56 protein-coding genes, 1 rRNA gene and 2 riboswitches (1 of these 59 running past the window's edge) are annotated in these 57671 nt (G+C 46.1%); all 57 genes read right to left on the reverse strand.

Features of this window, described 5'->3' with window-relative positions; all coding sequences use genetic code 11:
- Positions 1-78, reverse strand: a 16S ribosomal RNA gene (locus AC0YN6_RS26420); the annotation flags it as partial.
- A 321-nt stretch (positions 79-399) separates the two neighbouring features.
- The gene (locus AC0YN6_RS26425) at positions 400-1209 is read right to left on the reverse strand and encodes a transglutaminase-like domain-containing protein (protein ID WP_475750722.1); all 810 of its coding nucleotides are present in this window, start codon (positions 1207-1209) and stop codon (positions 400-402) included.
- Between the two features lie 12 nt (positions 1210-1221).
- Positions 1222-1300: riboswitch (cyclic di-GMP riboswitch) on the reverse strand.
- Between the two features lie 52 nt (positions 1301-1352).
- Positions 1353-1431, reverse strand: a riboswitch (cyclic di-GMP riboswitch).
- A gap of 167 nt (positions 1432-1598) precedes the next feature.
- Complete coding sequence (lysS, locus tag AC0YN6_RS26430) at positions 1599-3119, reverse strand: lysine--tRNA ligase (protein WP_475750830.1); 1521 nt, start codon at positions 3117-3119, stop codon at positions 1599-1601.
- A gap of 167 nt (positions 3120-3286) precedes the next feature.
- Positions 3287-3763 carry a transcription elongation factor GreA gene (greA, locus tag AC0YN6_RS26435; RefSeq protein ID WP_475750724.1) on the reverse strand — a complete coding sequence of 159 codons (477 nt, stop codon included), beginning with the start codon at positions 3761-3763 and terminating at the stop codon, positions 3287-3289.
- A 302-nt stretch (positions 3764-4065) separates the two neighbouring features.
- Positions 4066-5109, reverse strand: coding sequence for a tRNA dihydrouridine synthase DusB (dusB, locus tag AC0YN6_RS26440; RefSeq protein WP_475750726.1), 1044 nt, complete (start codon positions 5107-5109; stop codon positions 4066-4068).
- Between the two features lie 58 nt (positions 5110-5167).
- The gene (locus tag AC0YN6_RS26445) at positions 5168-5380 is read right to left on the reverse strand and encodes a helix-turn-helix domain-containing protein (protein WP_475750728.1); all 213 of its coding nucleotides are present in this window, start codon (positions 5378-5380) and stop codon (positions 5168-5170) included.
- The gene (gene folK, locus AC0YN6_RS26450; RefSeq protein ID WP_475750730.1) at positions 5332-5892 is read right to left on the reverse strand and encodes a 2-amino-4-hydroxy-6-hydroxymethyldihydropteridine diphosphokinase; all 561 of its coding nucleotides are present in this window, start codon (positions 5890-5892) and stop codon (positions 5332-5334) included. Before folK ends, AC0YN6_RS26445 begins: the two co-directional genes overlap by 49 nt.
- Complete coding sequence (folB, locus tag AC0YN6_RS26455) at positions 5870-6256, reverse strand: dihydroneopterin aldolase (RefSeq protein ID WP_475750732.1); 387 nt, start codon at positions 6254-6256, stop codon at positions 5870-5872. The genes folK and folB overlap by 23 nt, the downstream gene beginning before the upstream one ends.
- A gap of 62 nt (positions 6257-6318) precedes the next feature.
- Entirely contained in the window at positions 6319-7167 is an 849-nt protein-coding gene (gene folP / locus AC0YN6_RS26460; protein ID WP_475750734.1) for a dihydropteroate synthase, read from the reverse strand.
- A 45-nt stretch (positions 7168-7212) separates the two neighbouring features.
- Positions 7213-8106 (reverse strand): aminodeoxychorismate lyase, encoded by an 894-nt coding sequence (gene pabC / locus AC0YN6_RS26465; protein ID WP_475750736.1) that lies wholly within the window; start codon positions 8104-8106, stop codon positions 7213-7215.
- Positions 8103-8684 (reverse strand): aminodeoxychorismate/anthranilate synthase component II, encoded by a 582-nt coding sequence (gene pabA / locus AC0YN6_RS26470; RefSeq protein WP_475750738.1) that lies wholly within the window; start codon positions 8682-8684, stop codon positions 8103-8105. The genes pabC and pabA overlap by 4 nt, the downstream gene beginning before the upstream one ends.
- On the reverse strand, positions 8681-10285 hold the full coding sequence (locus AC0YN6_RS26475; RefSeq protein WP_475750832.1) for an anthranilate synthase component I family protein: 1605 nt from the start codon (positions 10283-10285) through the stop codon (positions 8681-8683). Before AC0YN6_RS26475 ends, pabA begins: the two co-directional genes overlap by 4 nt.
- Before the next feature lie 112 nt (positions 10286-10397).
- Positions 10398-11336 (reverse strand): cysteine synthase A, encoded by a 939-nt coding sequence (gene cysK / locus AC0YN6_RS26480; RefSeq protein WP_475750740.1) that lies wholly within the window; start codon positions 11334-11336, stop codon positions 10398-10400.
- A 127-nt stretch (positions 11337-11463) separates the two neighbouring features.
- The gene (locus AC0YN6_RS26485; protein ID WP_475750742.1) at positions 11464-12459 is read right to left on the reverse strand and encodes a peptidylprolyl isomerase; all 996 of its coding nucleotides are present in this window, start codon (positions 12457-12459) and stop codon (positions 11464-11466) included.
- 18 nt (positions 12460-12477) lie between these two features.
- Positions 12478-13386, reverse strand: coding sequence for an Hsp33 family molecular chaperone HslO (gene hslO / locus AC0YN6_RS26490; protein ID WP_475750743.1), 909 nt, complete (start codon positions 13384-13386; stop codon positions 12478-12480).
- Positions 13383-14156: a type III pantothenate kinase gene (locus tag AC0YN6_RS26495; protein ID WP_475750744.1), complete on the reverse strand. Its 774-nt coding sequence runs from the start codon at positions 14154-14156 to the stop codon at positions 13383-13385. Before AC0YN6_RS26495 ends, hslO begins: the two co-directional genes overlap by 4 nt.
- Complete coding sequence (gene nadC / locus AC0YN6_RS26500) at positions 14153-15037, reverse strand: carboxylating nicotinate-nucleotide diphosphorylase (protein ID WP_475750746.1); 885 nt, start codon at positions 15035-15037, stop codon at positions 14153-14155. Before nadC ends, AC0YN6_RS26495 begins: the two co-directional genes overlap by 4 nt.
- Entirely contained in the window at positions 15030-16643 is a 1614-nt protein-coding gene (gene nadB / locus AC0YN6_RS26505; RefSeq protein ID WP_475750834.1) for an L-aspartate oxidase, read from the reverse strand. Before nadB ends, nadC begins: the two co-directional genes overlap by 8 nt.
- A gap of 32 nt (positions 16644-16675) precedes the next feature.
- The gene (gene nadA / locus AC0YN6_RS26510) at positions 16676-17614 is read right to left on the reverse strand and encodes a quinolinate synthase NadA (protein WP_475750748.1); all 939 of its coding nucleotides are present in this window, start codon (positions 17612-17614) and stop codon (positions 16676-16678) included.
- 316 nt (positions 17615-17930) lie between these two features.
- The gene (locus tag AC0YN6_RS26515) at positions 17931-18893 is read right to left on the reverse strand and encodes an ABC transporter permease (protein ID WP_475750750.1); all 963 of its coding nucleotides are present in this window, start codon (positions 18891-18893) and stop codon (positions 17931-17933) included.
- Between the two features lies 1 nt (position 18894).
- On the reverse strand, positions 18895-19977 hold the full coding sequence (locus AC0YN6_RS26520; RefSeq protein ID WP_475750752.1) for an ABC transporter permease: 1083 nt from the start codon (positions 19975-19977) through the stop codon (positions 18895-18897).
- Positions 19978-19982: 5 nt separating this feature from the next.
- Positions 19983-21524, reverse strand: coding sequence for an ABC transporter ATP-binding protein (locus tag AC0YN6_RS26525; RefSeq protein ID WP_475750754.1), 1542 nt, complete (start codon positions 21522-21524; stop codon positions 19983-19985).
- 163 nt (positions 21525-21687) lie between these two features.
- Complete coding sequence (locus AC0YN6_RS26530) at positions 21688-22743, reverse strand: BMP family lipoprotein (protein ID WP_475750756.1); 1056 nt, start codon at positions 22741-22743, stop codon at positions 21688-21690.
- A 307-nt stretch (positions 22744-23050) separates the two neighbouring features.
- On the reverse strand, positions 23051-25039 hold the full coding sequence (gene ftsH / locus AC0YN6_RS26535) for an ATP-dependent zinc metalloprotease FtsH (RefSeq protein WP_475750758.1): 1989 nt from the start codon (positions 25037-25039) through the stop codon (positions 23051-23053).
- A gap of 98 nt (positions 25040-25137) precedes the next feature.
- A complete protein-coding gene (gene hpt, locus AC0YN6_RS26540) occupies positions 25138-25677 on the reverse strand; it encodes a hypoxanthine phosphoribosyltransferase (protein ID WP_475750759.1) in 540 nt (179 codons plus the stop codon).
- Positions 25678-25728: 51 nt separating this feature from the next.
- Positions 25729-27141, reverse strand: a complete 1413-nt coding sequence (tilS, locus tag AC0YN6_RS26545; protein WP_475750761.1) for a tRNA lysidine(34) synthetase TilS — start codon at positions 27139-27141, stop codon at positions 25729-25731.
- A 39-nt stretch (positions 27142-27180) separates the two neighbouring features.
- Complete coding sequence (locus tag AC0YN6_RS26550) at positions 27181-28104, reverse strand: protein kinase domain-containing protein (RefSeq protein ID WP_475750763.1); 924 nt, start codon at positions 28102-28104, stop codon at positions 27181-27183.
- Positions 28088-28813, reverse strand: coding sequence for a vWA domain-containing protein (locus tag AC0YN6_RS26555; RefSeq protein ID WP_475750764.1), 726 nt, complete (start codon positions 28811-28813; stop codon positions 28088-28090). Before AC0YN6_RS26555 ends, AC0YN6_RS26550 begins: the two co-directional genes overlap by 17 nt.
- A gap of 492 nt (positions 28814-29305) precedes the next feature.
- Positions 29306-31798: a stage II sporulation protein E gene (gene spoIIE / locus AC0YN6_RS26560; RefSeq protein ID WP_475750766.1), complete on the reverse strand. Its 2493-nt coding sequence runs from the start codon at positions 31796-31798 to the stop codon at positions 29306-29308.
- 504 nt (positions 31799-32302) lie between these two features.
- Positions 32303-32821, reverse strand: coding sequence for a S1 domain-containing RNA-binding protein (locus AC0YN6_RS26565; protein ID WP_076271298.1), 519 nt, complete (start codon positions 32819-32821; stop codon positions 32303-32305).
- 148 nt (positions 32822-32969) lie between these two features.
- A complete protein-coding gene (locus AC0YN6_RS26570; RefSeq protein WP_475750767.1) occupies positions 32970-33278 on the reverse strand; it encodes an FtsB family cell division protein in 309 nt (102 codons plus the stop codon).
- A gap of 8 nt (positions 33279-33286) precedes the next feature.
- Positions 33287-33895 (reverse strand): spore cortex biosynthesis protein YabQ, encoded by a 609-nt coding sequence (gene yabQ, locus AC0YN6_RS26575; protein ID WP_475750769.1) that lies wholly within the window; start codon positions 33893-33895, stop codon positions 33287-33289.
- Complete coding sequence (yabP, locus tag AC0YN6_RS26580; protein WP_475750771.1) at positions 33892-34179, reverse strand: sporulation protein YabP; 288 nt, start codon at positions 34177-34179, stop codon at positions 33892-33894. The genes yabQ and yabP overlap by 4 nt, the downstream gene beginning before the upstream one ends.
- A gap of 166 nt (positions 34180-34345) precedes the next feature.
- The gene (locus AC0YN6_RS26585) at positions 34346-35089 is read right to left on the reverse strand and encodes a YciC family protein (protein WP_475750773.1); all 744 of its coding nucleotides are present in this window, start codon (positions 35087-35089) and stop codon (positions 34346-34348) included.
- A 132-nt stretch (positions 35090-35221) separates the two neighbouring features.
- A complete protein-coding gene (locus AC0YN6_RS26590; RefSeq protein ID WP_475750774.1) occupies positions 35222-35512 on the reverse strand; it encodes an RNA-binding S4 domain-containing protein in 291 nt (96 codons plus the stop codon).
- A 3-nt stretch (positions 35513-35515) separates the two neighbouring features.
- On the reverse strand, positions 35516-35788 hold the full coding sequence (locus tag AC0YN6_RS26595) for an HU family DNA-binding protein (protein WP_053373361.1): 273 nt from the start codon (positions 35786-35788) through the stop codon (positions 35516-35518).
- Positions 35789-35968: 180 nt separating this feature from the next.
- The gene (yabN, locus tag AC0YN6_RS26600) at positions 35969-37465 is read right to left on the reverse strand and encodes a bifunctional methyltransferase/pyrophosphohydrolase YabN (RefSeq protein ID WP_475750776.1); all 1497 of its coding nucleotides are present in this window, start codon (positions 37463-37465) and stop codon (positions 35969-35971) included.
- 491 nt (positions 37466-37956) lie between these two features.
- Positions 37957-39993, reverse strand: coding sequence for a putative polysaccharide biosynthesis protein (locus tag AC0YN6_RS26605; protein ID WP_475750778.1), 2037 nt, complete (start codon positions 39991-39993; stop codon positions 37957-37959).
- Positions 39994-40120: 127 nt separating this feature from the next.
- The gene (spoVT, locus tag AC0YN6_RS26610; RefSeq protein WP_475750779.1) at positions 40121-40663 is read right to left on the reverse strand and encodes a stage V sporulation protein T; all 543 of its coding nucleotides are present in this window, start codon (positions 40661-40663) and stop codon (positions 40121-40123) included.
- A gap of 354 nt (positions 40664-41017) precedes the next feature.
- A complete protein-coding gene (locus AC0YN6_RS26615; protein ID WP_475750781.1) occupies positions 41018-41194 on the reverse strand; it encodes a type II toxin-antitoxin system antitoxin in 177 nt (58 codons plus the stop codon).
- Positions 41195-41205: 11 nt separating this feature from the next.
- Entirely contained in the window at positions 41206-42078 is an 873-nt protein-coding gene (locus AC0YN6_RS26620; RefSeq protein WP_475750782.1) for an SPFH domain-containing protein, read from the reverse strand.
- 171 nt (positions 42079-42249) lie between these two features.
- Complete coding sequence (locus tag AC0YN6_RS26625) at positions 42250-43323, reverse strand: peptidylprolyl isomerase (RefSeq protein ID WP_475750784.1); 1074 nt, start codon at positions 43321-43323, stop codon at positions 42250-42252.
- 71 nt (positions 43324-43394) lie between these two features.
- A complete protein-coding gene (gene mfd / locus AC0YN6_RS26630) occupies positions 43395-46922 on the reverse strand; it encodes a transcription-repair coupling factor (protein WP_475750786.1) in 3528 nt (1175 codons plus the stop codon).
- 111 nt (positions 46923-47033) lie between these two features.
- Complete coding sequence (locus AC0YN6_RS26635; protein ID WP_475750788.1) at positions 47034-47264, reverse strand: anti-sigma-F factor Fin; 231 nt, start codon at positions 47262-47264, stop codon at positions 47034-47036.
- Between the two features lie 63 nt (positions 47265-47327).
- A complete protein-coding gene (gene pth / locus AC0YN6_RS26640; RefSeq protein WP_475750790.1) occupies positions 47328-47888 on the reverse strand; it encodes an aminoacyl-tRNA hydrolase in 561 nt (186 codons plus the stop codon).
- 185 nt (positions 47889-48073) lie between these two features.
- Positions 48074-48724 carry a 50S ribosomal protein L25 gene (locus AC0YN6_RS26645; RefSeq protein ID WP_475750791.1) on the reverse strand — a complete coding sequence of 217 codons (651 nt, stop codon included), beginning with the start codon at positions 48722-48724 and terminating at the stop codon, positions 48074-48076.
- A gap of 509 nt (positions 48725-49233) precedes the next feature.
- Positions 49234-50631, reverse strand: a complete 1398-nt coding sequence (glmU, locus tag AC0YN6_RS26650; RefSeq protein ID WP_475750793.1) for a bifunctional UDP-N-acetylglucosamine diphosphorylase/glucosamine-1-phosphate N-acetyltransferase GlmU — start codon at positions 50629-50631, stop codon at positions 49234-49236.
- A gap of 265 nt (positions 50632-50896) precedes the next feature.
- On the reverse strand, positions 50897-51178 hold the full coding sequence (gene spoVG, locus AC0YN6_RS26655; protein ID WP_028609566.1) for a septation regulator SpoVG: 282 nt from the start codon (positions 51176-51178) through the stop codon (positions 50897-50899).
- Between the two features lie 130 nt (positions 51179-51308).
- A complete protein-coding gene (locus tag AC0YN6_RS26660) occupies positions 51309-51707 on the reverse strand; it encodes a RidA family protein (RefSeq protein WP_475750796.1) in 399 nt (132 codons plus the stop codon).
- A gap of 49 nt (positions 51708-51756) precedes the next feature.
- Positions 51757-52584: a pur operon repressor gene (gene purR / locus AC0YN6_RS26665; protein WP_475750798.1), complete on the reverse strand. Its 828-nt coding sequence runs from the start codon at positions 52582-52584 to the stop codon at positions 51757-51759.
- Positions 52585-52666: 82 nt separating this feature from the next.
- A complete protein-coding gene (gene ispE / locus AC0YN6_RS26670; protein ID WP_475750800.1) occupies positions 52667-53521 on the reverse strand; it encodes a 4-(cytidine 5'-diphospho)-2-C-methyl-D-erythritol kinase in 855 nt (284 codons plus the stop codon).
- 137 nt (positions 53522-53658) lie between these two features.
- On the reverse strand, positions 53659-53844 hold the full coding sequence (locus AC0YN6_RS26675) for a small, acid-soluble spore protein, alpha/beta type (RefSeq protein WP_475750802.1): 186 nt from the start codon (positions 53842-53844) through the stop codon (positions 53659-53661).
- 189 nt (positions 53845-54033) lie between these two features.
- Positions 54034-54309 (reverse strand): biofilm formation stimulator Veg, encoded by a 276-nt coding sequence (gene veg / locus AC0YN6_RS26680; RefSeq protein ID WP_053373389.1) that lies wholly within the window; start codon positions 54307-54309, stop codon positions 54034-54036.
- A 275-nt stretch (positions 54310-54584) separates the two neighbouring features.
- Positions 54585-55469 carry a sporulation peptidase YabG gene (gene yabG, locus AC0YN6_RS26685; protein WP_475750804.1) on the reverse strand — a complete coding sequence of 295 codons (885 nt, stop codon included), beginning with the start codon at positions 55467-55469 and terminating at the stop codon, positions 54585-54587.
- 70 nt (positions 55470-55539) lie between these two features.
- Positions 55540-56466 (reverse strand): 16S rRNA (adenine(1518)-N(6)/adenine(1519)-N(6))-dimethyltransferase RsmA, encoded by a 927-nt coding sequence (gene rsmA / locus AC0YN6_RS26690; protein WP_475750806.1) that lies wholly within the window; start codon positions 56464-56466, stop codon positions 55540-55542.
- 7 nt (positions 56467-56473) lie between these two features.
- Complete coding sequence (gene rnmV / locus AC0YN6_RS26695; RefSeq protein WP_475750836.1) at positions 56474-57019, reverse strand: ribonuclease M5; 546 nt, start codon at positions 57017-57019, stop codon at positions 56474-56476.
- Positions 57020-57143: 124 nt separating this feature from the next.
- Positions 57144-57671, reverse strand: the end of a protein-coding gene (locus tag AC0YN6_RS26700) for a ubiquitin-like domain-containing protein (RefSeq protein WP_475750808.1). It continues 621 nt past the right edge of the window; the window shows 528 of its 1149 coding nt (coding positions 622-1149); its start codon lies beyond the right edge, outside the window — the gene reads right to left on this strand; its stop codon occupies positions 57144-57146.

Raw genomic sequence — 57671 nt, forward strand, 5'->3', positions numbered from 1 at the left:
TCATCAACTCCGCTCGACTTGCATGTATTAGGCACGCCGCCAGCGTTCGTCCTGAGCCAGGATCAAACTCTCCAAATTGGTGTTTGACTTGCTCATTACTTTTTTATCGCTATTTCTCACGATTCGTTTGAATCGTAAGGGCAGTTATTACTCGTTGTTCAGTTTTCAAAGAACAATTCATTCTTTCGTGTCATCCGCGTTTGTCTCAGCGGCGACAAGAAATAATATATCATAGGCAGCAATAGTAGCGCAAGTGTTTTTTTCAAAAAAACGCTAAAAACTTTTTAAGTGACGGTTATCCCTTGTTTTGATGGTATAGAAGCTATATTCGAATTCTATCTATATTGAAGCAAGACATAAAAAAACGAGCTATACGATTTAACGCAAGCTCGTTGTTCCTTAGTAATACTTTGTTGCTTTATAGTTTGCTGCATCCTTGATAAGCTCATACTTTTTGTTACCCTTCTTGAAGCCCGCATCGACCGTTGGATCAATCGTAACCCATTTGTCATCCAAGTAAACTTCATTCCATGCATGATAAACATCGACGTAAGACGACTGCCCCATCACTAGCTTAGTGGGAATATCAACGCTGCGGAGCATTGCTGCAAACAATGAAGCGTATCCGTAGCAAATATCTTTTTTGGTTTTAAATGTACGATCGATATTCGGGAGGTAATCTACGGGCAGATTAGCAGCCAATTGGTTATCATAATCAACATTTGTAATGATGTAGTTATAGATTGCTTTTACTTTCTCGCTATCGGTCTTTTTATTTTTTGTTAATTCCTTTGCTTTGACGATTGCACTGCTTGTAGTCGACCATTCAATGTTTTGAATTGAATTTAAATATAGAACTTTATTATCCTTCAACTTGAGTGTAACGAGTTGTTTCTTCACCAGCTTGTATTTGTTGCCCGATGTATTCTCTAACAATGAAATCGTATATTGACCATTACCAAGTTGTAACGGGAACTGCTCCCTAGCTTTCCCGGCAGTTAAGTTGTAGGTGTATTTGGATGAGCCTTTAACAATCATAAGCTTTGTTTTCACTTTAGCCTTCACTGCGTATTGTACGGAGACAACACCGTTATCCAGATTATCTGTATTCAGCCATTCAGAAGCTTTCTCATTACTCGCTTGAACGACAGTTACATTAATGGATGCGAAAAGAACAAAAGCTGTGATTAGTAATATAAACTTGCGCATAAACAAACTCCCTTCGGTAGCTGGCTGCCATCTTACGGAAGGCCCTATAGCTTTGCGTCCCTACCTTTCGATAGGTTTGCCGTTATCGTGTGAAGCGCTACAAGATGTTATCTCCTCTATAAAACAAAAAAAAAGCCTGTCCATTCGGTAGCTGGCTGCCATCTTACGGAAGGCCCTTTAGCTTTGCGTCCCTACCTTTCGATAGGTTTGCCGTTGTCGTGCTTAGCTTTATTAGTTCTATTTTATCATATGAATCTATCGAATCAATAGAAAAGCTGTGAGTAAAAATCGTATTTTGGCAGTTTTTGAAGATTGCTGCTGCAAAGGCTCATCGCAAAAAAAAAAGAACCGCTAGCGGCTACATGCCGTGCGGTTCTTTAGATTTACTCTTATTCAGCTGAACGTTGGTCTCTCATATGAGGGAACAACAGCACATCACGGATAGAAGGAGCATCAGTTAGCAGCATGATCAAACGGTCAATGCCGATTCCTAGTCCGCCAGTCGGCGGCATGCCGTATTCAAGAGCACGAATAAAGTCCTCATCCATACCATGCGCTTCATCGTTGCCCTGCTCTCGCTCAAGAAGCTGTGACTCGAATCGTTCACGCTGATCAATCGGGTCGTTAAGCTCCGTAAATGCATTTGCATGCTCACGAGCTACGATAAATAGCTCAAAACGATCTGTGAAGCGCGGATCTGCATCGCTTTTCTTAGCAAGCGGCGAGATCGCAACAGGATGGCCGGTAACGAAAGTCGGTTGAATAAGCGTATGCTCTCCGAACTGTTCAAAGAATGCGTTAAGAATATGACCAAACGTCATATGAGGATCAACAGCAACTTTATGCTCTTTCGCCAAACGATGAGCTTCTTCGTCACTCATCTCCACACCGAAATCAACACCTGTCGTTTCTTTAACAAGATCGACCATAGAAACCCGACGCCACTGCGGAGTCAAATCAATTTCTTGACCTTGATAAGTAATCTTCGTTGTGCCGAGAACCTCTTGCGCGATATGCGCAATAACATTTTCAGTCAATTCCATAATATCCTTGTAGTCAGCATATGCCTCATACAGTTCAATCATCGTAAATTCCGGATTGTGACGAGTAGAAATACCCTCATTCCGGTATACGCGGCCAATCTCATATACTTTCTCTAGTCCGCCTACAATTAATCGCTTCAAATGAAGCTCGATTGCGATACGCATATAGAGCTGCATGTCGAGAGCATTATGATGCGTCTCGAACGGACGAGCTGCCGCACCGCCTGCAATCGAATGTAAGGTCGGCGTTTCTACTTCTAGATACCCGCGGGAATCCAGATAGCGACGCATGGATTGAATGATTTTTGAACGAGTGATAAAGGTTTGTTGTACATCAGGATTTACGATAAGGTCAACATAACGCTGACGATAACGAAGCTCTACGTCCTTCAAACCATGATATTTATCAGGCAATGGAAGAAGCGACTTCGTCAAAACTTCGATATCCTTTGCTTTGACTGATACTTCGCCTGTATTTGTTTTGAATACAACACCCTGTACGCCAATAATATCACCAATATCAAGCATGTCGAAAGCAGCGAATTTATGCTCTTCAACGGTATCTTTACGAACATAGATTTGAACCTTGCCGCTCAAATCCTGAATTGTAGCAAAGCCCGCTTTACCCATACCGCGCTTCTGCATAATCCGGCCTGCAATACTCACTTCTACCGCTTGACCTTCTATTTCCTCTTTGCTAAGCCCTTCATAGGCTTGTACGATATCTTTGGCGTTAGTACTGCGTTCGAACCTACGGCCGAAAGGATCCACCCCTAGCCCTCGAAGCTCATCCAATTTGTTTCTGCGAATTTGCAAGAGCTCACTTAACTCCTGCTGCTCATTGTTTTCTTGTTCCACTTCTTTCATCTCCTTGATCGTTCGGCGAACATAAGCGGATGTCACCGGATTCTTGCAGCAAATCTCGTTTCACGAAAAAATATAAGCCCTGTATCGACGTTTAATATACGTTCTTATATATTAAACGTTCAAAAAGCTTCCCACAAGGAAGCTTTTTGAACCGCATATAGCAAACCTTATTTTTTGATATCGAGAATTTTGTATTGAATAATGCCGACCGGTACACTTACTTCGACAACTGTACCTTTTTTCTTGCCTAGAATCGCTTTGCCAACCGGGCTTTCATTTGAAATCTTGTTTTGCAAAGGATCGGCTTCCGCTGTACCTACAATGGAATAATCCACAGTGTCGCCATACTCCATATCTTCAACCGTTACGATCGAACCGATGCTCACGGTATCAATATCAATATCATCGTTATTTATAATACGCGCATTTCGCAACATCTTTTCAAGGGTAAGAACACGGCCTTCGATAAAGGCTTGCTCATTCTTTGCATCTTCATACTCCGAGTTTTCACTTATATCGCCATAGCCAATTGCTATTTTAATACGTTCAGCAACCTCACGACGTTTGACCGACTTTAGGTTCTCTAATTCATCTTCGAGCTTGCGAAGCCCTTCTTGAGTCAGAATGATTTGCTTATCGTTCATCTTTCCGATTCTCCTGTCATGTGACTAATTTTTCATACCTTGTATGAATTCACTGATACCTAATATATTACGCTTCTTATTACTCATACCAACTGTTGTTGAAGCGCTCTTGATGTGCTTGTTAGATTATATTGCACGATTATATTGCAAAGTTACCCTTAATGTCAATCGCAGCCAGCCGACCCATTGAAACCGTTTCATTTCCGAAAAGTAGCGCAGAAGCCGCATGATAGCGGCTTTTGTCGAAAGTTGTCGATTGACTTGATATATGGTGTAACTCACATAACCGATCGATTTGAATATTAGTATGCGACCTCTTGTGTTGAATCGGTTGCTCCACTTGCTGTTCCGTGAATGGACTGGAAATCTACATCCTCTTCAAGTGCACGCACGTAGTTTTCCAAAATTGCTACCATTGGATCACGACCGGTCTCTTCCATAATAACGTCCTTCACACGAGCACCGCCCGGAAGCCCCTTCAAGTACCAAGCCAAGTGCTTACGCATCTCGCGAACTGCAACTGCCTCGTTCTTCAGCGCCACTAACCGATCCAAGTGCAAAATAGCTACATCGATTTTCTCGCGTGGTGTGGGATCATTGAGCAGCTCACCGTTCGTCAAATATTGAATCGTCCGGTAAAGCATCCATGGGTTGCCCAGCGCTCCGCGTCCGATCATAACACCGTCGCAGCCCGTATGATCGAGCAAACGTTTTGCATCCTCTGGTGAGAAAACGTCACCATTGCCAATTACGGGAATAGATACCGCTTCTTTAACTTCCTTTATAATGTCCCAATTGGCCTTGCCTGTATACAATTGCTCACGTGTACGTCCATGCACACTAACGGCTTTGCCGCCTGCGCGTTCGACAGCACGTGCATTCTCAACTGCATAAATATGCTGATCATCCCAACCTATACGCATTTTTACCGTTACAGGCTTCTGAACTGCATCAACAACCGCTGACACCATTTCATAAATCTTGTTCGGATCGAGCAGCCAACGCGCACCTGCATCACACTTTGTTACCTTCGGAACAGGACAGCCCATGTTGATGTCGATAATATCCGCATTGGTCTGCTTATCAACGACCTTCGCCGCCTCGACCAGCGACTCACGGTCACCGCCGAATATTTGAAGGCTAAGCGGCTTCTCGCGCTCATCTACGAAAAGCATTTCAAGCGTTCTTTTGTTCCCATGCAAGATCGCCTTGTCACTTACCATCTCTGCACATACAAGGCCTGTTCCAAACTCTTTGGCAATTAATCGAAAAGCCGGGTTGCACACGCCTGCCATCGGCGCTAGCACCACTTTGTTCTTCATCTCGATGTCTCCGATTTTCAGCATGTCGCCCCTTGCTCCTCTCTTCATTGTTTATTGTTCATGTATTGTATCGTAAACATCACTATTCACGATTATCAGACATTAATTCTTCATAGCTGATTCCTAATGTATTAGCGATATGGTTTAAAAGTTTCGTATCTGTCTTTCTCGTTCCTCGCTCTAATGAACCAAGAACAGCTACCGATACACCAAGCTCCTTGGCCAGCTCCTGCTGAGTATAGCCCTTCAGCTTTCGAAAAGCTCTGACGCGCTGCGCCAATTGATTGTTTTCCATAATGTAATGCCTTCCTTTCCATCCAGAAGCGCTGCTTCAGATACTGCTCTTATCTCGGCCTGCAGCCGATGCGATTGATTAATAACATCGTGCAGCGGCACAAGCACGAACGACCGCTCCATCATACGCGGATGCGGCAAAGTCAGTTCCTCTTGATCCATTCTGACATTATCATATAGGAGCAAATCGAGGTCAATGGTTCTCGGTCCCCAACGTATTTGTCGAACTCTCCCTAGCTGCTGCTCGAAATCGAGAAGCTGACGCAGGAGCATTAGCGGGGATAGCGTTGTTTGTACTGCCAATGCCATATTGATAAAAGGTGGCTGATCCGTATAGCCTACCGGATCGGTCTCATACATGCCGGATATTTTGTTTACTACGATGTCCGGATGTGCATCTATGAGGTTAATCGCCGCCAGCAGTATCTGCTCACGGTTTCCCATGTTTGAACCTAATGCTATATATGCCTCTGCCTGTGTCTGTGCACCCTCATGCGGGAATTGTTCGTCCATCAGTGTCCCGCTTTCTACGCATTTCTACCGTTACTCCGTCAAAATGGATATCGAACGGAGGGTTCGGCTTCGTTACTCGAACCGTTACTTCATGTACCATAGTATAAACTTCCAAAACTTGCGATGCAATGTGACCCGTTAAAGCCTCGATCAGCTTAAAAGGCGGGCCTTCGACAATCGTTTTGGTGAGAGCGTGAATTTCTGCATAATTAACAGTAGCATTCAAATCATCCGTTAACGCAGCCCGCTCCAAATCCATGCTCAATTCAACATCTACGTAATATTTCTGACCTAGCTTATTCTCTTCGGGAAATACGCCGTGATAACCGTAAAACCGCATTCCTTTAATCATCATCTTATCCATTATAGTCACTCTCCTAACGATGCAGCATATCTAAAAATAGAGAATTCTATTTAGGTGCTGAATTAATTACGATATAGTATGGCGTCCGTCATAAGCGCAGTTCGTTTGATCGCACGCACATCGTGCACACGCACAACTTGACAGCCATGCGCAATACCGAGTGTAACGGTCGCTGCCGTTCCCTCAACTAGCTCTTCAACAGGCAAATTGAGCGTCTGCTTAATAAATCGTTTGCGCGAGGTGCCAAGCAGCACGGGATAACCGAGCGCATGCAGCTCGGATAGACGGCCAAGCAACTCCAAGTTGTCTTCGTAGGTTTTGGCAAAGCCAATACCAGGGTCAAGCCAAATCCGATCATCTGCGATGCCTGCTGTACGTGCGATGCTGACACTTCCTTGCAAATCAGCAAGCACATCTGGGACAAAATCATTGTAGTCTCTAGCATGGCGATTGTGATTGATAATGACAGGGCAGTCATACTCAGCCACAACCGCGGCCATGTTCGGGTCACCTTTTAGACCCCATATATCATTGATGATATGTGCACCAGCCTCTAGCGCTTGGCGTGCGGTCTCCGCTTTATACGTATCAATAGATAAAGGAATATTCGGCAGCGCTTTGCTAACTGCCTGAATAACAGGAATGATACGCTGCAGTTCTTCCTCCACTCCCACCGGTTCAAAGCCGGGACGTGTAGATTCCCCGCCAATATCAATGATGTCAGCACCTTCCTCTACCATTGCAATCGCACGAGCAAGAGCTGTATCCACATTTGTGTAGCGTCCGCCGTCAGAGAAAGAATCAGGAGTCGCATTCAAGATGCCCATAATTAAAGTGCGATGACCTAACTCAAGCTTGGCCCCACTGCTAAACTCATATTTTCTCTTATAGAAATTTGGTTGTTGATCCACTGTAAGACCACCATCCTTCTTCATAATGTTTCTTGATCACATAGCCTATTTCATCTGTACATCACTGTCAGCTAACGTAGTTTGCCGGTATAGCGAGAGTAATTGCTTCGTAACAATTCCGGCTTGACCATCACTGATCACAGTACTTTCCCCGTTAATATCCGTTAATGTGGTGACAGGCACAAGCTCCTGAATCGAATTAGTCAACCAAATCTCATCTGCAGCTTGAAACCTTTCAAAGCTGTAAAGTCCCTCTTCCGTCCGATAGCCCGCACTTTCTGCAAGCTCAAGAACCCGCTCTCGTGTAATGCCTGGCAGTATACCTGTTGCCAGATTAGGTGTATATATAACGTCATCCCTAACAAAAAACACATTGCTAACGATGCCCTCTGCCAACCAGCCCTCCTGGCTAAGCATAAGACCCTCGGCACCGGGAGATGCACTGCTGGCCAGCAGCTCCCGCTTGGCAATAATATTGTTCATATAATGGAGAGACTTAAAGCGAACATCGCCTTCAGGCGTATTTCGCCTAGTCTGCAATAGCCGCAGCTCCCGTCCGCGCATATGAACCGCATCATTAGCCGGCGGCAAAGCCTTTACAAGCATTAACACATTAGGCTGCTCATAATCGCCCGTCGGCAATCCTAGCTCTGCTTCCCCAGCCGTGACGGTCATTCGTACATAACCATCCTTAAGACCGTTTACCTCCAACAGCTCATTTACCAAGGCACATTCTTGCTCCAAATTAACTTGAAACCGAATGCCAAGCTGATCACAGCCTGTGCAAAGTCGATTCATATGTCGCTCCAATAAATAAGGTTTCCTATCGTAGGTACGGAAAGTTTCGAATAAACCCATACCGTACAAAAAACCGTGATCATAAACTGAGATCACGGCTTCACTCGCATCCATTACGGAGCCGTTTAGTCCGACTTTCATCGCACTGCGCCTGTCCGATTTTGCAAGAAATTACGAAGCATCGTCAAACCATGCTCCGTTATAATGGACTCAGGGTGAAATTGCACCCCTTCAATCGCGTATTCCTTATGACGCAGACCCATAATTTCGCCTTCGTCCGTCTCCGCAGTAATTTCCAAGCAATCCGGCAGCGTTTCACGGCGCACAATGAGAGAATGGTAACGTGTAGCCGTAAATGGAGACGGCATGCCTTCGAAAACTGATTTTCCTTGATGGTGAATTGCAGACGTTTTGCCATGCATCAACTTCTCCGCACGCACTACTTCGCCCCCAAAAGCTTGTCCAATGGATTGATGTCCTAAACAAACACCAAAAATCGGAATTGCACCTTTAAAACGCTCAATAAGCGCTAGACTAATACCCGCTTCATTAGGTGAACACGGGCCTGGTGAAATTAATATATGATCAGGCGCTAATGCTTCAATTCCCGCCAAATCAATTTCGTCATTGCGTTTTACGATAATATCTTCCCCAAGCTCACCCAAATACTGCACTAGATTGTACGTAAAAGAATCATAATTATCGATTACCAGTATCATGTTATGGCTCCCCCTTTATCCGTTTCGGCTGCCAAATCGACCGCGGCAAACCGTTCGCTGTATTGAATGGCTTTCCATAGCGCCTTCGCCTTGTTTAGTGATTCCTTGTATTCTCGCTCTGGTTCAGAATCGATAACGATACCCGCTCCCGCTTGAATATGAACCAAACCGTCCTGCAGCACCATTGTTCTAATAATAATATTAAATTCCATATCACCGTTGTAGTCAATCCAACCAAGCGATCCTGTATAAGGTCCTCGGCGTATCGGTTCAAGCTCCTCAATAATTTCCATGGTGCGAATTTTTGGAGCGCCAGTAATCGTCCCGCCCGGGAACTTAGCTGAAATGACATCATAAGCATCCTTGCCGCTTGCTAGTTGACCCTCCACCTGCGATACGAGGTGCATCACATGCGAGTACTGTTCAATCACCATGAGCTCTTCAACTTTAACCGTACCATAAGCGGAAATACGACCGAGATCGTTCCGCTCCAAATCAACGAGCATAATATGCTCCGCCCGTTCCTTCTCATTCGAGAGAAGCTCATCTGCGAACCGTTGATCCTCTTCCTCTGTTCGGCCACGTCTTCGTGTACCTGCAATTGGCCTTGCTGTGAGCTTGTTATCGTGAAGTTCAACCAAAAGCTCTGGCGATGCAGATACAAGCTGAAAGTCAGGACACTTTAGAAAACCCATATACGGAGAAGGATTTACGAGTCTAATCCATTCATAGAGTTCTTCCGGTGCGGCTGTGATCGTCTTACTCTGACGTACAGACAAATTCACTTGAAATACGTCACCCTGCTCAATATATCTTTGAATGCTGCGGACGGCTTCCATATAGGCCTGCTTCGAGAAAGGCGTTGTAATGCCAGGAATCGATTCAACATCTATATGCAGCAAATCATCTTCCAATAAACGCTGTCTTTTTACTTGAAGCGTCACTGCCTTCGCTTTGACACGCTCTTCATCAAACCAGGTTAACCAATAATCGGTCATCCCTTCCGCTCTAGAACATGCACGCTCGTAAGCAAATCGCAGCGCTTGTTCATCCGCATCTTGATCTACTCTCGTATGTACCGCACAGTAAACCTTCGATTGTACGTGATCGATAATCCAAATCTCATTCATTTGCATAAATAAGTAGTCTGGAATACTCCGATTATCCTCGGCTATAACTGGTAATCGTTCAATAGACCGTATAACATCATAGCCCCAGAAGCCCACACATCCGCCTATCCATTTCGGACTATCTTCAAGCCTAGGCCCGCGCTGCCCGCTCATCCACTCCCTCACAACCTCAAGGGGCTTCCCTTCCCAGCTGCGTTTGCTTTGCTCCTCCAGCGAATGAAACTCTATTGACTCTGCATGCAGCCCTTTTCCGCGTATGATACCATCAGGATGTAATCCTAAATAGGTATAACGTCCATCCTTACCGCTCTCTAGAACAAACGCATGCGGCGAAGCATCCTGCCATACTTCTTCCCAAGATGTAATGCTTGCCCGATTTCCGAACTCAAAGGGCAATTCTTTAACTAGTGGCAGCGTCGTATATTTTCGTTCGGCGTGCCACCGAGTCCACAGCTCTATTGCGGTGACCATCACCTTCAACCCCCGATTACTTAACTTATTTTGCTCAGTATACAGAATAGATTAGTAAAAAGAAAGCCTTCCATTCCGGGGAATGAAAGGCGTTCAATATAGACAGTAAAAATTAGTTTTCGAAGTTGAATAGCGGTGTGGAAAGGTAGCGTTCGCCGTTACTTGGAACAATCGCAACAACACGCTTGCCTGCGCCAAGCTCTTTCGCAACTTGTAGTGCTGCATAAATCGCTGCACCCGAAGAAATACCACAAAGAATACCTTCTTCTTTCGCTGCGCGTCGAGCGTATTCAAACGCATCTTCGTTTTCAATTGTAATTACAGCATCATAGATGTCACGGTTCAAAATATCAGGAACGAAGTTAGCGCCGATACCTTGAATTTTGTGTGCGCCTGGTTTACCGCCAGAGAGGATCGGTGAAGCAGCAGGCTCAACCGCGTAAATTTTGATGCCATCGAAGTTTTGCTTAAGTACTTCACCTGTACCGGAAATCGTACCGCCTGTACCGATACCAGCAACGAATGCATCCAATTTACCGTCAAGCGAATTGATCGCTTCAACAATTTCAGGACCTGTCGTTTCACGGTGAACCTTTACGTTAGCTTGGTTTTTGAATTGTTGCGGCAAGAAGTAGTTAGAGTTCTCAGCTGCAAGCTCTTCTGCTTTGCGAACTGCGCCGTTCATACCCTCGGAACCCGGAGTAAGTACAAGCTCTGCACCATAAGCGCGAAGCAAGTTGCGACGCTCGACACTCATCGTTTCAGGCATTACAAGAATAGCCTTGTAGCCTTTCGCTGCTGCTACGAGTGCTAGTCCAATTCCTGTATTTCCGCTAGTAGGCTCAATAATAGTATCGCCTGGTTTTATAATGCCCTCTTGCTCAGCTACCTCAACCATACTAATTGCAATACGGTCTTTTACACTTGCACCTGGATTTTGGTACTCAAGTTTCACATAAACTTCTGCGCTGCCTTCCGGCACGAGACGGTTTAAACGAACAAGCGGAGTGTCACCGATAAGATCTAGAACGCTTTGCACAATTTTGGCCATGGAAATAACTGCCTCCTTATTCCGACTAATTCAGTTGGTATTTTCACTAATTACATCTTAACAATCTCTTGCATCCGTTGTCAATAGTGACTTTCTCACTCCACTGAAAACGCAATACGAAGCGAAGCTATTCTGTTTTCACAGCATCATATTTATTCAGCAGCTCATCCTCAACTTTTGTCAATGAGTCAGCGCGCTCTAGTGCCAGCTGCTTGCGCACCGTATCATACAGTCTAGTTTCAGTTGTGTTCGATGTCATTTGGCGTTCAATGAGACGAATAACCGCATAACCTCCATCGACCTTAATCGGACCTGCAATTTCAGCTATCTGCAAGCCGATAGCTGTATCCATCATTTCACGATTATAAAAAGGATCATCCGCATCAAGTAAACCAAGGTCGCCGCCTATATCCGCCGTGAAGGAATCAACAGAATATTCGCGAGCCATCGCAGCGAAATCCTCACCGTCCGCTAATAGTCCCATTACCGATTCGGCTTCCTTTTTCGTTTCCGTCATGATCCATTGCAGATGCAGCTGTACTTTCGCATCAAACTCCTCGGGGTGATCAGCGATGTAGCGATCAACCTCTTCATCTGAGACAGGAATGCTGCGAATAATAATTTTCTCAAGCAGCAGGCGGTAATGCAGCTCTTCAAGCACCTGCTCTTTGCTCATGCCTAGCTGCTCCTGCATGACCTCATAAAACCGTTCTTCGCTATCGTAGCCTTCCACCATTTTATCAAGTTCACGGCTTTGCTCCTCAGGCAGTACGCTAAGCTCGGAAGCTGCTGCTTCTAAATCAATCGCTTTGTGAACCATTAATGCTCTTAGAACGGCTTCTCCGTACTGTGAATGGAGCTCCGCTTGTAAATCAGCTAACGTAATGGTTTCCGTGCCTACCTTAGCGATAACGCGCTGCCCATCTTTTGCATTCGAGGAATCAACGGTTGGCGTTTGGCCTGGCTTGCTCGTTTCAGCCGTCTCTTCCTCACTGCCAACACTCGTTTGCGGCCGAGGCTGCTCGTGTCCTGGCCACACCTTTATGACTACGACCACCGATAATACCACCATACATACGGCTTGAAGGATGACCACTGCCTTCAGCACCTCGTATTTCCTCATTGCCCTAATGCCTCCAATTTATTGGATCGGCTTTGGTTTCGCTTGATCAAGCAGCAGCTTTAGCTGCGCCCGCTCAAATGTATACGCTTCGTTGCAAAATTGGCAGACGACTTCCGCTTTTCCATCTTCATCAATAATTTGTTGCAGCTCGTGCTCACCTAAGCTTAAAAGTGTTTGTTCTACGCGTTCCGAGGAACAGAAGCATTGGAACTTTAATTCCATTGTATCGTGAATCTGAAGCTCATTGTCACCAACAATTCTACGCAATAGCCCTTCAGGGGACTCTCCCTGATCAAGCAAGGTCGTCACTGGCGGCATCAATGCCAGCGCTTGCTCCAGCCTTGTAATTTCATCATCTGTTAATCCAGGCATTAACTGAACAATAAACCCGCCAGCATGCAGCACCGAGTTATCCGTATCAACTAATACACCAAGACCTACCGCTGAAGGTGTCTGCTCCGACACAGCGAAGTAGTATGTGAAATCCTCACCCAGCTCACCCGATACAATCGGAACACTTCCGCGGTAAGGCTCCTTCATCCCTAAATCCTTTGTAATATGAAGATAGCCGCTGCGTCCAACGCCACCGGCTACATCCAACTTGCCATGTTCGTTGCTTGGTAAGTGGACCTCAGGATGATCAACGTATCCGCGTAATTCTCCATCCGCATTAGCATCAACGACGATCTGACCGATAGGCCCGTCACCTTTAACCTGAATCGTCAGCTTCTCTTGCCCTTTCAGCATGGCCCCCATAATAGCGCCAGCTGTTAATGTACGTCCTAGAGCTGCTGTAGCTGTTGGATATGTACCATGTCTTTGACGAAGTTCTTCTACAAGCTGAGTCGTGCGAGCTGCGAACACTCGTATTTTGCCGTTCCATGCCGTCCCTCGCACCAGCACGTCCTTCAGCTGATTATTCATCATAATCCCTCCTGATTTCTTTCATATATAATTCTTAAACCTTCAAGTGTCAGCAGCGGATCAACCTCTTCTATCGTTTCCGATTCTGCAGCGATTAACTCAGCCAAGCCGCCGGTCGCAATAACACGAGGATTGACGCCGAACTCTGCGCGAATACGTTTAACAATACCGTCTACCTGTCCCGCATATCCAAAAATAATGCCTGCCTGCATCGACGTCACAGGATTGCGGCCAATGACGCTCTTCGGCTTCACAAGCTCTATACGCGGCAGCTTAGCGGCGCGCTGATAAAGCGCCTCGGTCGAAATACCGATTCCCGGCACAATAGCTCCGCCCAAGTAGTTGCCGCCTTCATCGATATAATCGAAAGTCGTCGCCGTTCCAAAATCAACAACAATAAGCGGTGAACCGTATTTTACGATACCCGCTACCGAATTGACGATCCGATCAGCTCCGACCTCGCGCGGATTTTCATAACGAATGTTTAAGCCGGTTTTGACACCCGGCCCTACGACTAGAGGAACTTTGCGCAAATATTTTAGACACAGCTGCTCTAACGTCCTCATCAAAGGAGGCACAACCGATGAAATAATGACGCCTTCCATCTGATCGAGCTTCACACCTGCATAATGAAATAGATTGTGAATGTTAATGCCGTATTCATCTACTGTCGCTGAACGATTCGTACTCAGGCGCCAATGATGCAGCAACTCTTTCCCCTTGTATATGCCAAGCACAATATTCGTATTCCCAACATCAATGACGAGGATCATAGCGATTCCCCACCCTTCTTCTCATTCAAATCCAAGCTAATATCGAGCGCATGGAATGAATAGGTCAATCCACCTACAGAGATGACATCAACGCCGCATGCCGCAATGCCATTGACCGTTTCTAATGATACGCCGCCGGATGCTTCTACGATGACATGAGGAGAAGTTCCTTTAATTCGAGCGACGCACTCCTTCATCATGTCTGCGGACATATTGTCCAGCATAATAATATCTGCTCCGCAAGCCAGTGCCTCGTCCACTTGCTCTAAAGATTCTGTCTCCACTTCAATTTTCATTGTGTGTGGAATTTTACGACGCGCAGCTTCAACCGCCGCACGAATACCGCCGGAACCTTTGATATGGTTGTCCTTAATCATGACTGCATCGTACAAACCAAAACGATGATTAGCCCCGCCGCCTACCCGTACTGCATATTTCTCCAGCATACGGTGTCCTGGAGTCGTTTTGCGAGTATCTACAAGTCGAACCGGCAGCCCCTCGAGCGCATCAATGAAAGAACGCGTCTTGGTCGCAATGCCAGACAACCTTTGCATTAAGTTAAGCGCTAGTCGCTCACCAATAAGCAGGCTGTGCGTACTGCCCTCTACCGTTGCAATTATAGTGCCCTTATTTACATGTTCTCCGTCCTGTACCTTGGAATCGAATACAAGCGATGAATCTACAACCTCAAATACAAGCCTCGCAATCGGAAGCCCTGCAATAATTCCGCTCTCTTTGACGTGAATAACAGCCTTTGAACGTGAATCCCTAGGAATCGTCGTCTCCGTCGTTATATCGCCGCTGCCTATATCCTCCGCAAGCCAGCCGCGAATTTGCTCACGTACTGCTACATCATACCCGCCTGCCGTCCATTCAAACATTTTCTATTCGCTCCTCCGTCAATCCATATAGACGGTGTATCACCGTATGCTTTTTCCACATTACATCATCGCGTACCGGGAAATCCTCTCGGAAATGCGCACCACGGCTTTCCTCTCGCGAGAGTGCTGCTTCCGTGGTCAACAGCGCGCAGGTGAGCAGATTAGCAAATTCATATTCCTCGCGCTCAGTCAGAACGGATTGATAGATCGGCAGCTGCCGCTTCAATTCCTCAAGACCCTTCGAAAGGCCATTCGCATCGCGGCGCAAGCCTGCATAACGCACCATAATTTTTTGCAGCTTAAGACGTCTTTCCACGACAGCCTGAATGGCAGTACTGCTTCGTTCTACTTCATTATTAATAACAGGCTCAATTGAAATATCTGGAAGTTCATCGATTCGCTTTACAATTCTTCTGCCAAATACAATCGCCTCAGAGAGTGAATTGCTTGCCAATCGGTTTGCGCCGTGCACTCCTGTTGAGGATACTTCACCGCAAGCGAATAAACGCTTTATATTCGTTTCCCCATTTAGGTCGGTTTTCACTCCGCCCATCATATAATGCATGGCCGGCGCTACCGGAATCCAGTCCGAGGTTAAGTCGAGACCGTATTTCAAACAGTATTCATATATAGTAGGAAAACGATGCTTAACCATTTCCGCTGATTCATGCGTAATATCAATATAAACAAAGGTCGACTTCGTCTCTTCCATTTCACTGACGATCGCCCTAGCAACGACATCCCGAGGTGCAAGTTCAAGCTGCTCGTGATACCGTTCCATGAAACGTTCTCCTTTAATATTACGAAGATACGCCCCTTCTCCACGTACGGCTTCTGAAATTAGAAACCTTGGTGCACCCGGGTAACAAAGCGAGGTTGGATGGAATTGAATAAACTCCACATCCTGAATGTACGCACCTGCGCGATAAGCCATCGCTATGCCGTCTCCTGTTGCAACCTCTGGATTAGTAGTATAGCGATATAATTGACCAGCTCCGCCCGAACTCAAAATAACAGCCTTGCCCTTAACGAACAAGCGCTGTCCACTCGGCTTCTGTACGATTACACCGCAGCATTCGCCATCCTGTGTCACCAAATCAATAACGAAATGATCATCCCAAACCTCTATTCCAGGATTAGCAATTGCCGTTTCGGACAAAGCCCGAACGATCTCGAAGCCCGTAGCATCCCCATTGGCATGCAAAATACGCCGCTGACTGTGCGCGCCTTCCTTCGTAAGCGCAAATTCGCCATTCTCCAAATCAAATTGTGTACCCATCTTGATCAATCTGCGGACACCTTTGGGTCCCTCATGAACGAGTACATCAACGGCTTCCTCCGAGCACAAGCCGGCGCCCGCTACAAGCGTATCCTGTAGATGGTAAGCAGGCGAATCCTCATCCGAAATAACCGCAGCGATTCCACCTTGCGCATAACGCGTGTTGCTGTCGAGCAGCGATTTTTTCGTAATCATGAGGACAGAGTTGTTTTCGCTAGCTCGTATAGCTGTAAAAAGACCGGCAATGCCGGCCCCGATTACAATTACATCTTTTTCAATAACAGGCAGCTCATCTAGCTGCACATCGACTAAATATCTAGGAATCATCATGGCTCCTCCAAGCGTAGAAGCAGCGCATACTACTTCACGAGTAGCATGCGCTCCAAGGATAAACGGGCTTGATCTGCAACATGAGGCGGTACATAAATTTGAGGCTGCATTGTTTCCAAACATTTCACAAGCTTCTTCAAATTATTCACCTTCATATTAGGACAAACCAAATATTTAGATGCAAAATGAAAAGTTTTACCCGGGCTGTCTAGACGAAGCTGGTATCCAGTACCGTCTTCTGTACCCACAATAAACTCTTGGCACTCTGATTCTTTGCAATGTTTAATGATAGCGGTAGTACTGCCTACAAAATCGCCAAGCTCAACAACTTCAGGACGGCATTCCGGATGCACGACGAATTGAGCATTAGGATATTTTGCTTTCATTTCTTCTACGTCTTTAACCGTCAGCATGTCATGCGTGTTGCAGTAACCTTCCCAGATAATCATTTTCTTATCTGTGTTTTGCTGTACGTAATGACCTAGGTTTTTGTCCGGTACCCAGATAATCTCGTCGCCCTCTACCGAGTTAACAACCTTAACCGCATTTGCCGACGTACAGCAAATATCAGTCTCCGCTTTAATTTCTGCAGATGAGTTAATGTAAGTAACAACTTTAGCATTCGGATGTTGTGCTTTAAGTTTGCGCAAACCATCCACGCTTACCATATCAGCCATCGGACAGCCCGCACGCTCATCTGGAATGATAACTGTTTTATTTGGTGCCAAAATCTTCGCGCTCTCACCCATAAAATGAACACCGCAAAAAACGATAACATCGGCGTCTGTTTGTGCAGCCTTCTGCGCAAGCAGGAAGGAATCTCCACGGAAATCAGCTACCTCTTGAATTTCATCACGTTGATAATAATGAGCTAGAATAATAGCGTTTCTTTCTTTCTTTAACTGTAACAACCGTTCCCGCAGCTCACGGTTTTGCTCCGCTTTGCGTTCCAGTGCCAGTGCTTCCACAGTGGATCCTCTCCTCTTATGAGGGATGGGTATTACCCATTCCGTTATACGGCAAGCACAACTTTGTGAATTGATGCACAAACTTAGAAAGTCGCTTACCTATAGTTTAAACCAAAAGGGATAAATTCATTTGATTAAGTTTTAATTTACACGCGGTAGATGCTACTGTCAATGCGTTAATGACCTTTTTATCGCTGCAATTTAAAATTAATTATTTTGATAGCCGTATCACCCTAACATTCACCAAAAATGAGCCTTTTTTTGCAAACCAACAAAAAAAGTGTCTCCCTCCATAATGGAAAGAGACACTTTCAGACTATCGCTTCGCGGGATCGTAAGGTTGTCCGAGCGCTGCTGGAGCATTTGAACGACCGACAGCACCTGCCAAAACGATTAATGTCAGTACGTACGGAAGCATATAGAAAAACTCGACTGGAATGTGCTGCGAGAATTCAAACCGCGTTGCAAAGCTTCGTAGTGCTTGTGCGAAACCGAAGAACATCGCTGCTCCAACGACTCCAAGCGGATTCCATTTACCAAATATCAGAGCCGCAAGCGCAATAAACCCTTGCCCCGATATCGTATTATGTGCAAAGCTGCTTGTCGTTGTCAGTGTAATCGTCGCACCGCCAAGACCAGCAAGCGCTCCGCTGAGCAATACACCAATGTAACGATATTTCGTTACGCTTATTCCAACCGTATCTGCAGAACTCGGATGCTCCCCTACCGCACGGAGGCGTAAGCCAAACGGGGTGTGGAATATGACGAAATAGCTGATAACCGCGATCGCAAGAACAATATACGTTGTTGGATATGCCGTGAAGATCCCTTTTCCGAGCAATGGAATATCCGATAGATAAGGAATTTTCCATTTCTGAAATACGTTTTCTAACAGCGGCGTTTGTCCCGATCCGTCATATAGGCTTTTCGTTAGGTAGAGCGACAGACCGAGCGCCAAAATATTAATAACAACGCCTACTACGGTTTGGTCTGCCCGAAACGTTATGGTTGATATAGCATGCAGCAGCGCGAATAATACGCCATATAACGCTGCAGCTACAAATCCAATCCACGGCGAAGCATTTCCAAGCCCTGCTTGTATCGCATAGTCCGTTGCAACCGCCGCGGCGAATGCCCCTGATACCATCAAGCCTTCCAGCCCTATGTTAACAACACCAGAGCGCTCAGAATACATCCCGCCAAGAGCTGTGAAAATGAGAGCGGTGGAGAACACGAGCGTTGTATTCATAAGTTGTCCAATGATATCTAGCACGTTCATATTACAACGCCTCCTTCCGCTTGCTGGCACGTTTATTTAGAAAAGGTTTGAGGATCCACTTCACCAATCCGTGCGAAGCAACGAAGAATATAACGGCGCCTATTACGATGCGCACAACTTCAGGAGGAACACCCGCGCCAAAGCTCATACCTGCTGATCCGTAGCTTAGTCCTCCGAATAGGATTGCGCCAAGGAATATACCGATCGGCGTATTTCCACCAAGCAGTGCTACGGCGATCCCATCGAATCCATATCCAGGGGAAGCAGCCATAACTGTTTGCGTACCGAAAACACCTAAAATTTCAAATACGCCGCCTAGACCAGCAAATGCTCCGCTTATAAACATCGACTTAACCATCGTTACGTTAACATTCATACCCGCATATAAAGCTGCATCTGGATTATGTCCAACTGCACGCAGCTCATAACCTTGTTTCGTGCGCCATAGCACAATATAAAACACAACAATACAAAGGAGCGCTACGATCGTTCCCCAGTGCATACGAGCGTTGTCAGTCAATTTAATAAGCCAGTCAATTTTCACCATAGCTGATTCATGAACCGGCATCGATCTTTGCTGACCTTCCTCAACAAGAAACTTTGCAACGATAAAGTTGGATAAAAATAATGCAATCCAATTTAACATGATCGCTGAAATTACTTCGTTTACTCCGCGCTTCGCTTTCAAATAACCAGCGATACCCGCCCATACTCCTCCAAAAACAGCACCAGTAACAATAGCAAGAGGAGCATGAATGTACCAAGGCAGATCAAGCAGCACGCCTATAATCGTCGCACCAGTCATTCCCATGACAAACTGTCCTTCTACACCGATATTGAAGAGACCCGTTCGGAACGCAAAGGAAACGGCTATACCCGTAAATATGAGCGGTGTAATCGCCCGAATCGCTTCTCCTACGTTATAAGGAGTGCTAAACAGCTTTTCAAGTAAAGAGGAGTACGCCAAAATCGGATTGTACCCTCCAGCAAGCATTGCAATGGCACCTACTAGAAAGCCAAATATAATCGCTACCAAAGGAACAAGGATAGACGATTTATTAAATAACTTTTTCAACATTTCCATATACGCTATCCTCTCCCCCCTGACGGAGCGGCAGACTGATTGCCAGCCATCATTAGTCCTAGCTGCTGGTCATCTCTACGCTCAGCGTCAACCTCGCCCATGAGCTTGCCTTCATACATGACAGCAATGCGATCAGACAATGCATACAGTTCATCCAGCTCAAAGGAAACGAGTAAAATAGCTTTTCCTTCGTTACGAGCTTGTACTAACCGCTTATGCACAAATTCAATCGCACCGATATCAAGGCCCCGTGTCGGCTGAACAGCAATGAGCAAGTCTGGGTCCTTATTCAGCTCCCGTGCAATAATAGCCTTCTGCTGGTTGCCTCCAGACAGCGCTCGTGCATGCGTATGAATGCCTGATGAACGAACATCAAACTCGTTTACAAGTTTATCTGCCAGCTTATCCATCGCGTTGTAATCAATAATCATGGAGCGTCCGAACTCCGGATCAAAGTAAGTATTTAAAATCATATTTTCACTAACCGAAAACTCAAGCACTAATCCGTGCTTATGTCGATCCTCAGGTATATGCCCTACTCCTGCAACTGATACTTGGCGCGGAGAATGATTAGTCATATCCTTCCCATTCAGCTTAATGTTGCCGCTATCGACCTTGCGCATGCCTGTTATCGCGTAAATGAGCTCGCTTTGGCCATTGCCATCAACTCCGGCTATCCCATAAATCTCTCCTGCCCGAATGCTGAAGCTGGTGCCATCCAGAACATTTTTTCCTTGCTCACCCTTCATCTGAAGACCATCAACAGTTAAAATGACTTCACCCGGCTCACGCTTTGACTTCTTCACTTCGAAGGACACGTCTCTTCCTACCATCAACTCTGCAAGCTGTTGTTCATTCGTGTCTTCGGTGTTAACTGTATTGATCACCTTCCCGCGTCGAATCACGGTTACAGCATCTGCAAGGGCCATAACTTCTTTCAGTTTATGTGTAATAATAATGATCGACTTTCCTTCGGCAGCTAGGTTGCGAATGATCTCAATGAGCTCTTCTATTTCCTGTACCGTCAGAACGGCAGTCGGCTCATCAAAAATAACGATTTCCGCACCGCGGTATAACGTTTTCAGAATTTCCACACGCTGCTGCATGCCTACCGTAATATCTTTAATCCGCGCTTGAGGATCTACTTTGAGACCATAACGTTCGGATATCGACCGAACCTTCTCATTAGCGAGCTTATAGTCGATTTTCAGTCCTTTGACAGGCTCATTGCCAAGTACAATATTTTCGGTAACTGTAAAAGGCTGCACAAGCTTAAAATGCTGATGCACCATCCCAATGCCAAGATCTATCGCCTTAGCAGCGCCATCAATAACGGTCTTCTCACCATTAACCCAAATTTCACCCTCATCCGGCTGATATAAACCGAATACAATATTCATTAAAGTCGATTTCCCCGCACCATTCTCACCAAGAAGCGCGTGAATCTGGCCCTTTTTCAATTCGAAATTTATCGAATCATTGGCTACTAACCCTGGAAAACGTTTTGTAATTCCCTTTAACTGTACAGCTGCCTTGCTCCGGTCCATTCCTCATCATCTCCCCGGTTTTCTACCGCCTTAAATACTTGAAACGTTTTTATAGCATACATGCTTTCCTGCCTTTAAAAAGAACAAAGACCGGCCGAAGCCGGTCATATCTGACTCATGAACAAACGAACCTCAATCAAAGGATACCATTGAATGGAGAAAACTATGCAGTAGGCACCTTAATTTCACCGCTAATGATTTTTTCTTTGTATTTTTCAACTTCGGCAAGTACATCAGCTGGAACGTTTTTAACAGAAGTTTCTGGCAAACCTACAGCGTTATCCTTCAAACCAAGCTCTTGTACCGTTCCGCCAGCCCAGTTGCCAGCGATCATATCTTTGGATACTTTATGAACCGCAGCTTCTACGCCCTTCATCATGGACGTAAGTGTAATGTCATCACCGAACTCAAGCGATTGGTCTTTATCTACGCCGATAACCCAAACGTCCTCACCAGCGTTCTTACGAACTTTACCTTCATTGAACACACCGTTACCTGATGCTCCTGCAGCGTGGAAAATAATATCTACGCCTGAATCGTACATCGTAGCAGCAGCCAATTTGCCCAGATCCGGTTTAGTGAACTCACCTGCATAGTCGATTACGACTTTTACATCCGGCTTAACAGCAGCGACACCCGCTTTAAAGCCTGCCGCGAACTTTTGGATAACTGGAAGCTCCATACCGCCAATAAAACCAACTTTATCTGTTTTTGTCATCAAGCCCGCAACAACACCAACTAGAAAGGCACCTTCATGCTCAGCGAAAGTAATCGAAGCCACGTTAGGGCCTTCAATTACACTGTCAATGACAGCCAGCTTAGCATTCGGATTTTCTTTAGCTACTTTAGGCAATGCTTCATCAAACAAGAAACCAATACCCCAAGTGAGGTCATATCCGTCTTTAACGAAGCTATTTAGGTTCGGCTCCATATCAGCGTCGCCTTTACTTTCCAAAAACTTCGTTTCTGCGCCTGTCTCAGCCTGAAGTTTCTGTAGAGCTTCCCATGCGCTTTGATTAAAGGATTTATCGTGAACTCCGCCACTGTCAGTAACCATACCGATTTTCATGCCCTTGCCAGTACCATCCGATTCGACAGCAGCACCGCCATTTTTGTCTGTGCTCGTGCCACCCTCGTTATTTTTGTTTGCTCCGCAAGCCGACAACACTAGTGTCAACGCGATCATCATAACGAGCATAAAGCTGAATGTCTTTTTCATGTGTGTTCTCTCCCCGCTTTATTCTGGATGTAGTATACAACTCATTTACCTTCTTATTCTTACTTTTATTGCCCACTATTATTTAATTATAGTTACAAAAAAATAAACGTCAATAATTTATGTTAAGTTAAATAACACGTTTCCACCATAATAGACTCTATGTAACATTTATGTAATATTTGACCAATATACTCATTGTTTACATGTGAGTATTTATGTTGAATTATTCAGAATAAACAAAAAATAGTCGTTTCCCTACTCATCACAAGTAGCGAAACGACTATTGATTGCAAATGACTATAACAATTTATTCGTTCTTATCTGGATCTTCTGTTTGATCCCGTTTCTCAAGACTTGGAGCTTTCAACTCATCTTGATCACGAGTTTGGATACGCACTTTCACATCTCCAACTGTTTCAACAATAGGCTCAGTCGTTTCAACAGTTGCATCTGCTGAAGAATCGCCTTCCAAAGCACCTGTCTCAACCAAACGTTTAATTTGATCCATTTCAAGCGTTTCTTCGCTAAGCAGCGTTTGAGCAATCAAATGCATTTCCTTGCTCTTCTCTGTCAATAGCTTCTTCGCGCGATCGTAGCAGCCTGTAATGATTGATTGCATTTCTTGATCTATCTCGTATGCAATCGCATCGGAATAGTTCTGTTCATGGCCAATATCACGTCCAAGGAATACTTGGCCTTGTGAGCTGCCGAACTGCATCGGTCCAAGCTTGTCACTCATACCGTATTCCATAATCATGCTGCGAACGATACCCGTCGCTTGTTTAAAGTCACTGTAAGCACCTGTTCCAATTTCGCCGATAAACAGCTCTTCCGCTACACGGCCTGCAAGCAAGCCAGTAATTTTGTCAAGAAGCTCCTGTTTAGTTACAAGCATACGATCTTCTTTCGGCAGCATGATGACGTATCCGCCAGCACGGCCGCGAGGAATAATCGTAACCTTGTGTACCATATCCGCATGCTCCAAGAAGAAGCCTGCAATGGTGTGTCCCGCCTCATGGTAAGCAACAATACGTTTCTCACGATCACTGACAACACGGCTCTTCTTCTCCGTACCGACAATAATCCGATCAATCGCATCATCAATCTCAACCATAGCGATATCTTTCTTATTGCGACGAGCAGCTAGGAGCGCTGCTTCATTAAGTAAGTTCTCTAGATCAGCACCACTGAAACCTGTAGTGCGTCTTGCGATGACCTCAAGTTTAACATCCTTTGCAAGCGGCTTATTGCGTGCATGAACTTTAAGCACCGCTTCACGGCCTTTTAAGTCTGGACGATCAACCGTAATTTGACGGTCAAAACGACCCGGACGAAGAAGGGCTGGATCAAGAATGTCAGGACGGTTAGTTGCAGCAATAATAATAATGCCTTCGTTAGCACCAAAGCCATCCATTTCAACAAGCAATTGGTTGAGCGTTTGCTCACGCTCATCATGTCCGCCGCCAAGACCAGCGCCACGTTGACGACCTACCGCATCAATTTCATCAATAAAAATGATACAAGGAGCATTTTTCTTCGCGTTCTCGAACAAATCACGAACGCGGGATGCACCGACACCTACGAACATCTCAACAAAATCAGAACCAGAAATACTGAAGAATGGTACGCCTGCTTCCCCTGCTACTGCACGTGCAAGCAAGGTTTTACCTGTACCTGGAGGACCGACAAGCAATACACCTTTCGGTATGCGAGCGCCTACTAGGTTGAATTTCCGCGGATCCTTCAAGAAGTCTACGACCTCAACGAGCTCTTGCTTCTCCTCGTCAGCGCCAGCAACATCCTCAAACGTAATCCGCTTCTTCTCATTATCATAAAGCCGCGCTTTGCTCTTGCCAAAGTTCATAACTTTGCCGCCGCCGCCCTGAGCTTGGTTCATCAAGAAGAAGAACAAAACAAAAATAATAATGAACGGAATAATGGAAGTCAGGAATGTAAGCCAAATACTTGGTTGCTTCATTTCCTGATTCTCTAAGGCGAATCCATACTGTTTCGACCATTCTTGAATCTTAGCCTCAGCGCTAACGCCGGCCCTCGATACGAATTGATCATTTTCTGCATCCGCAGGCTTCACTTTATATTTACCGGAAACAAAATAAGATTGGTTCTCATACCTAACACTTAACTCTTTAACATTTCCCGATTCAATTGCTGTTACGAGTTCATCGTATCGCAATCCAGCGGTTGTGTTATTTTGGCTGCTGATAAATTGAAAAATCCCAACGGTCACCAAAAAGATAATTAAATAAAAACCAGTATTACGGATGATCCGATTCATCCCCAACCTCCTCTCAGACGCTTAAAATATTTTACCATACCATGACTTTCCATAACAATAGAGGTATACGGAGAAGGGCATGTACGGGTGAATCGCAACTATTTTTGATAAACTTGCGGCTTCAAAATACCAATATAAGGTAGATTGCGGTATTGTTCTGCATAATCCAGTCCATAACCGACAACAAACTCGTCCGGCAGCGTGAAGCCCTTGTAATCAGCCTCTAAATCAACGGTGCGGCGACCAGGTTTGTCGAACAAGGTTACAACTGTGACCGACTTCGCATTGCGACGCTCTAGAACATCAATCAAATAACTAAGTGTCAGTCCGCTGTCGATAATATCTTCAACAATGAGGACATCGCGACCTTCGACTGAAACATCGAGGTCTTTAATAATTTTGACAACGCCAGACGATTTAGTGGATTGTCCGTAGCTTGATACAGCCATAAAATCAATTTCAAGCGGTACTGAAATTTCTTTAACCAAATCTGCCATGAAAATAAATGCGCCTTTCAGAACGCAAATAACGAGCGGATTACGCCCCTCAAAATCTTTGCTCAGCGTCGCGCCAAGTTCCTTAACCTTCTCACCTATTTGCTGAGCGTCGTACAACACTTCTTGAATATCGTTCTGCAAAATATAAATCCCCCTACGCTATAACTATGTTTATGTGTATACCCGTGCTTCTTATTCGTTGTCCGCTCTTATGAATAACACGTCTTTTGTGTGTGTATCCGTAAGCGCATGACTTGATCTGCGAATGCCCGGAATCCAAAGTAATTTCCCTGTTCCATCAAACAACAGTGGATATGACTCCCTCTTCAGCGGAGCAATTTTCTCATCAACGAACATATCTTGCACTTTTTTCGAACCATTTAATCCTAAAACTTGAATTCTGTCTCCCGGCTGCCGATTTCGAACAATGAGCGGATACGTTAGTTCCGACGCATCAAAGCAGGCTTCATAACGCGATGCAGGCTTACAGCTATCTATCGCTGATGTATAAGCAAAATCAAATGTCCACCCGCATTGCTCGATTACCAAGCTAGCTTTATCCCTTCCCGCCTCGCATGAATAGACACTCGCTTCTTTCGGAACATGCCGCGATACTTGAATCCATCGCATCTGTTCGTATTCACGAGCGCAGCAAATGCCGGCACCAGCGTCAATTCGCCACGTTGCAGGCGCATGAGCGGAAGCAGCAAGTCTCATCGTCTCAATCTGCTCGAAAGATATCTTTTCCGTTTCGTTAGAAAGATAACTTAATATTAGTTTAATCAATCTCCTTTGTAAAGCGACGTGGAGACCATGCAAATCGAGGCAGCTTATCGCACATTCATTGGGGGATAACGTGACGAGCTGCGCAAATAACGCTTCGGTTTGTTTCTCCATCCATTCGTCTTCCGCCCCCGCTACTTCTGCAAGCCGCTGAAGTGATTGAGACAATTGCGGATTATGCTTAGATAAATACGGTAAAATATCTAACCGAATGATGTTTCGGAAATAATGGCGTTCCTTGTTACTGCTGTCCGTGCAGTAAGGAATTTGTTGCTCTTCGCAGTAACGCAGAAGGTCTGACTTGTTCATACGAAGCAGCGGACGAATAAGTTCCACGTTTTTTTCTCGTCTTTTGCTAAGAATTCCTGCAAGCCCTGTTAATCCTGCTCCACGAATTACGCGCATCAGCACTGTTTCTGCTTGATCGTCTGCATGATGGGCAAGTGCAATACGCGCGGCCCCGTATCGCGCTGCGATTTCATGCAGAAACGCGTAACGCCTCTCGCGCGAGGCAGCTTGTCCGTTCATACGCGTTTCTTCTATATAAGACGGCATGTCGAAAATGACGGTCTCACAAATGACTCCCAGCTGCTCCGCAAAACGTTTAACGACCATTAGCTCATGTGCGGACTCCTCTACCCGAAAGCCGTGATTCACATGAGCTGCTATAATTGAAATTTCATTTTTCTTCGCTATAGCAGAGAGCATATGCAGCAAAGCCATCGAATCTGGACCGCCCGATACCGCTACAACGATGCAGTCTCCCTTCGACCAAAGCCTGCGCTCTACAGCAGCCCTCTCAAGCTCATTTTGCAGATTCATAGATTGTATCCCACCTTCATTTACCATTGCATAATGCTGCTACAGCACATTTCGTATGAGCCAGTAGATTGATGTTCCAAGCAAGACCGCCGATACTGCAGCGAGCCCCTTCAGCCAGCCCGGTGTCGCAGAGGGTCTATGCGTGTCGCGCCTGTGCATCAGCAGCCGCCATGCCGCTGAGGCTTCATCAGCGTCTGAATATTGTCCTGCAAAAGCTTTCCGAAGCCAGCCAGCAATCGGTTTTAAAGCAACGCTTGAATCAGCAATCTGGATAAGCTCATCAGCCGAACGATTTTGCGGCAGCAGCTCTACCGTTAACTGGTGCAGCCGTTTAGGCTCGTGCAGTTGTATACAAAGCACACCAAAAGAAAACAAATCGTATCTCGGATCAGCTGATCGCGAGCCTTCGTTCCAATAGCCGCGATCATAAATCTCTGTAAATTGGCGAATAGCTTTGCCTGCTGCTGTCACCCCGCCGAAATCTACAAGCTCCACATGTCCGTAATCTGCAACGAGTACATTTTCCACCTTTAAATCACCGAACACCCATCCTGCTTGATGCAGCTTTGCTAGTCTTACCAGCAGATTCATACCAACTAACGGAAACCATTCCGCACCTTGTTGCTTCAAGTAATCATCCAGCTTCGAACCAAGTACATAGCGCATAATATAAAATGGATATTCCTTACCATCTGGTCCGTACAAATCATCCACGTCAAATAAAAAAGATTGCTGTCCGTGGTGCTTCTGTTTGGCTATCGACTGCAGCACATTAATCTCCGATTGGAAATCAAGCGCATCGGCTCCGAGCTTCATCGCATACCAGCTGCGATCACGCTGTACGAGATATACTTTACCGTTTGCGCCCTCCCCAAGCAACTTTTCTACTCGATACCGCCCTTGCTTCCACTTGCCGACCACCACCGTGCCGCGGCGAAGATCAACCTTAAACGACGTAGTCACTCATCATCCCATCCGTTTCATCTCTGCTCTGTCTACCATAATCGCCACGACGATAAAAATCAACAACATGCATAATCGCTGGGCCCGTAGGTGTTGTTCCACCCATTTGCAGTCTCGGGAAGATGGCGTGAACGCCATTTAGGTGACTCGTCCAACCTAAATCCATTAGACAATCATCGCCATGTCTTGAGCCGGGGAAATGAAAAACGGAAATTTCGCTTTTTCCCTGCCTCGCTTGAATGCTCAACATTAAATCGCGAATAGCCTCCTCTACCGCAGCAAGCTTAGGCTTCATACTGGCGCTAGCATCGATGAGGAGCGCCACTTGTAGACTCGATGTCTCTCCCAGCTCGTCAATTACGCGTACAACGTCACTGCGCTTCTCCGGCGGCAGTGCTTCGATCGAACTGTTGCCAAGCACCTGCTTCAATTCCTTCTGTACCGCAAGCTGTATCGTCTGCACAACCGTTTTGCGTGTCATCATCTGTACAGTCTGTGAAAGCTGACGCATGTTCACCATCCTGCTTAACCCACCGCCCGCACGCGCAATCTCGTCAATCTCAGCCGCGCCGAGCTCACCTACATCACCATGGTCCAGTACACCTACTACGTTTACCGATATTCCGTCCGATTGCGCATGCGCCGCCGCTACTATCGGACTCAGTCCCACATTTGAGCACCCATCTGTAATCAATAATATTTGTTTCATAATGATTTACCCCCCTCAAGTGTTTGTGTAACAAACACAGCTTCGAAAGCATTGGCTTAGTGTTTGTGTAACAAACACGGCTTCGTAAGCGTTGGCTTAGTGTTTGAGAATCAAACACAGCATCGAAAGCATAGAAAACACAGGCTCCGCCTTAGCCTTTCTATTAGCTTTGCCTTTTTTGAGAGGGATAAACAGCTAGACTAGTAAAAAATTAATATTTGCGAGCAAGTTGAGTCAATAATGCCTGCCTCTAAACAGCTAATCCGGCTCGCAGTATTATAAATACACCTCTATGTATAACGGTTCTTATAAACTATTGTATCTCACTACCATTAAACAATCACACCATACATTTGGCTGATTGAATAACAAAAGCCCATTCGCCGCCAGCGTGAGTCAGCCGACAGTCAAATAGGCTTCCGTATTTTCAATGATGAATATGCATACCAGCTCATCGTTCTGGTACCCATCCAGTATCATTTCACTCGGTGTTCAGCTCACCGTCCTTGGACGCTCCATACGCGTCACGCCCGGGAAGCGGAAGGAAGCCCACTCCGGCAAATGTTTATCAATCCGCGCTACTAGCACAGTCATATCATCAACAATTTCACCATTATGATGACGAACAACCTTCTCAAGCAGCGCATCCGCCATTTCTTGCGGATTATCCGTCGCCAGCTCGCTAATAATTCGCTTCATCCAGAGCTCCTTATTAACAGCCAGGCCAGGCGCGTCATAAATGCCATCACTCATCATGACCAGCGTGTCACCAGATTGCATCTGCATCGATACAAAGTCGACGTCAATATCTTGAAGAATGCCAATAGGTAAATTGTTAGCCGTAATAGGAATAACCTCATTTCCTCGTTTAATAAAGCTCGGTGTTGATCCTATCTTCATAAACGTCGTCTGCGCGGTATATAAATCAACAATTGCTAAATCAACGGTAGCAAATACTTCATCGGATGAACGCAATAAGAGCACCGAATTAACTGACTTTACTGCCAGCTTCTCATCCATTCCTGATTGCAGCAGCTGCTGCAGAATTGACAATGCCGCGCTGCTTTCCTCACGCGCTCGCTCACCATTGCCCATACCGTCGCTAATCGCGACTGCATATTTCCCATTTCCGAGCTCCACCATACTGAAGCTGTCACCAGAGAGCAAATCTCCTCCTTTAGCTGCACCCGCTACACCCGTCTCCACCTCATACTGCTTAGCTGAACCAAAGGCCACAAGTGCCGGCTCACCGGTTCTCGTTGGGGAATGCTCTGACTTCACAGCGATATGCTCCCCCAAAATATCACTCAGCAGCGGAGCGATAATTTTACGGCATTCATCATAACCTTGCCCAAATGTATGGTACACCTCGATATCCACATTCCCCTCCTCTAAACTCACAATATCAATGCCTTGCACAGATAATCCTAACCCTTCCACCGCCTCTCGAATTTGCTCTTCTTGCAAATGAAGTGTTTGTCCCTCCCTTTTAATTTCTTTGGCCAAGTCCTCCATCACTTGGGATACCCCGTGCAATTGATCGGCAACAAGCTGACGCGAGTCGCATATTTGCTTCTTCCAGTGCATATTATTCTGATAAAGCTCGTACTGCTGGCTCATATCAACTAGAACCTGAGCGGACTTTACGCAATGCGCAGACCAGGCGCGCGGTATTTCCTTAGCCGCAGGAATCCGCTTCTCCTCCACAGCGGACATCATATCAGTCATCATTTTGTACGTATGAAAAAATTTATCCTCCCAGCATGCATTTTGTCGATGACAGTTCGTACAGCTGCGCTCAGCAACCGCATTCATGAAATGGCTGATTTCATCCTCTCTTTTAATCGTCGTAACACTGCTGTTTAACTGGCCAAAGCTGCGGGACAGCTGCTTGAATACTTCTGAGTATTGCGATACGCGATCCGCAGTCACCTCACGCACACGCTTCGCATAATCATGCTGCGACTTGGCGTGCTCATTCGTACCAGGCACATACCGGGATATCGTACGAATCATGATACGCGGCGTCAGCATAAGCAGTATTGCAGCTGCAACCGACTCCCATGTCGAACTCATCACATCAGCCTGGCTCCCTACATATATGGATAAAATCGATGTTCCAAGCAACATTCCAAATGCCGCTGCCATTTTTCCGCCTTCACGAAGAAGGCCAGCAAGCAAGCCCGCAAATGCGAGTAAGCTCATTTGAACGACTGCACCAAAGTCAGCCAAGCTTAGAATGAGTCCTGCAACTACACCGACCGAAGCGCCAAGCGGTGCGCCGCCCGCCAAAGCAAAGAGCAGCAGCATATACCGAGACATCACATGCTCTACAGACATACCGTAAAATACCCATCCAACCGCCCCCGTCATAACCGAAGCGAGCAAAATCATTAAACAAATGATTTCCTCATTTTTGAGAGTAGCTGATTTTTTGGTCATAGTAAGCACCGGAATAGCTTGTATGAACACTAAGGTGAGTACAAATCCGAGTGCCGCCTCTACCACAACGAGCATGAAGTTGTACCAGCTTAGCTCGTCCCCTATAAACACACTGAACATCTGCACCATTAACGTTGATGCAAACACGAGAATAGGTGCCGATGACAGCTCCGCCTTCTCAAAGGCTTCCAAGCCCTTTAAGAATAGAAATAAAACAGCAATCTCCATCGCAATCCACATCGGCGCAGGATCAGCCGCCAGCCAGCTGCCAGCCACTAATGATATAGCCACCCACGGATAAACTTCTCTGCGCATAAAATAAATAACGGCGAAATAGGCAATTGCGAACGGCATTAGCGATTCGAGAATGACCGCCCTTCCAAGCAGGAAAGCTACACCTACAAGTAAAAATGTCCACTTCTTGGCTAAAATGACCTGAATGAACCGCCTTGCAGCCGCCCATTCCCAACCTTTCCGCAACATCGTCTGAGCCGCACCGATCCGTTTCATACCTGGAAGCACAACCGCGTTTTCCTTTTCCATGAGCAGACACCACCATTCCGAATGTAATGTGTTTCTCATTATAAGAGGTTGTCCGCATGAAGTTTGTCAGTTCAAGCAACGTTAATGGAATTTTTTTCCGACAAAAATAAATAGCACCGCGCTCAATGTCACTACACAGTCGAATGCATACCCCATATAGCATTTACCCAACTTTCATAGCTTGTAATTGTAAATGTCTAACAACAAAATATGTGCCGCATACTTTTCAAATGGTGGCGAATCGACGTTATAATGTGTCGGGAATGATGGAGGATTAGAGAAAAGTTTTTTCTTTGCACCTCAACAAGGCTCGCAAACGACATTGACCGTGACATTTGGAGGCAAGTCCAACCATTCACCAGCATATATGAAGGCTAAGCGTCCTGCTTCGACAGTATAATTGTATGCGTTTACATTAAACTGCGAAAAACCTCTTCCTGCTGCACGCAAAAAAAGCAGAACCGGTTAGGTTCTGCTTCATGTATAATGTTATGACGATTCAGCTTATACTCGCTTGGCACCGCGTCCACCGCGTTTGCCCTCCGTATTCTTCTTCAAAGAGGAGATGCGCTCTTCGCTGTCTTTCAGGAACCGTGACACTTTATCCTCGAATGACGGTTTACCGTATGCCGGTCTGCCAGCCGATTGCTTGTTGAAGGGACGTCCGCCACCACCACCGCCGCCGCCGCGGTTGAAACGTTCGCCACCACCACCACTACCGCCAGTGCTGCCGCCGCCGCCTCCGCTATGACGCTCGCGTTGTTGTGGCGCTGGTTGACCTTCTGGCCGGTCAATGGCTTGCTTAATGGAAAGTCCGATCTTTCCGTCTTTGTCCACGTTGATCACTTTGACTTTGACGACATCGTCGATCTTCAGGTGATCCTTCACGTCTTTGACGTAATTATCAGCTATTTCCGAAATGTGAACAAGTCCTGTGACACCTCCCGACAAGTCGACAAATGCCCCAAAATGCGTAATGCCTGTCACTTTTCCCTCTAACTTAGCGCCCACTTCAATTGCCATAAAATAAAATGTTCCTCCCTAAAAGTTATGCGAAGCAAAACTGAATTCATAAGCATATGCTAAAAGTTTTGCGAAAACGCTATTAACGTGATTATAACCGAACCGTTCAAGTAAGGTCAACAGACGTTCACCCGAATTGACGCCCTATTTAATCACTGAAAATTCGCTGTTCTCCTTTTTTTACCATACCCTGCTCTTTTGTTGCTAGCTGTTCGATATATTCTGGGTCGTTTAATCGTTCAATTTGACGTTTAAGTGCAGCAGTTTCTTCGGTAGTAACGTCAAGCTGCTCTTGAAGTGTATTAAGCTTTAAACTTGCCGCATTCTTCTGCTGCATCTGGCCAAAGATCGTATACCCCGCCCAGCCCATAAATAGCACAATGAACATCATCCACAGTTTGAACCGGCGTTTTGTGCCAGCATTCCCTGGCGTTTTATTCTCAGATGCTTTTGCCATGAGCGGTGTTACCTCCTAAACCATTTGCTCCACAATCGAGCGATTAGTTGTCCAAATTTTCTCAGCCTCTCGGCTATTTGCCATTTGGCAGCATAACGTGACAGCCAGCGCCCGAGCGGACGAATGACTGGACCTGCCATCCAAATAAACAATTTCCAAAATGGACGGACTAATTGTATCACAATCTTTAAAGTGAAAATAGTGAGCGCAGACCCAAATGCGAAAATAACCTTCACTAATTTGTACAGTAATAAAATCGGCTTAACGATGAGGATATCCAAGCATTTTAGCACAAAGGAAATTAACGTTCGCACCGCTCCAATGAGCCACTTGACGATATGAATAACCATTCTGCTAAAAAGAAAATAATAGATTACAATTCCGATAGCCAGTCCGATAAAAACGTACGCTCGCACCTCGCCGTTGTTGCTAGCGTACAGCACTCGGAAGACAACTAACGCTGCCGCCATCCAGTAGACGACGTCTAGTACAGGAAGCCACCAGCGCGGGAGCTTGAGCTCATTGGTTACGACGCGATAGCCGTCGAACACCGTCCCCATTCCCAGCCCCGATAGCAACATGACCGCCATCGTCAACCACTGCATATCAAGCGTCACTTAAATAGCTTCCCAAACAATCCTTTTGACTTCGAGGAGGCATTGTTTCCATCCATATAGGCGAGCGAATGAACGAGTCCCTCGATTGTCACCATTCCCTGTTCAAGGCTAAGAAGCTTCATATGCAAATTTTGGCCTTTTACCTCCAAGAAGCCAAGCTCCGTTTCGAGTAGAAACTCTTCGCTGTCAAAGCTCTCCACGTTTACGACGCCGGTAAGCTCCAGCAGCTTGCGATTTATCATTTTGACTTCCTGACGCTTCTGCCCCTTGCCTTGGTCAACCATAAACTCGTCCTCCGCTTCTTTAACATGTCTTGGCGTAAACGGCCAGCGCCGACCTAGTGCGGCGCAGCATTCGTTTCGCGATCAAATATAAGAAGGGCTTAGGCGCAAAGCTTATCCTGTCTTATATGTTAAGACTAGCTTATGGGGTGTGGACGTGAATTAGAACCTATTCTGATTGATCAATAGAATCCAGCGTGTGGTCGTTCCTTTCCGTTTGAGCCTGTAAAAAAACAAGCAGCTGCACAACGGTTATTAACTGACAGAGCCAGTCAAAGCATACATCGAACACCGTTGCGGCTAACCAAGAGTGTGCTACAAAAAAGGAGAAAACAAGAACCAATATGCTCACAAGCATAATTACTGCAGCGTATCCGCTAATGATATATCCAACGAATTTGAAGTATCGCTTGCGTGCCAAATCACGGCTCACCGTCATCGGATTTATTCGAGAAGTATCTGCAACAGAAACAACAATGGGCATCAGCATCAGCCATATCGCAAACAAAAGGCCAGGTATTACAAAAAACACGATTCCCGCAACGATAATAACACTATTCAAAAAATTGTATACGATCATGCGCGGCCATTTGCGCATGCCCCACTGAAGGGATGACTTTATACCCGCGCTTACTCCTGTCAATCTTCCAAGTATGTAGTGAACCACCATCGGTGTAATCGCACTTAGAAACAATAAACTGACGACAGTATCCATTCTGCTTGAAGGAAAAAAGATAAGGCTGTCTTCCTGTTCAAAAAAATAATAGTTTTTTAACGCCTCAATTGGAACAGTGATAACTGCTGTTAGAAAAATAATAGGCAGAGCATTTTTGAAAAAAAGAGAAAACGCATGGCCCAGCAAGGAAAAACCCTTCCGTCGATACTCTGGAATGGGCAGCTGCAAATGATTCATAGAATAGTCCTCCAAGTTTATAACCATGATTTATGAGGTTGAAACGGGAGAATCCCTAAACATATAAAAGCTGCTTATTTGAACATAAAAAAAGACTGCCTTCAAGTATTATGCTTGTAGGCAGCCTCGTTGTTATTGCGATTGTTCCCAGTCGAGCGTGTTCTCGCGCTGGCGTTGTTCTTCTTTCACCAAGGTATACAGCTCTCCGGCTTCATCCTTACGGGTCGTCTCCGCAATTCGCTCAACGCGAATGGTTACGATTTTTTGACCGTATTGGATTTGGAGCTCATCTCCGACTTTGACGGCGCTGCTTGCTTTCGCTTCGCGGCCGTTGATCCATACGCGACCTTGCTCGGATACATCCTTCGCAACAGTACGGCGCTTAATCAATCGGGATACCTTAAGAAATTTATCTAAACGCATAAATTATTGGATAGCTTCTTTCAATTTGTTACCTGCTTTGAATGCAGGAACTTTTGCTTCTGAAATTTCGATTGGAGCGCCTGTTTGCGGGTTACGCCCAGTACGTCCAGCACGTTTGCGAGTTTCAAAAGTACCGAAGCCGATCAATTGTACTTTATCGCCACCTGCAAGTGCATCTGTTACTTCGCCCAAGAAGCCGTTAAGAACTGCTTCTACGTCACGTTTAGTCAAACCACTTTTTTCTGCAATGTTGTTGATCAAGTCTGTTTTGTTCATTATAATTTCCTCCTAATTTTTAACCAATATTTTTGGTCGACGCTTGCGGCGCCGCCTTTACTTCCCATCTTTAACACTCACGAAGAATACTTATTCTGCCTAGCAGCAAATAAATCCTGCCGCTAATTGAAAATTTTTTGCGATTGTTGCGGAATAAAGGCGATTCATGACGAATTGAATCTAGGATTGACGCTTTGCCTCTTCCCACCAACGATCCATTTCTGTTAAATCAGTCTGGTCAAATTGTTTCCCACTTATACGAAGCTGTTCCTCAATATACGTGAATCTACTGCGGAATTTTTTGTTCGTGCGAGAAAGCGCCTCTTCCGGATCAGCATGGATGAAGCGTGAGGCATTGACGACTGCAAACAGCAAATCACCAAGCTCCGAAGCCTGCTCCTCTTCGGATTGTGAAGCTATCGCTTCGCGCAGTTCGGCGAGCTCCTCTTCAACCTTGGCGAGCACTGGTTCCAGCTGGTCCCAATCAAAGCCTACCTTAGCCGCTTTTTTCTGAAGTTTATAGGCTTTCATTAGCGCTGGCAAGTCTGGTGGAATGCCATCCAGCACAGATGGACGCAAAGCATCGGTCCCTTTCAACCGTTTCTCTTCAGCCTTCATCTGCTCCCAGTTGACTAGCGCCTCTTCGGAGCTGCTAGCATTTACTTCCCCAAATACATGCGGGTGGCGGAATATAAGCTTCTCGTTAAGTGATTGTATCACATCATAGATGGAAAATGCGCCAGTCTCCTCTTCCATTTGGCTATGCAGCATCACTTGCAATATAACGTCGCCAAATTCCTCCTGCATACCGTCAGGATCATCATTATCGATCGCTTCGAGCGCTTCGTAAAGCTCTTCGATGAAATTTTTGCGAATGGACTGATGCGTCTGCTCACGATCCCAAGGACAACCATCAGGACTGCGAAGGATAGATACAATTTCATGCAGTCGTTCAAAGGAACGATTGCGGAGCGCTGCATCCTCAGAGCGCGGTACCCAAATCAACGACAAATTGCCATATCCGGGCGTGCGATCAAGCTCATACAGCGGAACGCGAATAATCTGCTGCTTAGAGGCGACACCAAGAGCATGTCCAACCACAACCTCATAATCATCTGGATAGCGCTCCATAAGTGCAAGCTTAACATCAGATGCCGTGAAGGCATCATACACCTGTCCGATCAATGTATGCAACTGCGGCTGCAATAAGGACGGCTGCAGCTCCGCGGCATCGAGCAGTGCAAAACCTTCAATGGGATCGATGCCTAAGCTGACAAACGCTTGATCTAGAAAGCTCTCGCCGCCGATGATTTGCAGCTCAATTCCCGCTTCAGGGCATTGTTCACGCAGCAGTTGAACTGTACGTTCGGCAACCATTGGGTGCCCAGGAACTGCATAAACTAGCGGCTCATCAACATTTGCACCCATTGCCTTTGCTTCGGCAACAAGCGTCGTTGCAATTGCTTTATACACTTCGGGAAATGAGTCATGCTGTTCATATACCGCGTCAAACGAGGTATATTCAATGCCGATTTCTTCAAGCATCGACATAGCAGGATGATCTGCCGTACGGACATAAATACGCTTTGCTGCTTGCAGCCTGCGCCAGACGCCAAGCGTCATTTGATCCGGATCACCCGAGCCAAGTCCAACAACAGTAAGATACGGGGTTGCCATAGTGGGAAAGCCTCCTTAACAATTCATTCGTATTATAGTCAAAATTTAATGGAGTACCTATGATGCCATAAATATTTACAAACCTCGTTCGTCTATGGAATGCTGCGCAGATTAGAATATTAATCAAAAAAAATCATATCTACATTTTTCTCCAAAAAGTAATAATGGACCAATTTAACAGAAACATCAACATCGTCACGCAAAAATGTTTCTTAATCGCGTTTGCGCCATTAGCATATCATACTGGTCAGCCATAACAGAAACCGTCATTCTAACAGGAAAGCCTCACGATATTGCAGCTGCACTAGAAGGAATATCCTATTAAACTGGAAATTATCCCTCTAATTTCGACATAACTACTGTTCTTGTAGAAAATGAGTGAATTGAACAGGAGAAAATGCTGAAAATAACATATTAAGGCTTTCGTTTCAATATATTTACTGTTATGAAACGGGAGAAATAATAGCGCTCTGCGCCGTTAACTCGCGGCTTTAGCGCTCGTCCTTCGCCGGCGGAATAAGCCGCCAGCGCTGCAACCGGGCGGCCAGCACGCCGCCGCCCGGCAACGCGCGCAGTTCGCGCGCGCTTATAGCGCCGCCGCGCAAAGCTGCGGTGCCAAAGGCGCAAGCGCCGACGGCAACGCACGTCAGCGCAAGCGCAGCTGCTGCCGCCCGAGGCGGCAGCCCGCCGAACGCGGCGCTCAGCGCTCGTTCGGCAATAAGCAGCGTCGCGGCCATGACCGCGAGCGCAAAGATCGTGCCTGCAGCCGCTCGGCCTAGCGAAGGCTGCTCGCCTTGCACTCGCTCTTTCCCCGCTGCACGCTCACGCTCCCGCAAGCGCTCTTGCTCTAGTTCTAGCTCTCGCTCTCGCTCTCGCTCTCGCTCTTGCTCGTACTCTCTCCCTATCCCTCGTCCTTGCTCCTGCTCATACGCTTTCCCTTGCTCCAGTCCACGCTTTCGCTCTTCCTGCCGTCTACTCTCAGTAAGCAAACTCATTGCAGCTTCACGCTTGCCTGTGAGCGAAGCACCAGCTCTCGCTGCTGTGTAGCGCACCGCGACCATGCCGAGCAGTGCAGCAACGCTTAGCGACGCCACTCCTGCAATTGCCGCTCCTTCAATCCCATACGAGGGCACCAACACAGCGTTAATTACACCTTTAAGCAGTGCCGCAACAAGCAGCAGCACAGCCGGAATACGTACCGATCCCAGTCCCTGAAGCAAAGAAGCCGTGACGGCATTCACACTTCCCGCAAGTGCGGTGCAGCCAATCAAAGCAAAAGCAATGGTGCCCTTGGAATCCTCGTACAGCATAACATTGAGCGGCTCCGCAAGCAGCACCAAGCCGATAGCTGCCGCTGCGCCGATCGCCCACGCCGCCCGCTCGGCAAGCGAAAGCTGAACCCGCAGCTGTCCATACGCTCCTCGCATTCTGGCCAGTGCTATGCTTGGCACAATGGCTGCCGCGGCGGCTCCGGCTACCATTACAACAAGCTGTACGAGCGGCTGGGCCCTGCTGTATATGCCAAACGATGCCATTGCAACAGCCTCTGAAGCCCCGCCCGCCTGCAACAATCTAGGAACCATAAAGGAATCTACGACACCGATTACAGGCACGACAACCGCCCCAAGCGCAACTGGCAGCGCAATAGCTGCAAGCTTTCTCATCTCTGCCCCTATCGCTCCTGCCATCCGGTTAAGCCGTTCCCCGCTGCGCCTGCGCCAAGAATAGACTGCAAGCAATAATAAGGATCCACACGCTCCGAAAGCTGATCCACTCATCACGCCTGCTGCCACAGAAGCATCTGCCCAGCCTGCCGACCAGCTCAAAGCAAGAACAAGCAGCATTACGCCCACTCGAATCATTTGCTCGACAACCTGTGATGCTGCAGACAACCCCATCAGCCCGAGCCCCTGTGAATAACCCCTTAACGCCGCAACGAACGGTGCCAGCAGCAGCGCGAATGAAACCGCCCGTATCGCACCAGCCGTTTCCACATCACCAATCCAGCCTGCCACTTGGCCCGCTCCAGTCCACATCAAGCCAAACGAAAGGATTCCCGTCACACCAAGCAGCAGCAGCGCTGCGTATAACGTTCGCCTAACGCCTTCCGCATCCTCTCCCTTGCGGAGTCTTTCTGCAATAAGAAGCGATACAGCTGTCGGCAATCCTGCGGTTGCCAGAACAGCAGCGAGCTGATAGAACGGATAAACGGCATTGTATATGCCAAACACACGGTCGCCTGCAAGATTTTGCAGCGGTATTTTTTGAAAGACGCCAATCAGCTTAGACAGCAGTGCCGCGCCTGCCATGAGCGCAACGCCGTTCATCAATAATTGCTTCGAGCCGCGCTCTAGCCGAACTCGTCCTTCCTCAGGAATGACAACCGCAGCAGACTGCAGCTGTACATCATCCGTCTGCTGCGGGCTTGCTAATAATTCAGCCTCCACCTCAGCTGTATCCGCTCTTTCCTTGCTCGCCCGCTCCGGCATTTCTGCCATTTGCCCTCTTTTCCCCGGCTTGCGGTTCATCCTGTTCACTCCTGCCCATCATGCGATTAATATTGGTAACTATTATACCTTACAATCGCAAACGTTGAAAAAGCTTCCCCAATCGAGTGTTTTCTCGATCAAAGAAGCTGTGGTTTTTTTTTGTTGATTACTGCTCCATCTGCTTGGCTAGAAAGCCCGCTGCCGTCTCAGCCATTTTCGTTTCCATTGTAGACATTTTAACCGACTCATCTTTGCTGAGCAGTACGACTGTACCGATAGGGTCACCGCCAGCAATAATAGGCGCAATGACGAAGGATGTGTACGTTTCTTGCGTATCCTTCACAATCTCAAAAGCACCGCCGTTTGTTTCAGCCTGCGTCTTGCGGTTTTCCATACAGCTCTCTAGAACAGCACCCACCTGCTTATCAAGCAGCTCTTTCTTGGATGCGCCGGCTACAGCGATTATGCTATCCCGATCCGTGATCAATGTAATGTGATTCGTACCCTCAAATAGAGACTCCGCATATTCCTTAGCAAAGTCGCCAAGCTCGCCGATAGGAGAATATTTTTTCAATATAACTTCGCCATCACGATCTACAAATATTTCTAGAGGGTCTCCCTCGCGAATACGCAGTGTACGGCGGATCTCCTTCGGAATCACCACTCGCCCGAGATCATCGATGCGACGTACAATTCCAGTTGCTTTCATTTCTTGTTGCCCCGCTTTCCTAGAGGATTTTGAATCGACTGGATTCTTGCAGCTTGTTTATAACGAAGAAGAAACTTCCTTCAAAAGATTTTGAATCTGACCATAGTATTCATCCGCTCCCAATTTCTTATACACGGACTACAGTTCAAGCCAAACGTTCCATCTCTTTGTGAAAAAGGCTGTCGTTTCGAAACCCAGCCTTCATTTTTACGCTTCCCCATGCTCCTTTTTCAGCATTCCCCATTTCTCCCTTTTGCTTGCATGAGAAGCCTATGCTTATGATTTGTTTTCCATCAAAAAAAAAGCGGTCATCGAATAACTCGATAACCACCCCTGCTTTGCTAAAATTAAACTTCATTCCTGTTGTTCTTTGCTCGTTTTTTTGAGCCTGCCTGCTTTGCCGAGCGCTTCTCTGAGCAAAAATTCAATGTGCCCGTTGACGCTGCGGAATTCGTCTGCGGCCCATTGCTCAAGAGCACGATGGATATCGGGATCCAAACGAAGCGGAAATGCTTTTTTTTCTTTTGCCATAATGTCAGCCTCTAACCGTACAGAGTTCCCGTATTAATGACTGGAGTTGCAGCGCGATCGGATACAATCGCCACCATTAAATTGTTCACCATTGCCGCTCTCCGCTCATCATCCAAGCTGATCCCGTTTTCCTCCAACTGCCGCAGTGCCATATCCACCATACCAACCGCACCTTCAACAATTTTGGAACGTGCCGATACAATCGCAATCGCTTGCTGACGCTGAAGCATTGCACTAGCGATTTCCTGAGCATAGGCCAAATGAGTCAAACGTGTCTCAAGCACTTTCACACCGGCAACTGCAAGACGATTTTGCAGTTCTTTGCCAAGCTCTGCCGCTACCTCATCCGCATTGCCTCTCAACGATGGGGCTGCGTCCGAAGTGAAGATATCATAAGGATATTGCGCGGCAATATGCCGAATAGCGGTCTCGCTCTGGATTTCTACAAAACGCTCATAGTTATCAACATCGAAGCTTGCTCTCGCCGTATCCATTACTTTAAATACAACGACTGCGCCAATCTCTACCGGATTTCCTTCAGCATCATTGACCTTAAGCGTCTGACTGTTGAAGTTGCGTACTTTGAGTGAAATATTAACCTTGTTCGTAAGTGGAAGCACCATCCATAGACCACTTTCAAGAACAGATCCCATATACGTTCCAAAGAACGTAACCACCTTCGCCTCATTCGGCTGCACTATCATTAGAGATGACAAGCAGATCGCTGACAGCAACACCAGAAATGCGCCAATCGCGATAACAAATACCGATCCGCTATCCTTCGACAACTCAGAAATAATTAGAAATATACCGCCGGCACCTGCAACTACCGCAATCAGCAGCGCCAAGTAACCACTCACATACCAAGCTTTTTTTTCGTTCATCAGAACCCATCCCCTCGCGACTTATTATTTATATTGTTTTGATATAAAAATGATATCACTTTTTACAAATATAAGCAATTGTTTTTATGATAGATTTTATTACATTTATTAAACAAAAAAAGACCCTTTAACCAGCGATTGGCTAAAGGGTCTACTTTGTTGGTTTTACACTTATTTCGCTGCAGGCGCTTCTGTAGCAGGTGCATCTGTAGCCGGCGTTTTTTCTTCACCAGCTGGAGCATCGCTTGCAGGTGTGTCACCTGCAGGAGTCTCTTCTTCTTCTTTAGGAAGCTTAATAACGATTTCTTGCTTCGGAAGCTCTTCCTCCATGTATTTACTCATGTGAGTGGAAGCAATGGTTCCTCTTACTGCATCTTTAACTTTATCGCTTAATTTATCGAATGTTGGCGCATCACGCTTCTCAACAAGAATTACATGGTAGCCAAAATCAGTTTTTACCGGATCACCGATTACACCAACCTCTTGCTTATAGGCAGCTTGTTTAAATTCCTCAGCCCATCCGCCGTTCAGTTGATCTGCATAAAGACCGCCTTTATCCTTGGAGCCTGGATCTTCAGAGTATTCCTTGGCAATTGCTGCCCAGTCTCCGCCTGCTGTTAGCTTGTCTTTCGCTTCTTTTGCACGAGCCAAAGCTTCTGCATCCGTACGAAGCTCTTTCTCTTCTTGCGTAGCTGGATCTGTTGTTTTTGTTTGTACCAAAATATGACGAACAGAAACAGTGGCATAGTTTATGCCGTTCTTCTCATATTCCGTTTTCATTTCTTCGTCTGTTACTTTAGAGTTCATATGAGCAACAAGTTTTGCAGTCATTAGCAAATAGTTTTCCATATCTTTGTCTTTAACTTTCTTTTTATCTACAGCAGCTTTTAATTCCGCGTCTTGAGATAGCGCTGTTTTATATTCTTTCATTTGCTCTTTTACTTCTTTTTCAGCCTTTTCTGTTGCTTCTTTAGAAGCTTGACCGCTCAATATTTTGTATGAAATATACTGTTGAAGCAGTTGCTCCTTAAATTGCGGTACTTCAATAATTTGCTCATAAGCAGGTTGCATAACCGTGAATAGATCCAAATACTTGTTGAATTCCTTGTCCGTTACATTGCCGCCTTTATAGGTTGCAACTTCTGTCGTTTTGGCGCCGCATGCCGCCAACGTCATGACCAGCATTGCTGCCACGATAAGCATTGCGCCTTTGCGCCATGCCGATTTGCGTGAACTGTGTAACATGTTGAATCCCCTTCCATTATATGAACTAGGTATTATTGTATCAGAAAAGAGGCTTATAAAGCGAATATTGTCTATGGCGTTACATTTTGCAATACGTTCTTATGAAGCAGAACTCCTTGGTACGCTTGCAAAAATTGCTCGATCATATGAATCTTCTGCTCCATATTTAAACCCTTGCCCCGCAGCATAATTGATGGGTTCGGCTCTTGCTCGCTTCCTTGCTTAAAGCGGTTCTCATGCTTCAGACAAAGCTGATCAACCTTCTTGCGATCAATTCGGCTCTTCTCATTCGCTGCAAAACGAAGCAGAAGGTCGTCGCCTTTGCCGCTTATTTGCTCAATTCCGTACATTGTACCGTAGACCTTCATTCTAGCCACTGCGAGCAGATTGCTTACCGCTTGCGGCAAATCGCCAAAACGGTCCACTAGCTCATCAATCACATCATCTGCCTCTTCAAACGTTCGTACAGCCGCCACTTTTTTATAAATCTCAATTTTTTGGATACTGTCATAAATGTAATCCGAAGGCAAATATGCATCAATACTGACATCGATAAGCGTGCTAACCGGCTTCTCTTCTTTGACTTCTTCTCCGCTCATCTCCGCTTTGCGCTTCGCGATCTCATCGGCAAGCATTTGTGAATACATGTCGAAGCCTACTGAGGCAATGAAGCCATGCTGCTCCGCCCCAAGCAAATTCCCAGCACCGCGAATCGATAGATCGCGCATCGCTATTTTGAAGCCTGAGCCTAGCTCTGTAAATTCTTTGATGGATTGTAGACGTTTCTCTGCGACTTCCGTAAGCACCTTATCCCGTTGGTAAGTAAAATACGCATAGGCAATACGATTTGAACGTCCGACGCGTCCGCGCAGCTGATACAGCTGAGAGAGCCCCATTTTGTCCGCATCATGAACAATGAGTGTATTTACGTTCGGTATATCCACACCTGTTTCAATAATGCTCGTGCTTACTAGAACATCCGATTCACCATCAAGGAAATCAAGAATCGTCTTCTCCAGCTCCTGCTCCGACATTTGTCCATGACCAACCGCAACTCTAGCACCCGGAACAAGCGCATTGATTTGCTCAGCCATTTGATAGATGCCTTGTACACGATTATATAAATAGTAGACTTGGCCGCCGCGAGCAAGCTCGCGCTCTATCGACTCCCTAACTAGGGACGCATTATATTCCACTACGTAAGTTTGCACAGGGAAACGATTCTCCGGCGGCGACTCAATAACCGACAAATCCCGAACGCCAAGCATCGACATATGCAATGTTCTTGGAATCGGTGTGGCGGTCAGCGTAAGCACATCCACATTCGTTTTCAGCTTCTTCAGTTTTTCCTTATGCGACACGCCAAAGCGCTGCTCTTCATCCACGATCAGAAGTCCTAATGATTTGAAGATGATATCCTGCGACAGCAAGCGATGGGTACCAATTACCACATCAACCGTGCCGGCTTTCAATCCCTTCATCGTCTCATTCTGTTCCTTACGAGAACGGAAACGGCTTAGCACCTGTACATTAATCGGATAACCTGCAAAACGCTCACGGAACGTCTCATAATGCTGCTGCGCCAAAATAGTCGTCGGCACAAGCACGGCTACCTGCTTGCTGTCCATGGCTGATTTGAAGGCAGCACGGATAGCCACCTCTGTCTTTCCATAACCAACATCGCCGCATAGCAGACGGTCCATTGGCTGTGTTTTCTCCATGTCCTTCTTAATCTCTTCGATCGCTCTCAGCTGGTCACGCGTCTCGTCATACGGGAACATCGCTTCGAACTCATTCTGATACGAGGTATCTTGCCCGAAAGCATATCCTGGCGCCGTCTGCCGCTCTGCATACAGCTTGATCAAATCATCAGCAATATCCTGGACCGAAGCTTTTACTTTGCTCTTCGCTCTTGTCCATTCACTGCCGCCTAGCTTATTAACCTTCGGTTCTCTGTCTTCGTTACCGACATACTTCTGAATCATATCTACTTGCTCGATAGGAACAGACAGCTTATCACCGCCGGCATAAAGAATGTGCAAATAATCTTTATGAATGCCCGCTATTTCAAGTGTCCCAATGCCGACATACTTGCCGATACCATGATTATGGTGAACGACATAGTCCCCAACCTTTAACTCGGTATAACTCTTGATTCGCTCAGCATTATCTACATTTTTGTTCGTTTTGCGAGCTTTGCGCTGTTTTTGCGAGAACATCTCGCCTTCCGTAATAATAACCAAATGAGCGGACGGCAGCTCAAACCCTGACTGCAAATTACCCTCTAGTAGCGTAGGCATCTCAATGCTATAGTCGTCGAGAACACGGCGCATACGTTCAATACGCTCTGCATTACCCGCAAGCATCATCACTGTAGCACCCGACTTGCGCCAACGCTCCATCTCTGACTTGAGCACATTCATTTGTCCATGAAAGTTTTGCATTGAGCGGCTGGTCATGTTCAAAATATTTTGCGGCTGCGAATGCGGAATTTGCCTTAAGAATAAGGACAGAAATAGCGTTGGAAATGGACGATGGTGTAAAATTTCTTCCGTGTCACGCGCTAGTGTGAAGTCAGGAAGCGACTTGCCGTTTTGCATCAAATGCATCGACCATTCCGCTTCGTCCCGCTCCAGCTGCTTCGCTGTCTCTATTAAACGTGTTGGCTCGTCTAGAATGAGCAGAGTATCCTCCGGCATATAGTCGAGTATCGTTTGGCGCTCTGGATATAACAACGAAATATATTTATAAATTTCCGGGAAATAAACATGCTCGCGCAGCTTTTCAATCTCTCCACCCAGCTCTGTGCGAAGACGATCCTTGGCAGTACGATCCGTCATCTTGTCGAGCTGCTTCTCTAGCAGACGCTGTGCATGATTCGCAGCAGTCTCCATGCGATGGCCATTCGCGAGCAATTCTTGACTTGGCGGAACGACAAACGACTCTAATCGATCAGAAGAACGCTGGTCCGCGGGATCAAAGGTACGTATAGAGTCAACATCATCTCCGAACCATTCAATCCGATAAGCCAAAGCAGTCGTTAACGGATAAAAATCTACAATGCCTCCGCGCACACTCATCTCACCGCGTAATTCAACGCGATCAGATCGCGTATAGCCGAGTGCAGTCATTTGCCGCAGGAAATTATCAATCGGCAGCGATTCGCCAACTTGGACGGCAATCTGTGCTTCTGCCATCACACTGCCTATAGGCAAATAACGACGTACCCCTGAGAAGGGCACGACAATAATCCCGCGATAGCCTTTGGACAGCTTGATCAGCACATCCATTCGCTGCGCCAGCGTCTCGGGACTCGAGATCGCCGCTTCGGCAGCAACCAGCTCATTAGCGGGATATAACAATACATTTTCAGAAGAAAGACATTCCTGCAAATCCTCAGCGATCTTCTGTGCAGAGAACATATTATGCGTAACTACTAGCATAGGACGCTCAACATCCTGCTGCAAAGCCGCAATGAGTACTTGCCTGGAAGAGCCTGCGAGCCCAGATATCATCTGTTCGCGCATGCCTTTACGAATACCGGATATAACGGACTGAACGTCCGTATCCGCGGCAAAAGCATTAATTAAAGCTTTCAACTTTTGCGACACCCCGTTTCTATAAACAATCGGAGAGTGATATGATCGCTCCCTGTACATTGAAAAGAAGCCTCAGCCATCCGCTAAGGCTCACCTATTATTCACTTTACGTCATTGAAGTGGACTAGCTACCAAATGAAGCTCTGGATTCGCATCAATAGCCTCGCGGCAATAATCGCAAACCACTTTTACGGTTACATCTCCATTTGGGTTATACGCTATTATATCGCTGCGCTCTTCGGGGGTCAAGAAATGGAAGCCTAATTGATGCTCCGTTATATTTGATCCGCTAAGCGACCCCATTGATGTTCTGCAATGTCGACAAATATAGTTTACTGACATATGTATGCCTCCTGAAGGGTAGTTATATCCTTCAGTATGCCCGCAATCTCATTTTCTAACAGATTATCGGTTAAACTTTGCCATCGTCTCTTCGAAAGGTGCCTTCAATCTAAACTCAATCGCATCACACGCATCTGAGACCATAGCTGACAATTTATCATGCTCACTCTTCGGAAAGGAGGAGAGTACATAGTCTGCGATGTTCATGCCCGGCTGCGGACGAGAAATACCCATACGAACACGGTCAAACGTCTGCGTACCCAAATGCTGGATCAATGACTTAATACCGTTATGACCGCCTGCACTGCCTTGATAACGAAGCCGCAGCTTTCCAATCTCCGTATCGAGATCATCATAAACGATTAAGCCATCCTGCACTTCAGCCTTAAAATAGTCCAGAAACGACCTCACAGACTCCCCAGACAAATTCATATATGTCATCGGTTTAATAAGGACAACTTTCGTGCCCTGCACGTTGCCTTCTCCGATTAAAGCTTTGCATTTATTTTGCGTTACACTAATTCCCCAACGTTTCGCCAGCTCGTCTATCACCATAAATCCGACATTATGCCGTGTGCCTTGGTAAGCTCCGCCGGGATTTCCCAATCCTGCAATCCAAATCATTACTCGATTCACTCCTTTACGGACAAATGTAACATAATCTATTACGAGCGTAAACCTGATAAAACTGTATGGAGCAAGTACACTCGCACCGCAAACAGCGATATTGGCAAAAAAACAAAACGGCGCCGCCCTATTTAAGGACGACGCCTGTTAAGCATGTCATTGCATCTCACATTGAAGAAGGACTACAGGCTCTTAACGCCTTCAAGCTGCGCTTCCTTGGAGCGTGATTCCGCCTCGATAAGCTCCACAGCTGCATCTGCGGCCTCTTCGGCTGTAAGCTCCTTCTGCGGTGCCAGAATCGTCGCCACAACTTGATCAAGCTCAGCAACCGACTCAACGCCGCCCGGCAGCTTCAAACCGCCTACAAGGATGCTGCCACCTATTTCGAGCGATGATATATCAACTGTAATGGCATCAGGAATGTTATTCGGCAAGCATTGCACCTCAAGCTCATGCAAAACCATCTGCAATATGCCGCCCTCACGCACACCCGCCGAATCGCCTTCTGCATGAATCCGAACATTTGCACGTACGTTTTCATTCATATTAATTTGATGGAAATCAACATGCAGCACTTGACGGTTCAAAGAATCACGCTGAACCTCTGATATCATCACCGATGTTTTTCCTTGTGAAGGAATATTCATTTCAAGCACAGCGTTGGGATTAGAACGCAATAAAGCCTGCAGCTCTTTTCCATCCACCAGCACTTGCGCTGCATCATTTATTTGCTTGCCATAAATGACACCTGGCACTTTCCCTTGGAGCCGCAATTGGCGCAACTCACCTTTCGTCGTGCTAGTTCGTTGATCCGCGTTCATAGCTATCGCCATATTGATTACCTCCTAAAGTTTTTGTGAAGCAAAAACTCACTTCGTAAGCATACGCTTAGTTTTTGTGAAGCAAAAACTCGCTTCGTAAGCATATACTTGGTTTTTGTGAAGCAAAACGTGATTTCCCTATAACTTACCCATCCCAGACAAAAACTAAACTTTAAATCGATTATTTTTATCTAACTCTGCCACTACTCTTTCAACCAAAACCAACCTTCCTCCACTGCGCTAGATTGTACTTTATGCAATAGAATAGCCTCGAAAAACCGACGCTTTTCAGTACAATGTACTTTGTGCAATAGATTAGGCTCAGCTAGTTCATTTCCCGGTCATACGTGCACATTCTAATGCATTTCTGCATTGTAGACCCTGCCCCCGATGCTTTGAAAGGCATTATGCTGTATAAAGTGCAATGTACGCCCAAGCGCATGCTCGCAAACAAAAAAAGATGCAGCAACGAATTCATCATCGGAATTCGTCACTGCATCTTGTATTTCAACAATTGTAGCTTATTGCTGTTTTTTATCTTTCTTTGCTTTGGCACGTCCGCGAATTTTATCAGCATAGCCCGGTTTGTTTACTTGACGCTCGCGCGCGATGGCAAGGTCGCCGGCCGGCACATCATGCGTAACTGTAGAGCCTGCAACGACATAAGCGCCATCTCCAATTTTTACAGGAGCGATCAAGTTGACGTTACTGCCAACGAAAGCATTATCGCCAATCTCTGTCACAAACTTATTGAAACCGTCATAATTGACCGTAATGGCTCCGCAGCCGATATTTACGTCTTTTCCTACCTTAGCGTCCCCAACATAGCTTAAATGCGATACTTTACTGCCATCGTCGAGCGATGCGTTTTTTAGCTCAACGAAATCGCCGACTTTACAACCTACACCGAGCTTAGAGCCCGGACGCAAATTAGCATAAGGGCCTACTGCGCTTGTATCGCCAACAATAGACTCGGATATCACCGAATATTTTATTGCAACACCATTGCCGATTGTGCTGTCCGTAATATCCGCTTGAGGACCAATCTCGCAATCTTCTCCAATTACAGTTGAACCGCGAAGCACTGTTCCAGGATAGATTACGGTATCCGATCCGATTTGAACGCCTGCTTCAATATAAGTGGATGACGCATCAATTAATGTAACCCCGCCAAGCAAATGATTGCGGTTAATCCGGTCCCGCATAAAGCGCTCTGCCTCAGCAAGCGCAACGCGATCGTTTACGCCGATCGCTTCCGCCACATCAGATGTGCAATAGCCTTGTACCGATTCTCCCGCTTCACGGAATATTCCGATGACATCCGTCAAATAATATTCACCTTGTGCATTGTTGCTCGTTACCTTTGCAAGTGCAGCAAACAGCTTCTCGTTATCGAAGCAATACGTACCCGTATTAATTTCTTTAACCGCTGCTTCTTCAGGTGAACAGTCCTTTTGTTCAACGATCCGTTGAACGGTGCCATCTTCACCTCGAATAACACGGCCATAGCCAGTAGGAATATCAAATGCAGCCGTTAGCACCGTCGCAGCAGCACCGCTAGATGTATGAAGCTCAAGCATAGCTTTAATCGTTGACGCTTGAACAAGCGGTGTATCGCCGCAAATAACGATAGTTGTGCCTTTTTCACCGCCGAGCAGCGCTTCCGCTTGAAGTACTGCATGACCCGTGCCTAGCTGTTGTTCCTGCAGCACGTACTCTGCACCATCACCCAAATACGATTTAACCTTTTCTGCGCCGTGACCAACAATTACAACTGCACGCTCTGCAGCCGCTTCCTTCACAACATCAAGCACATGACCAACCATCGGCTTGCCGCATACCGGATGCAGTACCTTATATAACTTCGATTTCATTCGCTTGCCCTGTCCTGCAGCAAGCACAATCGCCATAACTTTCAAATGAAAGACCCCCTAGACCTGCAATATATGATGTATTTTTTATAGCTCACTATGAATAGCATAATCATGGCGCAATCTTAATAAGCACCACAGACCATCGTGTTCAAATGAAAACAACATTACATTCCATTATACGAATATGTTGCTCTATTTCCAAGTATGATCGCTCAGTGCTTCTCCCAGCACTTACAAACCACCTCAAAAAAAAAGAGAAGAGAGCCATAGCTCCCTTCTCCGCTCAACCCCAAAAACCTAAAAGTAGTGCTTAAGCTCCTTCTTCAATCGCAACTTCTTCAGCCGCGCGCTCGTATTCTGCGAGCACAGCAGCCTGGATTTTCTCCCGGGTGGTTGAAGAGATCGGATGAGCGATATCCCGAAACTCTCCATCCGGAGTACGTTTGCTTGGCATTGCAACAAACATACCATTGTTTCCATCGATGACACGAATATCGTGAACAACGAATTCATTATCAATAGTAATGGATGCGATTGCCTTCATACGCCCTTCGGAATTTACACGGCGGAGCCTGACATCAGTAATTTGCACTTGTGTTCACCACCTTTGTCTATCAGAGACTTGGTGTATACTTCCACGTTTTCGTGCCAATTCCTTCTAGATTTTTGGTAAAAACATACTCAATTTAAAATATTTTTTTTAAATTGAATCTTTTTCGTTTTCATTCGACAATTGTCGATGAAATGACCTCTATTTCGACAAGAACATCCTTTGGCAGCCTTGCGACCTCCACGGCCGAACGAGCCGGTTTATGCTCTCCGAAGTAAGAGGAGTAAATTTCATTTACCGTTGCAAATTGATTCATATCTTTCATAAATACGGTCGCTTTTACGACATCCTGAAAGCTGGCACCTGCAGCAGCAAGCACGGCCTCCAAATTGCGAAACACCTGGTGAGTTTGCTCTTCAATGCCGCCATCTACAAGCTGCCCTGACGCATCGAGCGGAATTTGTCCTGAAGTGAACAATAATCCTCCGAGCTTAATCGCTTGCGAATATGGTCCGATCGCCGCAGGAGCTTTGTCCGTAGCGATCACTTGCAATTGTTGATTTGTTGTCATGATGGTCCCAGCCTTCCTAACAAGATGTTATTGGCACTGATACACGTATCTAAACTTTAAAATAGTTTCCCGGGATAACGGTCGTTTGCTTCGTCTTCATATCAACAGCAGTCAACTTAGCAAGCGATACATAATCCTCTAGAAGCCGTTCCTCGAGTTCCACTTCGCCTGACTCAACAAATACGCCAACGCCAGCAACGATAGCTTTAAACTCGAATAACAAATCCATCATGCCCTGAATCGTTCCGCCTGCCTTCATAAAGTCGTCAATAATAAGGACGCGTGATTGTTCCTTAAGCGCTCTACGCGCTAATGACATCGTCTGAATGCGCTTGGTTGATCCTGATACGTAGTTAATACTCACCGCGGAGCCTTCTGTTACCTTATTGTCACGACGCACGATAACGACCGGGATGTTCAAGCACGCAGCTGTTGCGTAAGCTAGAGGTATCCCTTTCGTTTCTACGGTCATAATGACGTCAATCTTCCGGTCTGCAAACGCCGTTGCAAATATTCTGCCAACATCTGCCAGAAGCTCTGGTTGACCTAACATATCTGTTATATACAAATAACCGCCGGGAAGAACCCTTTCAGGCTGCTCTAACTGGCGGCATATGCTTGTCATAATGGTAAGAGCCGTTGCTTCTTGCATCTTAGGCGTATATTTTACTCCGCCTGCAGCTCCTGCAAGTGTATGAAGCTCGCCGATACCTTCTTCCTCAAACACTTCTTTAATAATCGCCAGATCCTCACTTATTGAGGACTTTGCCGATTGATATCGATCAGCAAATGCTGTCAGTGAAATTAACGTGTGGGGTCGACTTAACAGGTATTGGGTCATTTCTACCAACCGCGAGCTCCGTTTCAACTTCTTCAAACACATCTCCCCCCACCAAATCCGAATATTATAATGCCAATATAACATTTTTATACGGATTTAATCAAGGAGTACGCCAGTCCTATGTGAGCATTCTTACCACATAGACCTCTTTGCAAAAGCCACGGAGCCCATTGTAAATACGAGGAAGTTTCGCTTCCTTCGATACGAGGCCGAATACAGTAGGTCCACTTCCAGACATGAGGACACCATCGGCACCAAGACGAATCATGCTTTCCTTCAGCTGCATAACCTCAGGATAAACGTCCAGCGTAACCTTCTCGAGCACATTACCAAGACCATTGCATACATCGGCAAAAGAACCGCGCTCAAGCGCACCAACCATATTGGAGATGGATGGATGCTCTTTAAGCTCGTTTGCACGGAATCTGCCGTATACGTCAGCCGTGGACACATTAATCGGAGGCTTGGCCAAAACAACCCAGCATTGCGGTGGGTTAGCAATATGCTCAAGCTTCTCTCCGCGGCCGCGAGCAATCGCTGTGCCGCCTGTCACGCAGAATGGAACATCAGACCCTAGCTCTGCGCCTAGCTTGCATAACTCATCCTCAGGGATCTGTAGCTTCCATAGGCGGTTTAACCCTCGCAGAGCAGCAGCAGCATCGCTGCTTCCGCCGGCGAGCCCAGCAGCAACAGGTATCTTTTTGTCCAAATGAATATATACGCCTTGCTTTACATCATAACGGTCTTTAATAAGCCTAGCCGCCTGGAAAGCTAGGTTCTTCTCATCTAACGGTATGTATCCGACTTGGCTTGAAATAATGATTGTATCTCTAGGTAGCTCTTCCATTTCAAGGCGGTCAGCAAGGTCAACCATTGTCATGATCATTTCGACTTCATGGTAACCGTCATCACGCTTGCGGAGTACATCGAGTACTAAATTAATTTTTGCAGGAGCTTTTTCATAAATTTTCATCTGATAAGTTCACCCGTTCGTTCGTAAGCTTAAGCATCATTATATCAAACCAACGCAATAAAAGCTAAGAGATGACAATCGAATGTTTTTCGACTGCCATCAACTTAGCTTTTTCATGAGCATATATGAGTTGTTCCTTAAGGTTGATTCGTTTTGGCAGCAGCCTGTTCTGCAATCTGTATCGCGCGTTTCACCATATTTCCGGCATCCTTCGCTCGTATGCTGCCCCAGCCCTCTTGCTGTACCGTATCATAAAACCCAAGGTCCTTAGCAAGTTCATATTTCAATTCCTCAGACATTACTCCGCGTCTTCTACGGCTCATTCCCATTACCTCCAATTTCGAATTTACAACGATTTAATCAAAATATACGGCTGTCACTATTGCACAGGTAGTATGCTTCAAATCGAAATGGGCCATTCACAGTTTCACAACCTGCATATCAATTTAAAAGCGCAAAAAAAAAGCGCAGATGCTGTCTGCGCTAACATGCCTCACTAGGCGTTATATAATCTATTGTTGTAAATGGGCGATTCGGACTTGACCTTCATCATTGCATACGGTCACTTCCACCGACTCGGTAAGTATATCCGCATAACTGTACGAGACACGCTTAAAGGCATGTTGCTCTTCATCCAGCTTAACAATGAAAACAGAAGGGTAGGTTTCTTCCAACGTACCGGTGCGTTCGATGGTCTTTCGTCGTCCACCGTTCGCTCGAAGACGGATTTTGGAACCAACATGAGCTTCCAAGCTGCGTTTAATATCCAATAGCGCATTTTTTGCCATTGTCCACTACCACCTCTTTCCTTGTCCATTATAACCAAAAAGAGGGGGGTTGTCAAACAAAGCAAAATATTATATCAGTCGGAATATTTACTTGTCAACGGTGATTTCACCCATTTTTTAAAAAACCATACATAACTATGAAAAAAATATACATATTAAGAAGTTGATTCAAATTAAGTGTAACATTTGAAGCTGTTTTGGCGTCAAATAGACATTCGTACTAGTATTGCTTATCGTTTTTAATATTTGTAATTTGTTGTCATGCTGCTTCCTTGTTACTGCTTCAATACGGAGGAGGGGGCTGTAATCTTAGGCTTTGGCAAACCAACACGGAAGCGTCCCATGGTCTCAATACCGCCAACTCCATCGATTCCGCTTATCGTACCGTGAATGACATCAGCTAAGTTTATCGTATCCTTGATCGATGTATAGCTTGCTTTAATTGCTATATATACAGGATCTAGCGCATGGATCAATATTCGTCCAGGCGAGCTTGCAAAGTTAGAGCCTACCTGCAGCAATGCTTCGAAATGAGATTGGCAAGCACCTGCAATAACGATCAAACCGTCGCGGTTTCTTTCATACTCCCTGGTAACGCGAACAGCATTAACAAAGTGTTGTGAGTTTTTATAACTGCTTAAACTATACAGATCCATTGGCACACGGCTTTTCAGTACGCCGTCATGGCCAGTTATCACGACGATATCCGGTTGAATTTGCGGCAGCAGCCGATACAGCACATCAGCCATTTGAGATTCATGTACATAAAGACCATGTGAAGGCACTTGCATAGTATTGTACAATTGCATGCTCTTCTTCAAATAATTGCTGTCACCATCCAGATGAAGTACTTTTCCTGGCACTTCAAAAAATGGTTGACTCTGTTGCAGCGCATGCCGAATATGCTCTTCGTTCTCAACCGCCTGACGTTCCCGCTCAGAGTGCATACGTTTTAAGGAATTATTCACTTTGATCCGAACTTCCTGCACTGCACTTGTCGTTTCTGGATCGCGTATGACCGACAGATCAGGAATCGGAGCATCCGCTAGCAATCGGTAATCCGTGCCTTTCAGAACGGCAGTATGTGTACGAATAGCCTCAACCTTAAATAGCACGTCACCGCCATATGATTTGCGGACGACCAGGTCCCCTTGCTTCATGGGTAAATCACCTCTTCGTCTATCCTATGGGCGGAGCGTGCGAATGGTGAGTATTTTATGATGAAATGGCCTAGCTTCTCCAGCCGGCCTCCAGCATGCTTCGGCTAATCCGAGCAAATTCCTCAAGCGATAACGTCTCACCGCGTCTTATAGGGTCAATGTCGTTGCTTAAAAGCATTTCCGTTAATGCTTCGCGGCGTTCTTTGCCCACAAAAGCAGTTAAATTGTTAGCCAATGTCTTCCGTCGCTGCGCGAAGCTCGCTTGTACCACTTTAAAGAAATGGTCCTCATCAGGCACATCAACTGCAGGCTTTTCACGGATCGATAACTTAATGACTGCCGAATCTACATTTGGCTGCGGAATAAACACCGTATGAGGTACCATACAAACGACCTTAGGCTCACAATAGTATTGAACAGCAACACTAAGGCTGCCATACTCTTTGCCGCCTGGCTTAGCTGCCATCCGCTCTGCTACTTCCTTCTGGATCATGACGACGATATGCTCAAGCGGCAGCTTCTCTTCAAGCAGCTTCATAAGAATCGGCGTAGTTACATAGTAAGGCAAGTTGGCGACGACACTGACGCCCGAAACATCTGCAAACTGCTCTTCAAACAGCTGCTTCAAATCAAGCTTAAGAACATCACCATGAATAACGGTAGTGTGCTCCTCGCCCTCTAATACATCTTTCAGAATCGGAATAAGCCGATTATCGATTTCGACAGCTGTCACCTTTCCAGCTGCTCTTGCAAGCCGCTGTGTAAGCGCGCCAATACCGGGCCCGATTTCAAGCGCACCCTTAGTTTCATCCAGCTCAGCTGCCGCGACGATGTTATTCAAAATATTTTGGTCAATCAGAAAGTTTTGTCCTAAACTTTTTTTGAAGGAAAAGCCGTACTTCGCAATAATTTCTTTGGTGCGTTTGGGCGTAGCCACTTCGATCGAGGGTGATTTCACGTTTTCTTTGCTTATCTCATTCTGCTCTTGACCACTCATTCAGCTATCACTCCAATTCCTTTTCCATTTGATGGAACGCTTCCGCAAACTCTGCTTTGGATATACGAAAGCTTGTACAGCGCTTATAAAACTGCTTACCGTTGGCATAACCGATCCCAAGCAGCTTACCTATAACCAATCGGCGGTTAGCCGCATCTGGATGTATGATTAGACCCGCTTCCATTAAGTCTTCCCAGCTAATCTCTCCCGCAACATCCTCTGACTCTGTACGCAGTTGTGAGAGCGCCATACGAATCGCTTCAGGACTCGCATTTTCAATTCCGATATCACCTTTGTACAAAGCCATCTCCTGTGGTAAGAAGGCATGCTTGCACCCTGGCGCATGACGTGCAACGATTTTCCGAATACGTTCACCCGCATGGTCAGGATCTGTAAAAATAATGACACCGCGACGTTCGCTTGCCAGCGCGATTCTCTTCAGAACATCCTCACCGATTGCGGAACCATTCGTCTCTATGGTATCTGCATCCACCGCTCTTTTTATTGCAACTGTATCGTCTTTACCTTCAACGACAATGATCTCTTTGATCACCAAGATCATTCCCTTCTACATAAACTTTATTAGACCCGCAAACACGCAAAAAGAAGAGGCATTGCCTCTCCTTATGATGGCATATTTAATTAATAATTGCGATAAGATGATGGTAGCACCATAACTAGCTTGCTGTAGGTTTATTCGGCCCCAGCACATATACGGTAATGCCTTTCTTTCTGCCGAACTTGTTCGCAATCTTTGTACTATCAAAGTATACGTCAATTTTGTTGCCTTTAATCGCACTGCCTTTATCCTCGGCACGGCGGAAACCGATTCCTTCAATATACACCCACCAGCCAATAGGAATAACCTTCGGATCAACAGCAATCGTCCGTCCCTCTTTCACACGGGTCCCTGAAGCGGTAATCCCGAATTCCGGATGACTTTCATCCTTGCCTGTTGAAGATAGGCCAGCAGAATACGCAGTTAAAGTAACATTTTTCATTACTTTCTTCGCCTTAAACGTTACACCGCTCTTCGTAAGCGACGCAATGCTTTGGCTCTTATTCGAGAGAACCGATACCTTAGGCTCTTCCTTCTTCGTTCCGATGGCGACAACCTGATTAATTGCTGGTTTCTCAACAACCTTGCTGACCATCTTCTTTGAAATAAGGACTCCATCCTCGTACTGCTTCTCGACACTCTCTAC

This window comes from Paenibacillus sp. J22P15, assembly GCF_056269345.1.

Excerpts from the sequence above, each read along its gene's own strand:
- AC0YN6_RS26425 (WP_475750722.1), bottom strand. The coding sequence starts at position 1,209 with ATGCGCAAGTTTATATTACTAATCACAGCTTTTGTTCTTTTCGCATCC.
- lysS (WP_475750830.1), bottom strand. The coding sequence starts at position 3,119 with ATGAAAGAAGTGGAACAAGAAAACAATGAGCAGCAGGAGTTAAGTGAG.
- greA (WP_475750724.1), bottom strand. The coding sequence starts at position 3,763 with ATGAACGATAAGCAAATCATTCTGACTCAAGAAGGGCTTCGCAAGCTC.
- dusB (WP_475750726.1), bottom strand. The coding sequence starts at position 5,109 with ATGCTGAAAATCGGAGACATCGAGATGAAGAACAAAGTGGTGCTAGCG.
- AC0YN6_RS26445 (WP_475750728.1), bottom strand. The coding sequence starts at position 5,380 with ATGGAAAACAATCAATTGGCGCAGCGCGTCAGAGCTTTTCGAAAGCTG.
- folK (WP_475750730.1), bottom strand. The coding sequence starts at position 5,892 with ATGGACGAACAATTCCCGCATGAGGGTGCACAGACACAGGCAGAGGCA.
- folB (WP_475750732.1), bottom strand. The coding sequence starts at position 6,256 with ATGGATAAGATGATGATTAAAGGAATGCGGTTTTACGGTTATCACGGC.
- pabC (WP_475750736.1), bottom strand. The coding sequence starts at position 8,106 with ATGAAAGTCGGACTAAACGGCTCCGTAATGGATGCGAGTGAAGCCGTG.
- pabA (WP_475750738.1), bottom strand. The coding sequence starts at position 8,684 with ATGATACTGGTAATCGATAATTATGATTCTTTTACGTACAATCTAGTG.
- AC0YN6_RS26475 (WP_475750832.1), bottom strand. The coding sequence starts at position 10,285 with ATGGTCACCGCAATAGAGCTGTGGACTCGGTGGCACGCCGAACGAAAA.
- cysK (WP_475750740.1), bottom strand. The coding sequence starts at position 11,336 with ATGGCCAAAATTGTGCAAAGCGTTCTAGATCTTATCGGTGACACTCCG.
- AC0YN6_RS26485 (WP_475750742.1), bottom strand. The coding sequence starts at position 12,459 with ATGAGGAAATACGAGGTGCTGAAGGCAGTGGTCATCCTTCAAGCCGTA.
- hslO (WP_475750743.1), bottom strand. The coding sequence starts at position 13,386 with ATGATGAATAATCAGCTGAAGGACGTGCTGGTGCGAGGGACGGCATGG.
- AC0YN6_RS26495 (WP_475750744.1), bottom strand. The coding sequence starts at position 14,156 with ATGATCCTCGTCATTGATGTTGGGAATACGAATATTGTGCTTGGCATA.
- nadC (WP_475750746.1), bottom strand. The coding sequence starts at position 15,037 with ATGTTTGAATGGACGGCAGGCGGGTATGATGTAGCAGTACGTGAGCAA.
- nadB (WP_475750834.1), bottom strand. The coding sequence starts at position 16,643 with ATGATTCCTAGATATTTAGTCGATGTGCAGCTAGATGAGCTGCCTGTT.
- AC0YN6_RS26515 (WP_475750750.1), bottom strand. The coding sequence starts at position 18,893 with ATGAACGTGCTAGATATCATTGGACAACTTATGAATACAACGCTCGTG.
- AC0YN6_RS26520 (WP_475750752.1), bottom strand. The coding sequence starts at position 19,977 with ATGGAAATGTTGAAAAAGTTATTTAATAAATCGTCTATCCTTGTTCCT.
- AC0YN6_RS26525 (WP_475750754.1), bottom strand. The coding sequence starts at position 21,524 with ATGGACCGGAGCAAGGCAGCTGTACAGTTAAAGGGAATTACAAAACGT.
- AC0YN6_RS26530 (WP_475750756.1), bottom strand. The coding sequence starts at position 22,743 with ATGAAAAAGACATTCAGCTTTATGCTCGTTATGATGATCGCGTTGACA.
- ftsH (WP_475750758.1), bottom strand. The coding sequence starts at position 25,039 with ATGAATCGGATCATCCGTAATACTGGTTTTTATTTAATTATCTTTTTG.
- tilS (WP_475750761.1), bottom strand. The coding sequence starts at position 27,141 with ATGAATCTGCAAAATGAGCTTGAGAGGGCTGCTGTAGAGCGCAGGCTT.
- AC0YN6_RS26555 (WP_475750764.1), bottom strand. The coding sequence starts at position 28,813 with ATGAAACAAATATTATTGATTACAGATGGGTGCTCAAATGTGGGACTG.
- spoIIE (WP_475750766.1), bottom strand. The coding sequence starts at position 31,798 with ATGGAAAAGGAAAACGCGGTTGTGCTTCCAGGTATGAAACGGATCGGT.
- AC0YN6_RS26565 (WP_076271298.1), bottom strand. The coding sequence starts at position 32,821 with ATGGCAATTGAAGTGGGCGCTAAGTTAGAGGGAAAAGTGACAGGCATT.
- AC0YN6_RS26570 (WP_475750767.1), bottom strand. The coding sequence starts at position 33,278 with ATGGCAAAAGCATCTGAGAATAAAACGCCAGGGAATGCTGGCACAAAA.
- yabP (WP_475750771.1), bottom strand. The coding sequence starts at position 34,179 with ATGGTTGACCAAGGCAAGGGGCAGAAGCGTCAGGAAGTCAAAATGATA.
- AC0YN6_RS26585 (WP_475750773.1), bottom strand. The coding sequence starts at position 35,089 with ATGAATCATTTGCAGCTGCCCATTCCAGAGTATCGACGGAAGGGTTTT.
- AC0YN6_RS26590 (WP_475750774.1), bottom strand. The coding sequence starts at position 35,512 with ATGCGTTTAGATAAATTTCTTAAGGTATCCCGATTGATTAAGCGCCGT.
- AC0YN6_RS26595 (WP_053373361.1), bottom strand. The coding sequence starts at position 35,788 with ATGAACAAAACAGACTTGATCAACAACATTGCAGAAAAAAGTGGTTTG.
- yabN (WP_475750776.1), bottom strand. The coding sequence starts at position 37,465 with ATGGCAACCCCGTATCTTACTGTTGTTGGACTTGGCTCGGGTGATCCG.
- AC0YN6_RS26605 (WP_475750778.1), bottom strand. The coding sequence starts at position 39,993 with ATGAACCGCAAGCCGGGGAAAAGAGGGCAAATGGCAGAAATGCCGGAG.
- spoVT (WP_475750779.1), bottom strand. The coding sequence starts at position 40,663 with ATGAAAGCAACTGGAATTGTACGTCGCATCGATGATCTCGGGCGAGTG.
- AC0YN6_RS26615 (WP_475750781.1), bottom strand. The coding sequence starts at position 41,194 with ATGGCAAAAGAAAAAAAAGCATTTCCGCTTCGTTTGGATCCCGATATC.
- AC0YN6_RS26620 (WP_475750782.1), bottom strand. The coding sequence starts at position 42,078 with ATGAACGAAAAAAAAGCTTGGTATGTGAGTGGTTACTTGGCGCTGCTG.
- AC0YN6_RS26625 (WP_475750784.1), bottom strand. The coding sequence starts at position 43,323 with ATGTTACACAGTTCACGCAAATCGGCATGGCGCAAAGGCGCAATGCTT.
- AC0YN6_RS26635 (WP_475750788.1), bottom strand. The coding sequence starts at position 47,264 with ATGTCAGTAAACTATATTTGTCGACATTGCAGAACATCAATGGGGTCG.
- pth (WP_475750790.1), bottom strand. The coding sequence starts at position 47,888 with ATGATTTGGATTGCAGGATTGGGAAATCCCGGCGGAGCTTACCAAGGC.
- AC0YN6_RS26645 (WP_475750791.1), bottom strand. The coding sequence starts at position 48,724 with ATGGCGATAGCTATGAACGCGGATCAACGAACTAGCACGACGAAAGGT.
- AC0YN6_RS26660 (WP_475750796.1), bottom strand. The coding sequence starts at position 51,707 with ATGACAACAAATCAACAATTGCAAGTGATCGCTACGGACAAAGCTCCT.
- ispE (WP_475750800.1), bottom strand. The coding sequence starts at position 53,521 with ATGAAAATTTATGAAAAAGCTCCTGCAAAAATTAATTTAGTACTCGAT.
- AC0YN6_RS26675 (WP_475750802.1), bottom strand. The coding sequence starts at position 53,844 with ATGAGCCGTAGAAGACGCGGAGTAATGTCTGAGGAATTGAAATATGAA.
- veg (WP_053373389.1), bottom strand. The coding sequence starts at position 54,309 with ATGGCAAAAAATGCGCTATTGGATATTAAACGCAGCTTGGAAGCTCAT.
- yabG (WP_475750804.1), bottom strand. The coding sequence starts at position 55,469 with ATGAAGCAAGGGGACCTGGTCGTCCGCAAATCATATGGCGGTGACGTG.
- rsmA (WP_475750806.1), bottom strand. The coding sequence starts at position 56,466 with ATGAGTGGTCAAGAGCAGAATGAGATAAGCAAAGAAAACGTGAAATCA.